Origin of the sequence: Treponema sp. UBA6852 (assembly GCA_002449305.1) — a bacterium.
Classification (GTDB): Bacteria; Spirochaetota; Spirochaetia; order Treponematales; family Treponemataceae; genus Treponema_D.
The window spans coordinates 1-53,775 of sequence record DKDI01000018.1; the positions used below are offsets into that span (position 1 = coordinate 1).

Annotated in this window: 47 protein-coding genes; 34 read left to right on the forward strand and 13 right to left on the reverse strand. The window is 38.5% G+C overall.

Annotated features, from left to right (window positions below):
- Nucleotides 1–666 precede the first annotated feature (666 nt).
- The 5 genes from B3209_RS04315 (at nt 667) to B3209_RS04335 (ending at nt 8,019) form a co-directional block, all read left to right on the forward strand.
- Nucleotides 667–1,944, forward strand: coding sequence for a TolC family protein (locus B3209_RS04315; RefSeq protein ID WP_296663260.1), 1,278 nt, complete (start codon nt 667–669; stop codon nt 1,942–1,944).
- A gap of 2 nt (nt 1,945–1,946) precedes the next feature.
- Complete coding sequence (locus B3209_RS04320) at nt 1,947–2,885, forward strand: efflux RND transporter periplasmic adaptor subunit (protein WP_296663263.1); 939 nt, start codon at nt 1,947–1,949, stop codon at nt 2,883–2,885.
- A gap of 3 nt (nt 2,886–2,888) precedes the next feature.
- Complete coding sequence (locus tag B3209_RS04325) at nt 2,889–5,993, forward strand: efflux RND transporter permease subunit (protein ID WP_296663265.1); 3,105 nt, start codon at nt 2,889–2,891, stop codon at nt 5,991–5,993.
- Nucleotides 5,994–6,284: a PG0541 family transporter-associated protein gene (locus B3209_RS04330; protein ID WP_295798522.1), complete on the forward strand. Its 291-nt coding sequence runs from the start codon at nt 5,994–5,996 to the stop codon at nt 6,282–6,284.
- 130 nt (nt 6,285–6,414) lie between these two features.
- A complete protein-coding gene (locus tag B3209_RS04335) occupies nt 6,415–8,019 on the forward strand; it encodes a CTP synthase (RefSeq protein WP_296663269.1) in 1,605 nt (534 codons plus the stop codon).
- A gap of 219 nt (nt 8,020–8,238) precedes the next feature.
- Here B3209_RS04335 and B3209_RS04340 read toward each other — a convergent pair whose 3' ends face one another.
- Nucleotides 8,239–8,823: an ANTAR domain-containing response regulator gene (locus tag B3209_RS04340; protein ID WP_296663273.1), complete on the reverse strand. Its 585-nt coding sequence runs from the start codon at nt 8,821–8,823 to the stop codon at nt 8,239–8,241.
- Between the two features lie 11 nt (nt 8,824–8,834).
- On the reverse strand, nt 8,835–10,043 hold the full coding sequence (locus B3209_RS04345) for a glutamine synthetase family protein (protein WP_296663276.1): 1,209 nt from the start codon (nt 10,041–10,043) through the stop codon (nt 8,835–8,837).
- 195 nt (nt 10,044–10,238) lie between these two features.
- On the opposite strand from B3209_RS04345, the gene B3209_RS04350 reads away from it, so the two are divergent.
- The 7 genes from B3209_RS04350 (at nt 10,239) to B3209_RS04380 (ending at nt 17,485) form a co-directional block, all read left to right on the forward strand.
- A complete protein-coding gene (locus tag B3209_RS04350) occupies nt 10,239–10,736 on the forward strand; it encodes a BRO-N domain-containing protein (RefSeq protein ID WP_296663278.1) in 498 nt (165 codons plus the stop codon).
- A 10-nt stretch (nt 10,737–10,746) separates the two neighbouring features.
- Nucleotides 10,747–10,974 carry a hypothetical protein gene (locus B3209_RS04355; RefSeq protein ID WP_296663283.1) on the forward strand — a complete coding sequence of 76 codons (228 nt, stop codon included), beginning with the start codon at nt 10,747–10,749 and terminating at the stop codon, nt 10,972–10,974.
- A 39-nt stretch (nt 10,975–11,013) separates the two neighbouring features.
- On the forward strand, nt 11,014–11,166 hold the full coding sequence (locus tag B3209_RS04360) for a hypothetical protein (RefSeq protein WP_296663285.1): 153 nt from the start codon (nt 11,014–11,016) through the stop codon (nt 11,164–11,166).
- Nucleotides 11,167–11,258: 92 nt separating this feature from the next.
- Complete coding sequence (locus B3209_RS04365; protein ID WP_296663288.1) at nt 11,259–12,137, forward strand: DUF559 domain-containing protein; 879 nt, start codon at nt 11,259–11,261, stop codon at nt 12,135–12,137.
- Nucleotides 12,138–12,296: 159 nt separating this feature from the next.
- Complete coding sequence (locus B3209_RS04370; protein ID WP_296663294.1) at nt 12,297–14,390, forward strand: glutamine synthetase III; 2,094 nt, start codon at nt 12,297–12,299, stop codon at nt 14,388–14,390.
- Between the two features lie 112 nt (nt 14,391–14,502).
- On the forward strand, nt 14,503–15,501 hold the full coding sequence (locus tag B3209_RS04375) for a glycosyltransferase family 2 protein (RefSeq protein ID WP_296663296.1): 999 nt from the start codon (nt 14,503–14,505) through the stop codon (nt 15,499–15,501).
- A 232-nt stretch (nt 15,502–15,733) separates the two neighbouring features.
- The gene (locus B3209_RS04380) at nt 15,734–17,485 is read left to right on the forward strand and encodes an ammonium transporter (RefSeq protein ID WP_296663299.1); all 1,752 of its coding nucleotides are present in this window, start codon (nt 15,734–15,736) and stop codon (nt 17,483–17,485) included.
- Between the two features lie 375 nt (nt 17,486–17,860).
- On the opposite strand, the gene B3209_RS04385 is transcribed toward B3209_RS04380, so the two are convergent.
- The 3 genes from B3209_RS04385 to B3209_RS04395 all read right to left on the reverse strand — a co-directional run bounded on the left by B3209_RS04385 (nt 17,861) and on the right by B3209_RS04395 (nt 20,839).
- Nucleotides 17,861–19,159 carry a right-handed parallel beta-helix repeat-containing protein gene (locus tag B3209_RS04385; RefSeq protein WP_296689945.1) on the reverse strand — a complete coding sequence of 433 codons (1,299 nt, stop codon included), beginning with the start codon at nt 19,157–19,159 and terminating at the stop codon, nt 17,861–17,863.
- A 43-nt stretch (nt 19,160–19,202) separates the two neighbouring features.
- The gene (locus B3209_RS04390) at nt 19,203–19,451 is read right to left on the reverse strand and encodes a hypothetical protein (protein WP_296689947.1); all 249 of its coding nucleotides are present in this window, start codon (nt 19,449–19,451) and stop codon (nt 19,203–19,205) included.
- Nucleotides 19,452–19,621: 170 nt separating this feature from the next.
- A complete protein-coding gene (locus tag B3209_RS04395) occupies nt 19,622–20,839 on the reverse strand; it encodes an ATP-binding protein (RefSeq protein WP_296689948.1) in 1,218 nt (405 codons plus the stop codon).
- Between the two features lie 233 nt (nt 20,840–21,072).
- Here B3209_RS04395 and B3209_RS04400 point away from each other — a divergent pair, with 233 nt between their 5' ends.
- A complete protein-coding gene (locus B3209_RS04400; protein WP_296689951.1) occupies nt 21,073–22,263 on the forward strand; it encodes an ATP-binding protein in 1,191 nt (396 codons plus the stop codon).
- Nucleotides 22,264–22,392: 129 nt separating this feature from the next.
- Here B3209_RS04400 and B3209_RS04405 read toward each other — a convergent pair whose 3' ends face one another.
- From B3209_RS04405 to B3209_RS04415, 3 genes are all read right to left on the reverse strand, one after another.
- Nucleotides 22,393–23,970: a carboxypeptidase-like regulatory domain-containing protein gene (locus B3209_RS04405; protein ID WP_296689952.1), complete on the reverse strand. Its 1,578-nt coding sequence runs from the start codon at nt 23,968–23,970 to the stop codon at nt 22,393–22,395.
- 95 nt (nt 23,971–24,065) lie between these two features.
- Nucleotides 24,066–25,220 (reverse strand): type II toxin-antitoxin system HipA family toxin, encoded by a 1,155-nt coding sequence (locus tag B3209_RS04410; RefSeq protein WP_296664857.1) that lies wholly within the window; start codon nt 25,218–25,220, stop codon nt 24,066–24,068.
- Nucleotides 25,217–25,438, reverse strand: a complete 222-nt coding sequence (locus B3209_RS04415) for an XRE family transcriptional regulator (RefSeq protein ID WP_296664856.1) — start codon at nt 25,436–25,438, stop codon at nt 25,217–25,219. Before B3209_RS04415 ends, B3209_RS04410 begins: the two co-directional genes overlap by 4 nt.
- Before the next feature lie 160 nt (nt 25,439–25,598).
- Here B3209_RS04415 and B3209_RS04420 point away from each other — a divergent pair, with 160 nt between their 5' ends.
- The 13 genes from B3209_RS04420 (at nt 25,599) to rnhA (ending at nt 39,323) form a co-directional block, all read left to right on the forward strand.
- Nucleotides 25,599–26,561, forward strand: a complete 963-nt coding sequence (locus B3209_RS04420) for a substrate-binding domain-containing protein (protein ID WP_296664854.1) — start codon at nt 25,599–25,601, stop codon at nt 26,559–26,561.
- The gene (locus tag B3209_RS04425; protein WP_296689954.1) at nt 26,558–28,048 is read left to right on the forward strand and encodes a sensor histidine kinase; all 1,491 of its coding nucleotides are present in this window, start codon (nt 26,558–26,560) and stop codon (nt 28,046–28,048) included. Before B3209_RS04420 ends, B3209_RS04425 begins: the two co-directional genes overlap by 4 nt.
- Nucleotides 28,041–29,609 (forward strand): response regulator transcription factor, encoded by a 1,569-nt coding sequence (locus B3209_RS04430; protein ID WP_296689956.1) that lies wholly within the window; start codon nt 28,041–28,043, stop codon nt 29,607–29,609. The genes B3209_RS04425 and B3209_RS04430 overlap by 8 nt, the downstream gene beginning before the upstream one ends.
- Nucleotides 29,606–30,643 (forward strand): sugar ABC transporter substrate-binding protein, encoded by a 1,038-nt coding sequence (locus B3209_RS04435; protein ID WP_296664847.1) that lies wholly within the window; start codon nt 29,606–29,608, stop codon nt 30,641–30,643. Before B3209_RS04430 ends, B3209_RS04435 begins: the two co-directional genes overlap by 4 nt.
- 44 nt (nt 30,644–30,687) lie before the next feature.
- The gene (locus B3209_RS04440) at nt 30,688–31,677 is read left to right on the forward strand and encodes an AAA family ATPase (protein WP_295797459.1); all 990 of its coding nucleotides are present in this window, start codon (nt 30,688–30,690) and stop codon (nt 31,675–31,677) included.
- On the forward strand, nt 31,674–32,552 hold the full coding sequence (locus B3209_RS04445; protein WP_296664846.1) for a DUF58 domain-containing protein: 879 nt from the start codon (nt 31,674–31,676) through the stop codon (nt 32,550–32,552). Before B3209_RS04440 ends, B3209_RS04445 begins: the two co-directional genes overlap by 4 nt.
- A gap of 9 nt (nt 32,553–32,561) precedes the next feature.
- Nucleotides 32,562–33,611: a hypothetical protein gene (locus B3209_RS04450; protein ID WP_296664844.1), complete on the forward strand. Its 1,050-nt coding sequence runs from the start codon at nt 32,562–32,564 to the stop codon at nt 33,609–33,611.
- A gap of 135 nt (nt 33,612–33,746) precedes the next feature.
- Entirely contained in the window at nt 33,747–34,748 is a 1,002-nt protein-coding gene (locus B3209_RS04455; RefSeq protein ID WP_296664842.1) for a VWA domain-containing protein, read from the forward strand.
- Nucleotides 34,745–36,361 carry a VWA domain-containing protein gene (locus B3209_RS04460; RefSeq protein WP_296664840.1) on the forward strand — a complete coding sequence of 539 codons (1,617 nt, stop codon included), beginning with the start codon at nt 34,745–34,747 and terminating at the stop codon, nt 36,359–36,361. The genes B3209_RS04455 and B3209_RS04460 overlap by 4 nt, the downstream gene beginning before the upstream one ends.
- On the forward strand, nt 36,313–37,695 hold the full coding sequence (locus B3209_RS04465) for a hypothetical protein (protein WP_296664838.1): 1,383 nt from the start codon (nt 36,313–36,315) through the stop codon (nt 37,693–37,695). Before B3209_RS04460 ends, B3209_RS04465 begins: the two co-directional genes overlap by 49 nt.
- 18 nt (nt 37,696–37,713) lie before the next feature.
- On the forward strand, nt 37,714–38,271 hold the full coding sequence (locus B3209_RS04470) for a Smr/MutS family protein (protein ID WP_296664836.1): 558 nt from the start codon (nt 37,714–37,716) through the stop codon (nt 38,269–38,271).
- A gap of 64 nt (nt 38,272–38,335) precedes the next feature.
- A complete protein-coding gene (locus B3209_RS04475) occupies nt 38,336–38,842 on the forward strand; it encodes a DnaJ domain-containing protein (protein WP_296664835.1) in 507 nt (168 codons plus the stop codon).
- Nucleotides 38,843–38,864: 22 nt separating this feature from the next.
- On the forward strand, nt 38,865–39,323 hold the full coding sequence (rnhA, locus tag B3209_RS04480; protein ID WP_296664832.1) for a ribonuclease HI: 459 nt from the start codon (nt 38,865–38,867) through the stop codon (nt 39,321–39,323).
- A 44-nt stretch (nt 39,324–39,367) separates the two neighbouring features.
- Here rnhA and B3209_RS04485 read toward each other — a convergent pair whose 3' ends face one another.
- Both B3209_RS04485 and hflX read right to left on the reverse strand, forming a co-directional pair.
- Nucleotides 39,368–39,865 carry a flagellar basal body-associated FliL family protein gene (locus B3209_RS04485; RefSeq protein WP_296664830.1) on the reverse strand — a complete coding sequence of 166 codons (498 nt, stop codon included), beginning with the start codon at nt 39,863–39,865 and terminating at the stop codon, nt 39,368–39,370.
- Nucleotides 39,862–41,151, reverse strand: coding sequence for a GTPase HflX (gene hflX / locus B3209_RS04490; protein ID WP_296664829.1), 1,290 nt, complete (start codon nt 41,149–41,151; stop codon nt 39,862–39,864). The genes B3209_RS04485 and hflX overlap by 4 nt, the downstream gene beginning before the upstream one ends.
- A 163-nt stretch (nt 41,152–41,314) precedes the next feature.
- Between hflX and B3209_RS04495 the strand changes: the two genes are divergently transcribed.
- Nucleotides 41,315–41,590, forward strand: a complete 276-nt coding sequence (locus B3209_RS04495; RefSeq protein WP_296664826.1) for a hypothetical protein — start codon at nt 41,315–41,317, stop codon at nt 41,588–41,590.
- A 3-nt stretch (nt 41,591–41,593) separates the two neighbouring features.
- Here the strand turns inward: B3209_RS04495 and B3209_RS04500 are convergent, their stop codons facing one another.
- Both B3209_RS04500 and B3209_RS04505 read right to left on the reverse strand, forming a co-directional pair.
- A complete protein-coding gene (locus B3209_RS04500) occupies nt 41,594–41,986 on the reverse strand; it encodes an acyl-CoA thioesterase (RefSeq protein ID WP_296664824.1) in 393 nt (130 codons plus the stop codon).
- 16 nt (nt 41,987–42,002) lie between these two features.
- Nucleotides 42,003–43,535, reverse strand: a complete 1,533-nt coding sequence (locus B3209_RS04505) for a DUF5312 family protein (protein WP_296664822.1) — start codon at nt 43,533–43,535, stop codon at nt 42,003–42,005.
- An 85-nt stretch (nt 43,536–43,620) separates the two neighbouring features.
- On the opposite strand from B3209_RS04505, the gene B3209_RS04510 reads away from it, so the two are divergent.
- Nucleotides 43,621–45,840 carry a peptidase U32 family protein gene (locus B3209_RS04510; RefSeq protein WP_296664820.1) on the forward strand — a complete coding sequence of 740 codons (2,220 nt, stop codon included), beginning with the start codon at nt 43,621–43,623 and terminating at the stop codon, nt 45,838–45,840.
- Nucleotides 45,841–45,936: 96 nt separating this feature from the next.
- On the opposite strand, the gene B3209_RS04515 is transcribed toward B3209_RS04510, so the two are convergent.
- The gene (locus tag B3209_RS04515) at nt 45,937–46,392 is read right to left on the reverse strand and encodes a single-stranded DNA-binding protein (RefSeq protein ID WP_296664818.1); all 456 of its coding nucleotides are present in this window, start codon (nt 46,390–46,392) and stop codon (nt 45,937–45,939) included.
- Nucleotides 46,393–46,586: 194 nt separating this feature from the next.
- Here B3209_RS04515 and B3209_RS04520 point away from each other — a divergent pair, with 194 nt between their 5' ends.
- From B3209_RS04520 to B3209_RS04545, 6 genes are all read left to right on the forward strand, one after another.
- The gene (locus tag B3209_RS04520; RefSeq protein ID WP_296664816.1) at nt 46,587–48,521 is read left to right on the forward strand and encodes a hypothetical protein; all 1,935 of its coding nucleotides are present in this window, start codon (nt 46,587–46,589) and stop codon (nt 48,519–48,521) included.
- 116 nt (nt 48,522–48,637) lie between these two features.
- Nucleotides 48,638–49,693 carry a magnesium transporter CorA family protein gene (locus tag B3209_RS04525; RefSeq protein WP_296090218.1) on the forward strand — a complete coding sequence of 352 codons (1,056 nt, stop codon included), beginning with the start codon at nt 48,638–48,640 and terminating at the stop codon, nt 49,691–49,693.
- On the forward strand, nt 49,690–50,664 hold the full coding sequence (locus B3209_RS04530; RefSeq protein WP_296664814.1) for a formylglycine-generating enzyme family protein: 975 nt from the start codon (nt 49,690–49,692) through the stop codon (nt 50,662–50,664). Before B3209_RS04525 ends, B3209_RS04530 begins: the two co-directional genes overlap by 4 nt.
- A complete protein-coding gene (locus B3209_RS04535) occupies nt 50,661–51,116 on the forward strand; it encodes a hypothetical protein (RefSeq protein ID WP_296664812.1) in 456 nt (151 codons plus the stop codon). Before B3209_RS04530 ends, B3209_RS04535 begins: the two co-directional genes overlap by 4 nt.
- A 65-nt stretch (nt 51,117–51,181) precedes the next feature.
- Complete coding sequence (locus B3209_RS04540; protein WP_296664811.1) at nt 51,182–52,603, forward strand: lyase family protein; 1,422 nt, start codon at nt 51,182–51,184, stop codon at nt 52,601–52,603.
- Between the two features lie 9 nt (nt 52,604–52,612).
- Complete coding sequence (locus B3209_RS04545; protein WP_296664809.1) at nt 52,613–53,740, forward strand: Gfo/Idh/MocA family protein; 1,128 nt, start codon at nt 52,613–52,615, stop codon at nt 53,738–53,740.
- The last annotated feature ends 35 nt before the right edge of the window (nt 53,741–53,775 follow it).

The window sequence follows — 53,775 nt, forward strand, 5'->3', positions numbered from 1 at the left end:
CAACCATTACTCCAGATGCAAATCCCAAAAGAAATTTCTGGACATTTTTATTTAAACTTTTCCCAAGAAAATAAACGCAGGCTGAGCCCAATGTGGTTCCAAGAAAAGGAATCAGAATTCCATAAAAAGTATTCATGCTCTGATTATAGATTTAAAGAAGCGCAGTTTCAATGTTCGGATTTCGGCTGGAATTTGACGGCATGACACCAATATGTTATATTAAATGAAAGGAAATGCCCGAATTTTGGGTTATCTCCACTAAATGCGATAATAGCCGCCGCAGTGGGTCAAACTTGGCGGCTATTTTTTACTCTACTTATTTTTTAGGTAAGCGAGAGCGGCAATAACTGTGCCTGCGACAGTAGCAATGCAACTAATAATTGCAGCAACTGCTAAAACAAGGTCTAAAGTCATGCCAGCCTCCCATAATCAAATTTCAGCATAAGCTGATTGAGTTTTGGGAGACAACCGCCTGTTCGTTGTAACATATTTTATTTTTACTGTATATATGTAGAGAATAAATATAAAATCTTTATTGCCTTTTTTAAATTCGTGAATATTCTTAAAACTTACTTTGTGTTGTCTTTTTGTAAAATAACAATAAATTACCGTGCATAACAGGAATTTACTTTGTAACTTATGCGGAAAATTCAGTATTATAAAAGCATGGGATGCTTGAAAAAGAAAATCTTTGTTTTGTTTTTTTCTATTGCCGCATTTGCATTTGCGGATGAAAATACTATTGAGCTTTCTCTTGAAGACGCAGTAAAAAGCGCGCTAAAAAATAATGTTTCTATAAAGCAAAGTGAAATCAATCTTGATGAAAAAAAACGCGAGTCCACTTATTCATGGAATTCTATAAGTCCGTCGATTTCTGGAACTGGACGCTATTCAAAAAATATTCCAAGTTCTTCTGATGACAAAGCCAGTCTTTCCGCAGGAATTTCTTTAAATGCAACTTTGTCGCCTTCTGTTTATACTTCTGCAAAAAACGCCGAGTTGAGCTACAGCCAGCAGCAGCTTTCGTATCAAAATGATTTGCGCTCTGTGGAACTTGATGTAAGAAAAAATTATTATTCTCTTCTTTATAAAATTGAAGAAATTTCGCTGAAAGAAAAAAGCCTTGAAACTTCAAAAAATCAATATGAATCAAATTTAGCAAAATACAAGCGCGGAACTTTATCAAGGCTTGATGTTTTGAGTGCGCAGGTTTCGTATCAGAATGATCAGCTTGAACTGAAATCTCTTAATGCGGAAATGGAAAATTCAATCGCTTCGTTTAAGCAGCTTGTGGGACTTCCGCAGAATGCCAAAATTTCACTTTCTGGCTCATTTGAAAATATTCTTAATCTAAAAAATATTTCAATTGAAGGAATGGATCTTAATTCATTCAGTATTGAATCTTTGCAAAAACAGATTGACAGCGCAAAAAATTCATTGCTTGCTTCTCGGTTCACAGCTTACGGTCCAAGCCTTTCAGCTTCTTATTCTTACAATTATTCTTCTATTGACGGCGGCTCAAATTGGGACGACAACGGAACTTTGAGTTTGCAGGCTTCGATTCCGCTGGACGGATTTCTTCCGTGGTCAAGCGGTTCTCTCAATGTTCAGTCAAAAAAAGATTCAGTAAAAAGTCTTGAGCTGGAGCTTGAAGATGCTAAAGTTTCGCTTGAAGTAAATATTTCAACTTTGATGAACAAAATAAATCAGTGCTTGGAAAATATTTCTCTTAGAAAAAGCAGCATTGAGCTTGCCCAGACAACTTACGAAATGACTTTGGAATCCTATAGCCACGGAACAAAAGATTTGCTTTCGCTTCAAACTGCTTCGGACAATCTTCTTTCCGCAAAAGTGAATTTAATTTCTGAGGCTTACAATTTGATATGTGCCGTTCTTGACTTGGAGAATGCGGCTGGAATTCCGTTTGGAACTTTGGAGAATTAATTATGAAAGTAAAAGCATCATTTATTGTTGTTTCTTTTGTGTGCGTGTGCATTTTGGCAGGAACTTTTTTTGCGATAAAATTTGCGCCAAAGAAAAATCCGTTTCCTCCAAAAGGCGGACTTCCACAGGAACAGGAAGCAGCGAGCATAAGAACTATGGTTGCTGCGCAAAAAACATTGCATGCTTATGTTGACACAAATGGAGAAATTGAGTGCGAAAGTTCTGTTGACTGCTATCCTGACATCGGCGGAAAAATTGCGAGAGTTTATGTTGCTCTTGGCGACACTGTAAAAAAAGGAGATGTTCTTGCGGAAGTTGATCCAAGCGAGCCGGGCGCATATTATGTGAACAGTTCCGTTTATGCTCCAATCAGCGGAATGATAACTTCTACGCCAAAAGAAATCGGAACTACAGTCGCGTCTTCCACAGCGATTACAACAATCGGCGATGTTTCCAATTTGCAGATCCGCGCAAAAGTTCCAGAGCGTTACGTTTCGTTTTTAAAGCGCGGACTAAAGGCAACGATAATTCTCGAAGCCTATCCTAATGAAACATTTTCTGCAACGGTAAAAAAAGTTTCGCCAGTGCTTGATTCTCAAAGCCGCACAAAAGAAATTCTTTTGTCGTTCAATAAAACTGATTCAAGAATAAACGCCGGAATGTTTGCAAAACTTACGCTTTTTACAGCTGACTATGCAGGAAATGTTGTGGTTCCGCTAAATTCAGTTGTTGAAAAAAACGGAAAAGACTGCGTGTTCATTTTTAACGAAGATGACAGCACAGTAAGTTTGCGCGAAGTGGAACTTGGAAATTCTGTGGACAATATGATTCAAGTTGTTTCTGGAATTTACGAAGGCGAAAAAGTTGTAGTTGAAGGTATGACTTCTGTTTCTGACGGAAGCAAAGTCCGCAATATATCAAGCGGTTTAAATGCGGAGTAAAAAATGGTCAGCGAAAAAACTCTTGAGCATCCAGTTCTTACACTGATGGTTTTCACGTTGCTTGGGCTTATGGGAATTTTCAGTCTGGGCAATACTTCGGTTTCTCTTATGCCGGATATTGATATGCCGTACCTGATGGTTTCTGCGACTTATGAAAATGCCGGTCCTGAATCCGTTGAAAAATCTGTTACGACTTTGATTGAAGATGCGCTTGTGAGCCTTAGCAATTTAAAGGAAATAACTTCGACATCTTCGGAAGGAAGAAGCAGTGTTTTTCTTGAATTCAATTACGGAACAAATCTTGATATTGCGACTAACGATGTGCGCGATAAACTCGACCGCATTACAAGAAGACTGCCAGACGATGTAACGCCTACAATTTTTAAAATGGATTCTGACAGCCAGCCAATTATGAGAATTGCAGTGCGCGGAAACCGTTCAGTTGATGAGCTTAAAAAAATTGCGGAAGATCAGGTTGTTGATATTCTTGAGCAGGCGCAAGGTGTTGGACAGGCGGAGTCGATGGGAGGAAGAACCCAGATTGTCCGTGTGGAGCTTGAGCAGAATAGGCTTCAGGCTTACAATCTTACTCTTTCTGAAGTTTCGTCTTCGCTTTCAAAGCAGAATCTTGAAATTGGCGGCGGAACAATCACAGAAGGCTCAATGGATTATTCCATCCGCACAACAGGCGAATACACAAGCATTGACCAGATAAACAATACTGTTATTACAACAAAGAACGGTTACGATGTAAAACTTAGCGATATTGGCCGCGCGTTCATGGGATACAAGGATGCAAGCAATGTTGTTTACATTAATGGACTTCCCGGTGTTTACGTTTCAATTACAAAGCAGTCTGGAGAAAATAGCGTTGCGGTTGCAAATGCTGTCTATGAAAAAATCAGCGAGCTTGAAAAAACTCTTCCTGCTGATATTTCGCTTGAAATAATCCGCGATGATACAGAAAGCATCCGCGATACATTGAATACGCTTTTTGATTCGGCGTGGCAGGGACTTTTGCTTGCGGTTGTAATTCTTTTTGTTTTCTTGTGCGCTATAAAAACCACGATTATCATTGCGATTTCTGTTCCGCTTTCAATTATAATAACAGTTCTGTGCATGAACTTTGCCGGAATTACATTGAACATGATGACGCTCACTGGCTTGATTCTTGGTGTTGGAATGGTTGTTGATGCTTCTGTTGTTATGATTGATAACATTTATTCTTACAGAATGAGAGGCGCAAAGCCAAATGTTGCCGCTGTTCTTGGAAGCTCGGAAATGATTCTTTCTGTTGTGTCAGGAAACCTTACAACAATCTGCGTATTTGTTCCGTTTCTTTTCTTTATGAAGGATTTGGGGTTTATGGGGCAGATGTTCAAGGGAATTATTTTTACAATTGTAATTGCTCTTGTAAGCAGTTTGTTTGTTGCGATTTTTCTTGTTCCGGTTTTGGCAGGACATTTTCTTCCAATTACAAACAGAAATGAAAAGCCTGTTAAGTCCCGCTTCTTTAAAGTTTTGTACGGAATATTCACAAAGTCGCAGGACATTGTTTCCCTTGGATATGAAAAGCTTCTAAAAAAAGCCTTGGACAGTCGCGGCGTTACTGTAGTTGTCTGCGTTACGGCTCTTGCTTTTTCTTTTATGCTGATTCCGACTTTGAGAATTCAGCTTATGACTGGCGGACACGACGACAGCGTTTCTGTAAAACTTGGACTTCCTGTTGGAACTTCGCTTGAAGAAACTACGGATGTTGTTTTAAAATTTGAGGAAATTGTAAAGAGTGAAATCAAAGGCTACAAAAATATAATTACAAGCATCGGCTCAAGCTGGAGAAGTTCAGGCTCGTACAATGGAACGATTCAAATTTCCCTGCCGAATTCGGATGAGCAGATTGACAATGACGAAACAATAAAGCAAAAACTCAGAAAGCATTTTACTGAATTTGCAGGAGTTGACTTTAGTTTTGGGCAGAGCCGACGCCAGCAGATGACAGGAGATGACATAGACGTTGTTCTTAGAAGCTCTAGTTTGGACAGCGCGCTTAATGTTGCAAAAAAAATTCAAGAAGTCATGGCAGCCATTCCAGACATAGGAGAATCTTCCGTTGATACAGACGAAGGGCTTCCGCAGGTTCAAGTTGAAATTGACCGGCAGCGCGCATATAGTTTTGGCGTGAATGTTGCCACTGTTGCAAATGAAATTCAGGCTAGCATAGAAGGAGTTTCTACAACGACTTATCGTGAAGATGGAGACGATTATACAGTTTATGTAATGCTCCGTCCGGAAGACAGACAGAAAGTTGTTGACCTTGAGCAGATTTATGTGAACGGCACAAACGGACGTGTGTGCGTTGCCAATTTTGCAAGAGCAGTAAAAGGCTATGGTCCTGTTACAATTAGCCGTGAAAACAGACGCCGCATTGTCCATGTTACTGCTGATATTGTTTCGGATGAAAATGCAAATGTTGTTGAAGAAAAAATCAAGGAAGGAATAAAAAATTCGTTTATTGTTCCTGACAACGTTTCTGTAAGCTACGAAGGTTCTTGGAAAGATGTAAAAGAGCAGACGGCAATTTTTGCAAAAATTATGATTATGGCAATTCTTCTTGTATTTGGTGTAATGGCGGCGACTTACGAAAGCTTTAAAGCTCCGTTTATAAATCTTATGACAATTCCGTTTCTTGCGATTGGTGTTATTCTTATTTATAAAATTACCGGGCAGTCGTTCAGCTTGCTTTCCGCAGTAGGACTTGTAATGCTCGTTGGAATTGTTGTAAACAACGGAATTATTTTGGTTGACTACACGAATCTTCTTGTGGAACGCGGAATGCCGTTAAAGGATGCTTGCTATAAAGCCGGATGCTCAAGGCTTAGGCCTGTCTTGATGACAACGCTTACAACAATTCTTGGAATGATTCCGATGTGTTTTGCTTCAAGCGGAAGCGCGGGAATGGTTCAGCCTATAAGCGTTGCAGTTGTAGGCGGACTTACAAGCTCCACATTTATAACGCTTTTCTTTATTCCTGTGCTTTACACTTTTGTAATGAAAAAAAAGAAAATGCAGCAGCCTGTTGTTCAACTTGCTTTGCCGGAGGAAAAATAAATGCAGCGTGTGGAAATAATTTCAAATAAATCTGTTGAAGACGATATTACTCAAGCTTTGGAAGAATACGTTCCTGATATTTTGTACACGAAGTTTCCGCTTGTTTATGGCCGCGGAGGAAATGACCGCAAGCTTGGAAATACAACTTGGCCTGAAAAAAATTTTGTGCTTGTAAGCTATGTTGAGGATGAAGATTTTCCAAAAGTGCAGGCTGTAATAAAGGCAATAAAGAAAAAATTTTCTGGTGAAGGAATAAAGCTTTTTGCAATAAAAGCAGAAGAGCCGCTTTAAATGAACGGTTTTCAATCTTGACGGTAAGGCGTAATTTTGGCATACTAGCTTACATTGTAATTTAAAGCGACTATATGCCGCAGATTGCTTTTGTAGTCTGCGGATTTTTTTTTGAATAGGAAGGCGTGCTATGAAATCAACAAAGTATATTTTTGTTACAGGTGGTGTTGTTTCTGGACTTGGAAAAGGAATTACAGCTGCATCTTTAGGACGTCTGCTCAAGTCGCGCGGACTTAAGGTTGCTTCACAAAAACTTGATCCGTACATCAATGTTGATCCTGGAACAATGAGTCCTTACCAGCACGGTGAAGTTTATGTTACAGATGACGGCGCGGAAACAGATCTTGATCTTGGACATTACGAGCGTTTCATTGATGAAGACTTGAATAAATTTTCAAACCTTACTTCTGGAAAAGTTTACTGGAACGTTCTCAACAAGGAACGCCGCGGAGAATATCTTGGCGAAACAGTTCAGGTTATTCCGCACATTACAAACGAAATAAAATCATTTATTTACAATGTTGGAAAAACTTCCGGCGCAGACATCGTTATTACAGAAGTCGGAGGAACAACAGGCGACATAGAAAGCCAGCCGTTCCTTGAAGCAATCCGCCAAGTTGGTCTTGAAGTTGGCAGTGAAAATTCGCTTTATATACATGTTACGCTTCTTCCGTTTCTTCATGGTTCTGATGAACATAAGACAAAGCCTACTCAGCATTCTGTAAAAGAACTCCAGGGGCTTGGAATTAAGCCGGACATTCTTGTTTTGCGCTGCGATGAAAAACTTGAAGAAAGCATTTTCCGCAAAGTCGCCATGTTCTGCAATGTAAAGCCAGACTGTGTTATTGAAAATCTTACGCTGCCAGTTTTGTATCAGGCTCCGATTATGCTTGAAAAACTTCACTTTTCAGACATTGTTTGCCGCGAGCTGAATCTTTCTGTTCCTCCTTGCGATTTAACTGAATGGAACAATATGCTTGAAAAAATTCAAAACCGCACAAAGAAAGTTACAATCGGTCTTGTCGGAAAATATGTTCAGCTCCATGATGCTTATCTTTCTGTTGCGGAAGCTTTGCAGCACGCAGGTTATGAACTTGGCTCTTATGTGAACATAAAATGGATTGACAGCGAGTCTATTTCAAAAGAAAACGTGGACGATATTCTTGGTGGATGCAACGGCGTGATTGTTCCTGGCGGATTCGGTTCGCGCGGAATTGAAGGAATGATTGCTTCCGCTGATTATTGCCGTGAGCATAATTTGCCTTATCTTGGAATTTGCCTTGGAATGCAGATTGCGGTTATTGCGTTTGCCCGTTCTGTCTGCGGATTTAAAGATGCCAATTCAGGTGAATTTGATGAAAACAGTGCGCACAAAGTAATTGACTTTTTGCCAGACCAAAGTGAATCCGTGAACAAAGGCGGAACTCTGCGTTTGGGTGCTTATCCATGCAAAATCAAAAAAGGCACTCAAATGTACAAGTGCTACAAGACAGAAGAAATTTCTGAGCGCCATCGCCACCGCTATGAGTTCAACAATGATTTTAGAAACGCTCTTGAAGATGCCGGCCTTACTTTAAGCGGAACTTCGCCAGACGGAAATATTATAGAAACTGTTGAATATGACAAGAACAATTTCTATGTTGGCGTTCAGTTTCATCCAGAATTCAAGAGCCGCCCGAATAAGGCGCACCCATTGTTCCTTGGACTTGTAGCCGCCGCCCTTGGCGAACAATAAAATTATAGGATTTGTCTTTTTGTCATTGCCGGGCTTGATCCGGCAATATTATTTAGGGTTTATCAAAACCCTAAAAACGGCTAAGTCAAGGTCTTGAGTGTAAGCGTACCTTGATTAGATGTATTCCCATAGGAGATTCCCGCATCAAGTGCGAGAATGACAGATAAGTTTTACTACCCTGTGTACTTCAGTTACCCGGCTTTTTTTTTTCAGGATATTTTACGAATCGTAGCGTTCTATTATTTCTTCAGCGACTTCACGCTTGCTTTGGCGGTTGTCCATTGAAAGTTTTTCTATGTGCCTATGGGCATCGCTTTCTGTCATATTCAGATTTTCGATTAAAAGCCATTTTGCTTTGTTTACAGTTCTTATGTCCTGCATTTTTTCTTGGAGCGTCTTGTTTTTTGCTTCCATTTTTTGCAGCCTGAACGACATAGCGGAAAGCATTTTTATTGCTGTAAAAAACATTTCAGGTGAATTAGGCTTGGGCAAAGTTACAATTCCCTGCTCTTCAACTTTGTACGAAGTTTCCTCATAAAGTTCGCTTTTTACAAGAAGCAAAATTCCAATGTTTAAATCAGCAAAACTTTCAGCAAACATAATTCCATGTTCGTCTGGAAGCGGCGAGTCCACAATCAGAATGTCAACAGGAAGCTCAAGTAAAAGCCTGCGCGCCTCTCCTCCAGAGGACGCATGGAAAACCGGGAAAAAATCACTTTTGGGTAGTATGCAAGAAATATTGTCGTGAAAACTTTGTGTTTCAGAGACAATTAGAACTTTTCTTCTGCCTTTTAAAGGAATCATTTTGCGTCCTTTTAAACTTTGAAGAATGAAGTGAAATCTGCGCTAAGATGCTTTTTTACAAACTCGCTGTTTTTAGCAAGTTCTACGGCTTCTCTTAGGCTTTCAGGCAGACGCTCAAGTTTTGAAGTTATTTCGGGACTTGCAGTTGAAAGGTTCATTTCAATTGGCTCGCAAAGCTTCATGTCTTTTTCAATTCCGTCAAGTCCGGCGTAAATTAAAAGCGAATATGCGATGTACGGATTTGCCATTGGGTCTGGGGAGCGGACTTCAAAACGCTTGTGGGAATTTATTGCGGACGGAACTCTAATAAGCTGAGTTCTGTTTTCGTGCGCCCAGCTTACATATTTTGGAGCTTTTCTTGAGCCGAGCCTCTCATAAGAATTTTCTGTTGGATTTAAGAAAGCTGTGATTTCCTTTATGTGCGCCATGATTCCCGCCATAAATGCGTTCTGAACTTCCTTGCCGGAATTTTCCTGCACAGAAATATTTATGTGGAATCCGTTGCCGCTTTCTTCTAGAAGAGGTTTTGGTGAAAAATCCGCATAAAGTCCGTTGCGCACAGCCACAGCTTTTACGACTGTTATAAAATTCATTGTGTTGTCTGCGGCGGCAAGAGCTTGTCCATAGCGGAAGTCAATTTCGTTTTGCCCTGGTCCTTCCTCGTGGTGAGAATTTTCCGGATGAAGATCCATTTGCTCCAAGGTCAGGCAGATTTCGCGGCGGATGTTTTCGCCCTTGTCTTCTGGAGCAACGTCCATGTAGCCTGCATTGTCAAAAGGAATTTTTGTTGGCTTGCCTTTTTCATCAGTCTGGAAAAGATAAAACTCGCATTCAGAGCCGAAGTTCACTTTTAGATTTTTTTCTTCTGCCTCTTTAACGGCCTTTTTTAAAATGTTGCGGCAGTCTTTTTCAAATGGAGTTCCATCGCTTTTTTTTATCTCGCAGAACATACGCACAACTTTTCCGGAAATTGACCGCCACGGAAGAACTGTGAGTGTTGAAGGAATTGGAAAAAGAAAAAGGTCGGAATGCGCTTCGTCTGTGAAGCCGTCAATCGAAGAACCATCAAATGCGATTCCTTCTTTGAATGCACGTTCAAGCTCGTCTGGAATAATTGCGGCGTTTTTTTGGTTTCCGAAAATATCACAGAATGCAAGGCGGATAAATTTGACATCTTCCATCTGAACAAATTCAATAACTTCTTCTTTTGTATAGGACATTTTTCCTCCAATTTTTATGCGACGATTTTTTTAGATTAATGGATTGCGGTTTTGCTGTCAATTATTTTTGGAAACTGGTATATTTTATAATAATTGAAGTAATAAATACATAGAAGAATATTGCCATGATTGCCACACGGATTAAGGGATTCTAACGAATCCCAATTTTAGCAAAATAAAATCAAAGGAAAAATTATGCTTGTTGATGGAGAAAAAACAAAAACACAAATCAAACTTTTTGGTGAACAGAAAGTCCGCACCGTCTGGGACAGCGAAAAGGAAGAATGGTATTTCAGCGTTGTTGATGTAGTTCAAATTCTTACAGACAGTAAAGACCCAAAACAATATATAAAGAAAATGCGTTTTCAGGATGAGCAGTTGAACCTTAACTGGGGTACAATTTGTACCCCAGTTAGGATGAAAGGAAAAGATGGAAAATCAAGAGAAATTCAGGCTGCTACATCTGAAGGCATTTTCCGCCTAATTCAGTCAATTCCTTCTCCCAAAGCAGAGCCGTTCAAATTGTGGATGGCGCAGGTCGCAAAGGAGCGGCTTGATGAAATACAAGACCCGGAGCAGGGAATTCAGCGGGCATTGCAGGAATACCGTGCATTGGGATATTCAGAAAACTGGATAAGTGTCGTTCGCTTTGCGAACTTACCGAGTTTTGCTACCGCAAAACTCGCGATATAGGGTTGTTAATGTGAAATTAATTTATATTACCGATGAATGGAAAAAGCACGGTCTAAAAGAAGGCGTCCAGTTTGCGACTCTTACGGATATAATTTATAAGACTTGGGCAGGAAAGACTGCAAAGGAATACAAGGAATTTAAAGGTCTAAAAAAAGAGAATCTTCGGGACAATATGACAAACAAGGAGCTTGTCCTAAATATGCTTGCCGAGCTTTCCACAAAAGAAATTTCAGAGTAAAAAAATCCGAAGAATTTTGGCGAGCATATACAAAATGCGGTGGACGGCGCAACAATTGCCAAAAACGCCAGAGTTGAACTTGAGCAAAAAACAGGCAAAAAAGTTGTAACTCCGCTGAACGCAAAAGACGGAATCGAACTTATCCAAGATACAAAGCTGTCAGTTTTGGAAGAGGATGAGGAAAGTAGATAATTAATTGGAGAGAAAAATAATATTGTTTATAAGGGTATATTTACTAAATTTGCTAAACGAATTAAAGTTTTCTATCAATAAGGATAGGAAAATTGAAAGTAAAAATTGATGTTGAAGCAAAAAAAGATGATTCTTCAAAAATTGACTGTTATAAAATTTCATTTCAGTTGGCTGGTGATATAGAAGTTTCAAAAAAACTTTATGAACCAGATATGAAAGAACTTTTGGATGATATTGTAGATGTTCTTGGATATAAGCCAATCATGGAAAAATTCAACTGCACTATAAAAGAAGCTCAAGAGATAAGAAAAAAGATTGATAGAGACTCTGACTGCAAAGACTGCGAGTTAAAATTAAAAGAATGCTACAGATGCTGTAATGTTTGTGAAAGTCCGCTTGAAAGAGATTTGCTAAAAGCTCTTGTAAAAAACAATATTGAAGTTGAACTTCAGCTTAGAATAAATAAAGACAATACAGTTTCTCATTTTCCAGAGCCTGTAGATCCAGAAAATATTTTGACAATTCCTGATTTTTATTTGGAATCAGATAACAAAAAAATCTGCATTTATACTGACGGGCATACTTATCATGAAAGAACTGAATATCAGGCTGTGCGAGACAGAAGCATTGACCGCGAACTTCAAAATTTAGGATATGTAGTTTTAAGATTTACAACTTCAGAAATTAGAAACGGCTTGTCAAAAGTAATAAAAGTTATAAAAAAATCAATTGGAATTACTGAAGAAAATAATTTTGATGTGTCGCTGAATAATATAAAAATAACAGAAGGAACTTGCATTAGATGCGGAGCAAAAATTTCATACGATTTAAAAAAACCGTTGTGTGATGACTGCTATCAGGTTTGGATGCAGTTTGGGAATATGGATTATACAGAACGATATTGCTGCAAATGCGGAAAAGAGTGTTATTCCACATCGTATGGAAGTCCGCTTTGCAAAAACTGCATTTAATTTCCTTGAAATTTCTTTTCAAAAACTCATTGACATTTTTTTGTGAATTAATTAGAGTAGTCCGTGTAAACATCAAAGGCGATGTGGCTGAGTGCTAAGTTTTCTTGGCGTTCAATCACATCGCCTTCTTTGTTTTATATTTATAATGGGGGTTAGCAAATGTCTACAAATGTACCAGAATTGTTTGGAAGCATGGTGTTCAATCAGAAAGTAATGAAAGAACGTCTGCCAAAGGAAACATTCAAGGCTTTGAAAAAAACTTTGGATGATGGCGAACCGCTTAAAATCGATGTAGCGAACCAGGTTGCTCACGCAATGAAAGAATGGGCAATTGAAAAGGGCGCAACACATTTTACACACTGGTTTCAGCCGCTCACAGGAATTACTGCGGAAAAGCATGACAGCTTTATCACTCCCCAGGATGACGGAACTGTTATCATGTCTTTCAGCGGAAAGGAGCTTGTAAAGGGGGAGCCGGATGCTTCTTCTTTCCCAAGCGGAGGTCGCCGTGCAACTTTTGAAGCCCGCGGTTACACTGTATGGGATCCAACTGCATATCCGTTTGTAAAGGAGCACACTCTTTGTATTCCTACAGCTTTCTGTTCTTACACAGGCGAAGCGTTGGACAAAAAGACTCCGCTCTTGCGTTCAATGGAAGCGCTTAACAAACAGGCTCTTAGAATTCTTAAGCTCTTCGGAAATGAAGACGCTACTCATGTTGCCACAACAGTAGGACCAGAGCAGGAATATTTTATTGTTGACCAAAAACTTTATAGCCAGCGCAAAGACCTCCGCATGACAGGACGCACTTTGTTTGGCGCAAAACCTTCAAAAGGCCAGGAAATGGACGACCAGTATTTTGCCGCCCTTAATCCTCGCATTGTTGAATACATGGAAGATTTGAATGATACTCTCTGGAAGTATGGAATTCTTTCAAAGACAGAACATAACGAAGTTGCTCCGGCTCAGCATGAAATGGCTCCAATCTTCACAACAACAAACCTTGCTGCCGACCAGAACCAGCTTACAATGGAAGTTATGAAGAAAGTTGCGCGCCGCCACGGTCTTGTTTGCCTTCTTCACGAAAAGCCTTTTGCAGGTCTTAACGGAAGCGGAAAGCACAACAACTGGTCTATGTCTACAAACCTTGGTGAAAACCTTCTTGAGCCAGGAAAAACTCCAGAGAAAAACGCGCAGTTCCTTTTGTTCCTTACAGCCGTAATTAAAGCTGTAGATGAAAATCAGGACTTGCTTAGAATTTCTGTTGCTTCTGCCGGAAACGATCACCGTCTTGGAGCAAATGAAGCGCCGCCAGCAATTATTTCAATGTATCTTGGCGATGAGCTTTATGCTGTTCTTGAATCTATAAAAGACGGAAAGCCTCTTGGCGAGCATGGAGCACAGAAGATGACAATTGGAGTTGACGTTCTTCCGCCAATTCCAAAAGATTCAACTGACCGCAACAGAACTTCTCCATTTGCTTTCACTGGAAACAAATTTGAATTCCGTTCATGCGGTTCTTCACTTTCAATTTCTGGTCCGAACACAACATTGGATTCAATCGTTGCATATACTCTCAAGGAATTTGCAGATGAGCTTGAAAAGGCAACTGACTTTGACACTGCTCTTGCTGAGCTTATCAAGCGTGAAGTTACAAAGCACTGGAGAGTTATCTTCAACGGAAACGGCTACGATTCAAGCTGGGTTGATGAAGCTGAAAAACGCGGACTTTTGAATCTTCGCACTCTTCCTGATGCAATGGCTCACTACCTTGATTCCAAGAACGTCAAGCTCTTTACAGAAATGGGTGTTTATACAGATGTTGAAATGAACAGCCACTATGAAATCAAGCTTGAAAAATATGCACAGATTCTGAACATTGAAGTCCAGACAATGCTTGAGATGATTAGCAAAGATATTCTTCCTGCTGCATTCAAGTACATGGACGCAGTAAGCAAGACTGCCATTGACCTCAAATCTGTTGTTCCGGGTGCAAAGGCAAGTGCGCAGGCAGAACTTCTTTCTAAGCTGGACACTCTTGTAAACAGCTTGGCAGAAAAAGCTGCAAAACTTGACAAGCTCCACGAAGCTGCCCAGAATGCCGGCGACTGCATGAAAATTGCCCGCGCTTATGTTGACACAGTTATTCCTGCAATGACAGAAGCCCGCGCTGTAGCTGACGAAATTGAGCCTTTGCTTGGAGAAGACTACAAGCCATTCCCAAGCTACGAGGATTTGCTCTTTAGAGTGTAAGTTTATTGAATAGCATTTTGACTCCTTAAAAATACACTTTTCCCCGGTATGGTTTTTCTGTGCCGGGGATTCTTGTTTTAAATTTCCACGCTTTTGTGCTATAATTTTACGCATGAAATTCAAAAAGCCGCTGGTTTCTGTTTGTATTCCGGTTTATGGAACGGAAAATGTTTTAAGAAAATGTCTTGATTCTGTGGCTATGCAGGATTTTGCGGAAAAGGAAATTGTTGTTGTAAGCGATGCTTCGTGCGCAGTCAATGAAAAAGGCGAGGATGCAAAAAAAATCGTAAAAAAATTTGCCAAGGAAACAAAAGTTCCAGTTGTGTTTAAGGAGCATTTGAACAATCTTGGAATTCTTGAAACCCGGCGCGACTTGCTTTCGTTTTCCAGCGGAGATTTTATTTTTTACTTGGACAGCGATGACTACTTGGAAGGAAACAACGCAATTTCATTTTTATACAATGAAGCGCAGCGAACAAATGCTGACATAGTAAATTCCACAGCTATTGCAGTTACAGAAAATCCTGAAAAAAATTCAGCGCAGCAAGAACATCTTCAGAAAAAAATAGGCAAGATAACTTTGGGCGAGATTTTGGAAAATCAGATTGCGGAAGACTGCTTTGTAAACTGCAAGCACTGCGGATTTTTATGGGGCAAGCTTATAAAAAGGTCTTTGATGGAAAAAGCGTTTTCTTTTATTCCGTTTACAGAATGCACCATGGCGGAAGATCTTTGCCTTTACTTTTTTGTTTCGATTTTTGCAAAAAAATATTTTGGAGTTCAGGAACGTTTTTATAGATATTCTGTAGATTCAGGAATTTCAAGCGCGCAAACAATTACGGACATTGGACGGTGGCAACGTGTGTGTTCTGCGGCATCGGCTTTTGTTCCAATTGTGCAGTTTATACAGTCGCCAGAAGGAAATTGTCTTAGCACTTCTTTAGTTGAAAGCATGAAGGCTGCTTGCAATAATTTTGTGGCGAACAATTTAAAGCAGCTTGAACAGCGTGTTGCGCCGGAACTAAAAGAGCAGGCATACAGTCTTCTTTGCGAATATTGGGGCGAAGACTACGTAAAAACAATTGAGCGAGCAATAGAAGTGCAAAAATAAATTTTATAAAAAATATATTGACATTTTTTTTTCAGAATGATAAAACTAGAACATCAGTTGACAACGGAGTCACAGATTGCCTTGGGCAGTTTGTGGCTTTTTTTGTTTTAAACTGAATAACTTGTGAAAAGCGACAATGGTGTCGGTTAAGAGATTCCGATGTGGAATTCTCTTGTCGGTATCACTGTCGCTTTTTTATTTTCATTACCGTCTTTTTAGACAAGGGGTTTTTATGGAAGATGTAATGCAAGCTGTTCAAAGCGTCTCCAAGGATTTATGGGGCGTGTGGTTCTTGCTTGGTGCTGCCTTGGTATTCTGGATGCAGGCAGGATTCGCAATGGTTGAAACCGGTTTTACTCGTGCTAAAAATACCGGCAACATTATTATGAAAAACCTGATGGACTTCTGTATTGGTACAGTTGTTTTCATCCTTATTGGTTTTGGTCTTTTCCTTGGTGAAAATATGCTTTTTGGTTTTATGGGAAAACCTAACTGGCAGATATTTACAGACTATGCAAACTTTGACTGGTCTGGCTTTGTGTTCAACCTTGTATTCTGCGCTACAACAGCGACAATTGTTTCTGGCGCAATGGCAGAACGCACAAAGTTTCTTTCATACTGCGTTTATTCAGCTGTAATTTCAGCAGTAATTTATCCGATTGAAGCTCACTGGACTTGGGGCGGCGGTTGGCTTGCTCAGCTTGGATTCCACGACTTTGCAGGTTCAAACTGTATTCACATGGTTGGCGGTATCTGCGCTTTGATTGGAGCTGCAATGGTAGGTCCTCGTATTGGAAAGTTTACAAAGAACGCTGATGGTTCTACAAAGGTAAATGCTTTCCCAGGACACAACATTCCGATTGGCGCGCTTGGTGTGTTCATCTTGTGGTTGGGTTGGTACGGATTCAACGGTGCGGCTGCAACTTCTGTTCCGCAGCTTGGAAGCATCTTTGTTGCTACAACAATTGCTCCGGCTCTTGCAACCGTTACTTGTATGATTTTTACTTGGATAAAATTCGGCAAGCCTGATGTTTCAATGTGCTTGAACGCTTCTTTGGCTGGTCTTGTTGCAATCACAGCTCCTTGTGATGTTGCGGATGCTTTGGGCGCTTCAATCATCGGTATTGTTGCAGGTCTTTTGGTTGTATTTGGTGTTTGGTTCTTGGACAACAAGCTCCGTGTAGATGACCCTGTTGGTGCTGTTGCTGTTCACTGCTTAAACGGTATTTGGGGAACAATTGCGGTTGGTCTTTTTGCAAGCCCTTCAGTTCCTGGATATTCACTTGCAAACAAAGCAGGCGAGCAGATTTCAGGACTTTTCTACGGCGGCGGACTTGAATGTCTTGGGCTTCAGCTTCTTGGAATGGTCTGCACAATCGCATGGACTGTTGTAACAATTACGATTTTGTTCTTTGTAATCAAGAAGATTTTTGGATTGCGTGTATCTGCGGAAGAGGAAATCATCGGTCTTGACAAGCTTGAGCATGGTCTTGATTCAGGTTATGCAGGATTTATGACACCTTACAGCACAGAAGAAATTGCCGAAGCTGCTGAAGCTGGCGTTGCAATTCCAATGCATGAAGCTGTTCCAGTTGTTGCTCCTGCCACAACTCCTTCTTCTAAGGATGCTGCGGTTCACAAGGTTGTAATTATAACACGCCAGAACAAGTTCAACGCACTTAAAGTTGCCATGAACTCCATTGGTGTAACTGGAATGACAGTTATAAATGTTATGGGATGCGGAATGCAGAAGGGAGCAAGCGAATACTACCGTGGTGTTCCAGTTGAAATCAATTTACTGCCAAAAATCAAGGTAGAGATTGTTGTTTCAAAAGTTCCTGTAGCAACTGTTGTAGAAAGCGCAAAGAAAGCCTTGTATACAGGACACATCGGAGACGGAAAGATTTTCGTTTACCCTGTTGAAAATGTAATCAAAGTTCGCACTGGTGAATCTGGATACGATGCTCTTCAGGATGAAGAGTAGCGTTTAGCTGAATAAGGCAGGCTTGGAGAATGAGGAACGCTCCAAGTCTGTCTTAGTTTTAAATGTAAAATCCGCGGAGAAATCCGCAGGTTATATGCCGGTCGTTTGCTGTATTTGTAACCCCGCAGCAGGCGGCCGGTTTCCTTTTGGAGGGAAGAAAACCCTCTACTTCGAAAGCGGGGTCTTCTTCCCTCCAAACCTCCCTTCTTTCCCAGCATCGCTTAGGGCTGTCGCCCTAAGAACCCACTGTTTTGCACTTACTTATAAAAAGTATCATTGTCGGACTAGAACCCTGTGATATTTCTGAAAGAAGTCCGATTGATAATCTGTTGTAAATTTACAAGATTGCCGTTTCCTGTACGGCAATTACAAAGGCTATTCCCAGGCTTGGGTATAAACCGTGCCGTTTATTGTGCCGCCGTTGCAGTAGATGTTTGCGCCGGCATTATTTTTTGTTGTAGTATTGCCGCTCATGTACTTGTTTATGTAACTTTCTATGTCTATGGCAGAACCGCTTGCATCTTTTAGGAACAGGTTTGCATCTGACTGTTCAATTAAAATAGCTCCGCCATAACCGTAAGCGTCGTTGCTGCTTGTTAAAGTTACGCTGTTGTTTTCAAATTTTGTGTTCTGTAAAACGAGCGAGCCTGTTTTTATGCTGATTGCGCCTCCGCCAAGTTTTTGGAATTCACCGTTTGTTGTGTCTTCACTTCCTGGATTATTACCACCAGCCTTATTGCCTGTGAATGCGCTGTCTGTGATTTTTATACTTCCGCCTTGGCTAAATATCGCTCCGCCTCTTCTTGCATAATATCCGCCGTTAGAAGTGCACGTATTGCTGTCAAATGTTGAGCTTTCAATTTCAAGAATTCCTGTGTTATTGTTCATTATTGCACTGCCTCTGTTTGCTGTGTTGCCTTTAAATGTTGTGTTGGTTATATGACATGAACCAGAATTTTCTATTGCTGCGGCGTTTGCCATTAAATTTTCATCGCCATTGTTTTCAAAATTGCATGAAACAACTTCCACTTGCGCTCCGTTATCTATGCGTATACATTCTGAATAGCCTACGTTACCGCTACCTGTGCTTTTGTTATTATAAAAAGTGCAGTTTTCAAGAAGAAGTTTTCCGCCGCTTTTTACATATATAAGACTTGTGTCTCGGTATGAAACAGACATATTGTTTATAAGGCATTGCTTTAAAATTACTGTAGCTCCGTCATCTACATAAATTAAAGTTCCGTCAAGTGTAGAAGTAGTTCCAACTGTGCTTGAAGCCGTAAATGTAAGATTGTTTATTTCAAGAATTGTGGAGCTGCCGGTTACATTGAAAAGTTTTATCTGGCCGCCTTCTGTTGTAAGAGTTTTGTTGTCGTCTGTGCTTGACTGAACTTTTCCGCCGTTGCCTCTTATAATTTTTGTGCCGGAAGTTATGTTTGTAAGCTGATTGTTATTTGCAGATGTGGCTTGATTTGTACTTACAGAAGAAGCTGCGTCCATAAAAATATATGTGTTTCCCTCTGATTCGCAGGCTGTTTTTAATTCTTCTGAATCTGAAATATTGTAGATTTGGCAGTCTTCTTTCTTTAATTTTACTTGGCAATCGGCATCTTGTCCTGCTGTTACTTTTGCTTCTTCTGTTCCAAAATACAAAAGAACATCTTTGCTAGACATCCAGCCTTCTGCTTCTACTGTGTATGTGGCAGGTTCAAGTTCGTCAAATACAATTGCCCCCCCCCGTGTCGGCGGAATCCTTAGTTATGGATTTTTCATTTATAATTTTTTCACCTAGCAAAAGCCTTACCGTGAATGAATCAACATCGTCATGCCCTGATGAATAAACTTCCCGTGAAGAACTAGGCAGAACAACACGAACAGAACCGCCTTCGCTTCCTTGCGACATATTCATGCAGGAAACAAGTGCAAGCAAAAATGCTGGTAAAATTGAAAACATAAGTTTTTTCATAATTTCCCCTATAAAAAAGTTGTGAAAATGACCTTTTATTATTCTATATCAAATACCTGCTGATTTCCACTTTTTGCAGAAAATTCTTTAAATTTTTAGTTATTTTATGCTAAAAGATTCCTGTGGCGTAGCACAGGAATGACAAGTGTGGCGTACTGAAAAGTTTTTTATTAATACTGTAAAAGCCAGTCTGATAAAAGCATAATTTTTATGCCGTCAATAGTTCCAACGTCCATTTTATCTGTTGTAAGAACATACTTTGGAAAATTGTCTTTTATTTCTTTTAAGTTTTCAATTTCCCGCTCATCATTATCAGGCAAATTTCTGCAAACTTGTATATAGATTTTTTCATTATTTTTGATTCCAACAAAATCAATTTCTTTGTTTCCGTCCTTGCCGATATAAACATTGTATTTTCGGCGAATAAGCTCAAGATAAACAATGTTTTCAAGCATAGAAGCAACAGATTTTGGATTGTATCCTAGAATGCAGTATTTTAGAGCAGAATCAGCAAGATAGTATTTTTCTTGTGTTTTTAGTATGCTTTTTCCTTGAATGTCATAGCGGCTGCACTTGTAAATTATAAATGCTTTTTGCAGATATTCAAGGTAATTATAAACAGATTCTACATTTACGCTGCGGTTCTGGCTCTTTAAAAATTTCACAATTGAATTTGCTGAAAAATTCTTTCCTACATTTTCAAAAACAAATTTTACAATTCTGTCAAAAAGTTCTTTGTTGGAAATTGCATGGCGAACGACAATATCATGGTCTACTACGGAAAGATAAATGCCTTCTACAATCTGATAGCATGTTTTTTCATCAAAATTATTTTTTGCAATAAGCGGAAATCCGCCGAATCGTATAAAATTATCAAAAGCATCATCGATTTTATCTTTATCAGTAATATTTTTAAATTCAAGATACTCAGAAAAAGAAAGCGGCAAAATATGGATAAGAACGTATCGTCCAGAAAGATAAGTTGAAATTTCAGAGGAAAGAAGCTTTGAATTTGAGCCGGCTACATAAATATCCACATTCTTGTTTTCTAAAAGCGAGTTTATAACTTTTTCCCAGCCATCAATAACTTGAACTTCATCAAGAAGAAGATAGCATTTTTTATCTTTTGGCATTTTTTGCAGAATATCTTGATACATTTCATTTGCCGTTGCAACAGATGAAAAATCCATATCTGAATAGGAAATAGAAACAATTTGTTTTTCTTCTATCCCGCTTTTTTGCAAAAGGCTTTTATACAAGGACAATATAGATGATTTTCCACATCTGCGGATTCCTGAAAGAATTTTTACAAGAGGGATGTCTTTGTATTTTTTAAGTTCTTCCAAATATTCTTTTCTTAAAAACAATTGGTTTTCAGGCATATTCATAAAAAAAGAATATCACGGAATTCAATCTTTTTCCATAGTTTTTACTGAGTTTAAATAAAAACTGTGTGAATTTATAAAGTTTTTACTGAAATACAATAAAAAGTTTGTATTTACTTTGCTTTTCTATTTCCCAAAAATGAAAAAATATTAAAAATGGGAAATGAAAATGGTTTTCTGTTTCTCAAAATTGAAAAATTGTTGATTTTGGGAAATAGACAGAGTATAATTCAAGCATGAAACTGGTGGAAAGAAAAGAATATTTGGATTTGCTTAAGGAATCTGTTCAAACGCCTGACATAAAAGTAATAACTGGCATAAGGCGTTCTGGAAAATCTAAACTTATGGAAACTTTTATTGAGTACGTAAAAAATTCTGTAAAAAATGCGAATATTATCCATATAAATTTTAATGACATAAGTTTTGAAAATCTTACAGAATATCATGCGTTGAATTCCTATGTGCAGGAAAAATTTGATTCAAACTGTGAAAATTTTCTTTTTATTGATGAAATTCAGCTTTGCGAAGGCTTTGAAAAAACAATCAATTCGCTTCATGATTCAGAAAAGTTTCATATTTATATAACTGGCTCAAATGCGTTTTTGCTTTCTAGTGATTTGGCGACGCTTTTTACAGGCAGAACTTATGAAATTCCTGTTTTTCCTTTTTCTTTTAAAGAATATTGTAAATATTTTAAGGGGCTTGAAAAAAATCAAGCTTTTGACAATTTTGGTAGGGAAGGAGGCATGGCAGGTTCTTTTGTTTATCCTTCTGAAAAATCAAAATATAATTATATTAGAGAAGTTTTTGATACTTTGATTGTCCGAGATATAAAGCAAAAATATAAAATTAAAAACATTGCCTTGCTTGAAAAGCTGAATGATTTTTTGCTTGATAATATTTCATGTAAAGTTTCTGCCCGAAGCCTTGCAAATTCTCTTGCTTCAAATCAGGAGAAAACAAACAACAAGACAATAAGTGCGTATTTGAGCTATTTATGCAATGCCTTTGCTTTTTATAAAATTCGCCGTTATGATATACGCGGAAAAAAATATTTGTCCAGTCAAGATAAATATTACCTTGCAGATCATTCGTTTAAATATGCAAAATTGGGAACAAAAAATTTTGATTATGGCAGAATATATGAAAATATTGTTGCAATAGAATTGCTGCGGCGCGGCTATGAAATTTATACAGGCGTGCTTTATAAGAAAGAAATTGATTTTGTTGCAATTAAACGCAATGAAAAGATTTATATTCAGGTAAGTGATGATATTTCAGGCGAAGAAACCTTTAAAAGAGAAACAGTTCCGCTTTTAGGTATAAAAGACGCATATCCTAAGCTGATTATTGCAAGAACAAGGCATGATGAATATTCCTACGAGGGAATTCGCATTGTTGATATTGTAAACTGGCTTAGCGAATAGTATTTTTGCAGAATTGGCTTTGCAAGGGGTGCTGACATGTACACGCAAGGGGGCCTTGCAAGCATTTGTTAGGGGGTGTTGCAAGCATACGATAGTAGGGCTAGCGTGTGCTTGCTTATGTACTGAAAATTATTCGTCTGCTTCTGTTGCACCGGTGTAACCTTCTGTGGAAAATCCGATTGTTGTATTTATATATGCTGCAACGAATGAAATGCTATTTAAGTCAACAATAGAACTTGAGTCTATGGCAAACTTGTAAAGGTCTACTTTTACAACCCTATCATGCTTAAAGAATCCGCCTGTTTGTTGTTTATCGTAATCTGGAAGCATAAGATTTGCACCGCTGTCTGCAATTACAAGTTCCTTGGGCTTTATAGCAACGAAGCGACGAGGACCATAGAAATGCGAGTTTCGTTGTGAATATTTGGGTATATATAAATTTAACCCATTTTTGAAATTATCTAAAAATTCTATGGCGCTTTTATTTAATGTAGATGAATTTATAAGAGCATTTGAGGCTGAGCCTTTTGTGTAAATAGTTCTTGCGGATTCAGTCCAGCCAGTTTTTGCAGAGATTTTAAATCCATTTGAGGTTGGTTCAAGGCGCACTATAGCTCCGCGGCTATAAAGTGTTTTTGTATTTTCGCTTGTTAAATAGGCATCTTCAACATATTCTTCGCCAGTTTGAGAAACCAGCACGTAAACATAGCCGTCGTAATGAATAAGTATGTCCGTTATTTGTCCGTCTGTGCCCATGTCTTGTGTGGACATAGGCAAGTCTGACGTTGTTATTGTAAAGCCGTCATCATTGCTTCCTTCAATTACACCTCTGATAAGATTTGATGCGCCATTGTCAAGTGGACTTGCAATATATATGTCATTCCCGCTTATCGCAAACGCTGTGATTTCTCCAGGGTAATAAGTAGGGATTTCTGTTTTTTCGCTGAATGTTTCGTCATATTCCAACTTGTTAATGTCTTTTGCAAAGTAATACTCATTTGAACTAGACATTGCTCCAATCCAAAGGCTGTCGTTTACAGGGTCATAGTAAAGGCTGTCTGCAAATTTTTTAGATGCGCCTTCTATTGTAACTATATACCTAACATCGTTTGTATTGTTTTTATATATATTAAATGCAAGTCCTGTGCCAGACGCATTAATATCTATATAGTATTTATCTCCATTTATATCTTCAAAAGCATCGTCTGGACTCATTGATATAGTTGTGGTTGAAGAAACATTATCAAAGAATTCTGCACTAGATGAAGAACCAGAACTTGCTCTTAGCACATAATAATTCGAGCTGAATACTTTTCCGTTGTTGCCTGCTAGAATAAGAGTGATTGAGCAGTCTGTGGTTTCGCCGGCTGTAACTTTTACTTCTTTGCTGTTGCGGGAAAGAAATGTTCCGTCCTGCTGTCTTGCTGTAACAACTATTTTGTATGTTCCGGGTTCCAGCTCATCAAATACAAAGTCGCCCCCCCCGGTGGATTCAGATGATTTAGTGTCAAGCGTTTTGTCGCCCTGCATAAGGCTTACTTCGTACAGAGGATTGTCTTTTGAAAGTGTAATAGAACCGCGTGAACCGCTTTCTGGCAAGGCAACACGGATTGCGCCTTCTTTTCCGTTTGAGCCGCTCATGTTCATGCAGGAAGCAAATGCAAGCATCAGCGGAAATAATGCAAGCGAAAGTTTTTTTGTATTCATAAAAATCCTCCTTGTTTTTCTGTATCGAATATTTGTTCAATCTATGCTATTATTTTATTGAGTTTATGGGGAAAAATCCAGTGAAAAAAAAATGGCTATGAATTTATTTTTTCATTCAGGGATTCAAGAGTTTCAAAAATGATTTTTTTATTTATATTTAGCTGCTGCGCCATTAAAGCAAAATCATCTTTGTTGATTTTTTCCAAGTCGTAATGTGTGCCGATTTTCATTGACATTTTCTTGGTCAAAGACGGAAATGATTTTGTAGAAACCACATCGTAAATTGGAGAAAGCCTCGCATTTCCTTTTTGGTCATAGAGAATTGAATAGTTTTTTGCATGGGCATCGCAGTTTCCAATAATGTAGTTAAAAAGAATTTCAGTTATAAAAGCTCGCAAATCAATAATCGGCATAACGGAATGAAGTTTCAGCAAGTCATAAATTTCTTTGATTCCAGGTCCGCCGTCAGACTGATATTTATTTTCCGGCATAATTCCAAGAGCTTGGCACATATCTTCCTGATGAAGTCTTGTGATTTTTCCGTTTTTTATAATGCGGTCGTATCGCTGGACTATAAAGACATCTTTTCCTGCGATTTTTTCAAGCTTTGATTCTGGCACATTTAAGCCGCATTTTTTTGCAAGCTGCATACAGTCATATTCATTTTGCGCTAATGAGGAAAGGCTTCCTTCTCGTGTTGGTTTTAAAATATGAGTTGAAGGCGCGCCATTTAAAGGCAAATACCACTGGTTTTCAAAAAATGCCAATGAAAGCTTTTCCTGTGCGCCAGCAAGAGAAAGCCTAAGCTTGTCATCAGCCTTTAAAAAAGGTCTTTGGGGAATATTCAAAATGAACTCTTCTAGCCGTTCAGCTGAAAGTTTTTCGTAGTTTGAACTGTTTAGTTCGTATTCAGTTTTAAGATTCTTTGGATTAAAATCATCATCTGCAATTGTTATAAATCCTGCGCATTCCTGACCTAAAGATGCAAGAAGTTTTATGTCGCTGAGTTCTGAAATATGTAGATAATTGGCAACTCGTTTTCTTGTAAATTCTTCTGGAAGTAGTCCTGAAAAAAACGGAAGGCATTCTTTCTGAGAAAATTCTTCTTTTTTAAGCGGAAGTGAAAGTGAAATTGCTTTTGAATCTGGAAGTGAAAGATATTCTTCCATATATTGGAATGCAATTCCTCTATTTTCTGTTGTGAATAATTCGCCGCATTTTTTTTCTCCAAAATAAACATTCAGCTTCATTTGTTATCCTCGCGGTTTGTTAAAGAAATGTTTATTCCAAGGATTTGAAGGCAATTTATTACTTTGCCAATGTGAAGAGTTTCTTTGCCGTTTTCAAGCTCGGAAAAAAATCGGTTTCCTACATTGCACATTGCGGCGCATTCAGATTGAGTTAAGTTTAAGGATTTTCTGCGTTTTTTTACAGCTTCTGAAATATCGGCAATAGAGTTTATTATCATATAAATAAGTATAACATTCCCGAACGGTAAAATCTACGATTTTTGGGTACATTTAAATTTATTTATTACCGTTCGGGAATATTTCTAGCAAAGAAAAATTGATAATGACATTAGAATATAAAACTGCTATTATTTTATTGAGTTTATGGGGAAAAATCCAGTGAAAAAAAATGGTTTTGTGCTAAAGGCGGCAGTTCCGCTTGCTGTTCTTTTTGCGGCGGGAATTGTATTTCTTGTGCGCATTGTTTCTGGCATTTCTATTCATGGCGCAGAACTTGAAGGTGAAGACAGAAACTACCATATTCTTGTTGTTGGGCAGGCGGACAGTTCTGTTTTTCTTAACCAGATTTTTGAAGGCGCAAAAAGCTTAAGTCAGGACTATAGCGCGCTGGTGGAATTAAAATCCCCGGACTCCCTTGCAGAAAATATTTCGCTTCAGTCTTTAATTGATTACGGTTCGTTTGTAAATGCGGACGGAATTATTGCTTATGTAAGTTCTTCCGCTTCTGTCTTTAAATCTGTAAACCGCATAGACGGCACAGAAATTCCAGTTATAACAATCGGGCATTATATTGCAGAAAATCCGCAGATTTCTTTTATCGGAAGCAACTATTCAAACCTTGGGCGCAGAATTGGCATTGAATCCGAAGAACTTTTTGAGCCAAGCGGAAAAGCATATATTGTTATAAGCGGAATTTCAGGTAGCCCCAACCACAGCAATCTTTTGAACAGCCTCATGGATTATTACAAAGCCAGGGGAATTTCAAATTTTGAAGTGTTTGACAAATCGCTTAAGGAAAATAGAAAAAGCGTGGAAGAAGTTCTCCTTTATGGAAAAACCGACTGTTGCGCTGTTGTCTGCCTTACAGAAGAAGACACGATTATGGTTCTTCAGCTTGTTGCGGCTTCTTCTGCTTCTGGGCGCATAAAAATTTTAGGCTATGGCGAAAATGAAACTGTAGCCATGTACCTTGAAAAAGGAATTCTTTCCAAGCTTGTTTCGTTCAATCTTAACAAAATTGGAAGAACAGCAATGACAGAACTTTTTGAATACAGAAACAAAGGCTATGCAAATAGCTACATTACAGCTGATCTCCAAGTAAGGAGCGCAGAAAAAAAATGAAGCTTACGGAAAACAAAAGTCTTCGATGGAAAATCATGGCAAGCATAATTGCAGCCTTCCTTATAATGAGCGCGAGTCTTGCGCTTACAATGCTTATGGAGCATTATGTTTTAAAATCCGTGGGCGAATCTTACAAGTCAAATTCCGAGCTGAATGTGTTTGCAAACGATTTGGCGCGGCTTGAAAATTCGCTTGAGCTTTACATTGAATACAGAACGTTTGAAAGCATTGACGCTTATTATGCAAGTTCAGCCAGAGTGGAAGACCTTTGCGATGCGATGCAAGATTCTCCGTCTACAAATGAAGTGCGCCAAAAAGAATATGTTGTGAATCAGTTTGCGCAGTCTTTTCTATATTATAGTTCAAAGGCAGTTGCGGAACGAAGAGCAAACAGCACAAGCGGAAATTTTTATTTGCAGAGTCTTGAATGCTACAGGTTTCTTTTGGAAGAAATTCAAAAACTCAACATTCTATATATGCAGAACAACGCCGAGTTTTATGCCGCGGACAGGAACAATATAAATCTGCTTTTTAAAGTGTATGCTGTTTTTTTTGCGCTTTTCTTTGTTTTTATTCTTGCCCTGCTGAATTTTCTTATAGGAAAAATTACACGTCCTCTTGCAGAAATTTCTTCGGTTGCGCTCCGTGTGGCTCAGCAGGATTTTGATGTTCCGCTTTTTAACAAGAAGTCGCATGATGAAATTGGAAATATTTGCCGTGCCTTTGACAGAATGATAATCAGCATAAGAGAATACATAGACAAAATTTGGGAAAAGGCAAGGACAGAAAACGAGCTTAGGGAACGTCAAATGGAAATGCAGGCTCTTTATGCGGATGCCCAGCTTAAGGCGTTTCAAAGTCAGATAAATCCGCATTTTTTGTTTAACACGCTGAATACCGGGGCGCAGCTTGCAATGATGGAAGGCGCGGACAAAACTTGTTTTTTTATTGAGCAGACTTCGGATTTTTTTAGATACAACATTGCGCAAAAAGAAGACGCTTCAATTGATGATGAGCTTGGACTTGTGGACAGTTTTGTTTACATTATGAAAGTGCGGTTTGGAAAAAGGCTTGAGTTTGTAAAAAATATTCCCGAGCACCACAAATTTTCCCAGAGGCTTCCTGCAATGACCTTGCAGCCGCTGGTTGAAAACTGCATTCAGCATGGCTTGCAAAATTCCATGGGCAAGGTTTTTCTTTCTGTAAAAGAGGCTGACGGCTTTGTTGAAATTCTTGTTGGCGACAACGGAAGCAAATTCGACTGTGGCGTGCGTGAAGAAATTTTAAAGGCTGCAAGAAGCGGCGGAATAAAATCTCTTGCCGCAAAGAAAAATTCTTTGGGGGATAAAACCGGAGAACATACTGGTATTGGGCTTATAAATGTTTTTTCGCGGCTTAGGATTTATTTTCACCGTGATGATGTTTTTGATATTTTTTCTGAAGACGATTCAGAAATGAAGTTTTTAATCAGGATTCCAAATGTATAATATTTTAACTTGTGATGACGAGCAGATTGTGATTGACTCGCTTCAGTTTATAATTAAAAAGAATTTTGAAGGGCAGGTGAATTTGTTTTCCGCGTTGTCAGGAAGCGATGCTGTTTCTGTTGTAAGCCGGGAAAAAATCGACATAATTTTCATGGACATAAATATGCCGGGAATGAGCGGACTTGATGCAATCAGCTGCATAAAAAGCCTTAAACCTTCCGCAGTGATTATTGTCTTGAGCGCGTTTGATAAATTTCAGTATGCGCAGGAAGCCATGAACATTGGCGCGTACAAATATATTACAAAGCCCGTGAACCGCAACATTGTGATTCAGACTGTGCGAAATGCAATGAATCTTGTTGATGAGCGCAACGGAACAACTTCTGGAAATCTGGAACTTCAGAAAAAACTTGATATTGTTTACCCGATGATTGAAAGCGATTTTATTTACTCGTGTATTTTCAGCAAGGCAAAGAACGAAGATTTTCAAAGCTATCTTGACTATTTTAATATGAAAGTTAATGAATATTTTTTTGCCTGCATAGAAGTTCCCGGTTCAGAAAAAAATATATACGAAGCTTGCTCTAAAGTCAGAAAAATTGTTTCGCAAAAATTCAAGTGCTTGACCGGTTCGTTTATGACAAACAGAATAGCTGTTTTTGTTTCTATGGAAAAATCTGCGGAAGGTTTGCAAGATGATTTTCATTCTGCGGTCAAGGAAATATTTACGCTTTTGTCTTTAGAAATCGGACAGAAAATTCGGGCTGGAATAAGCAATTCTTGCGGCAAGCTTGAAGAAGTTTCGGAGTGCTGCAAAGATGCGATTCAAGCCTTGAACAGAACTTCGCCGGACGGAGAGCTGTTGTTTGCGGATGAGCTTTTGAATTTTTCTAGCGGAGATGAAAAAATTCAGGAACTGCACGAGCGTATTTTGAATCGCTTAAAATTAGGAGATGCTGCCGGAGTTCAGTTTTTGGCAGAGCATTATATTGGTGAACTTTTCGAGCAGAATTTTTCACTGGAAAAAATAAAAGGAAATATTTTTGAAGTTTTGATTGAAGCAAAAAATTCTGCAAAGTCCGCAAGTTCTTCATGGAAAAATGCCGCATTTGAAAATCTTTTTTCTGACTTGAGCAAAACTGATTCAAAGGCGGAACTTTTGATTTTTTTTAAGAACAGGCTTTCTGAATGCGCGGCTTTTATTTGCAGCTCAAAAGATGAAAAAGAAAATCCGCTTGTAAAAAAAGTTTTTGGATATATTCAAGAACACATTGCAGAAAATTTTTCGCTTGATGACGCATCTTCTTTTGCGGGCGTAAGTTCTTTTTATTTGAGCAAACTTTTTAAAGAGGAAACAGGCGAAACTTTTATAAACTATGTGACAGACAAGCGGCTGGAAAAAGGCCGGCTCATGCTTTGCGAAACTGAGCTTTCTATAAAGGAAATTTCTGCGGAAATTGGCTACAACGACCAGAATTACTTCAGCAGAATTTTTAAAAACAAGTTCGGAATTTCGCCTACTGATTTTAGAAACACAAATAGAAAACCGGAGTCCTTATGAAAAAACTTTTTTTAGTTTCGACAATCTTTATTTTATTTGTATTTGCCGGCTGCGCAAAAAACAAAAGAAATTTTTCTGTTCAGAAGCAGAATTCTTTTGTAGATGAGAAAAAAACAACAATCGGATTTTCTATAGACACGCTTGCAATTGAGCGGTGGCAGAGAGACCTAGATGTTTTTATGGCGCGCGCAAGAGATTTTGATGCGGACGTTATTGTTCAGAATGCAGGCAACAATGTTGAGGTTCAGAAAAAACAACTCATGTATCTTTTGGATAAAAACGTGGATGTGATTGTTGTTCTTGCGAAAGTTGCAGATTCTTTAAAAGATGAAATTGAAAAAATTCGGGCAAAAAATATTCCTGTCATTGCCTATGACCGCCTGATTTTGAACACAAAAATTGATTTGTATATTACGATTGATTCCGGGCAAGTGGGCGTGATTATGGGAAAAGAACTTCAGCGTATTGCGCCTTTGCGTAATTGGCTTTGCATACTTGGACCACAAGAAGATTACAACATGAAAATGCTTTTGCGTGGGCTTGGCGGAACTATAAAAACTTCCTTGCCGATTATAAATGAAATTTTTTATACGCAGGACTGGAACTATGATTTGTCTCGGCAGAAAATGCTTGATGTTATTACAAGCGGAAAAATTCCGGGCGCGATTATCTGCGGAAACGATGCGGTTGCTGACAGCGTGATTTCTGTTTTGCAGACTTATTATCCAGACAAGCATATTCCGATTTGCGGACAAGACGCTGACATTGCAGCTTGTCAAAACATTGTGCGCGGGCTTCAGGATTTTACAGTTTACAAGCCGATTGTGGAGCTTGCTAGAACCGCCGCTGAAATTTCTGTGAGGGTTGCGCGCGGAGAAAAAATTCAGTCGCTTTCTGATTTAAAATCAATTGACAACAACTTTGCAGAAATTCCTGCGATTCTTTTAGATCCTGTCTTAGTTACAAAAAACAATATTGACAACATTATAATTGATTCTGGCTTTCACACTTATGGTGAAGTTTACATGGAATAGTTTTATAGATATAATTATCGCAAAAAGGAAAATTTGGGGTTCAAATGAAAGTTGTTACAAAAGCTGAACTTGATGAATGTTTTGATTATATAAATAAATGCCGCGCAGAAGTTGCAAAGCGTGTTGTTGGCCAAAAAGATGTTGTAGACGGAATTATCACAGCTCTTATTGCGGGCGGACACGTTCTTCTTGAAGGTGTTCCGGGGCTTGCAAAGACATTGGCGGTAAAAACTTTTGCGGATGTTTCAGGACTTGAATATAAAAGAATTCAGTTTACGCCTGATCTTCTTCCTGCTGATGTTAGCGGAACACTGATTTATGAGCAGGGCACTGGAAAGTTTTCTGTTAGAAAAGGACCTGTGTTTTCAAATCTTGTTCTTGCGGATGAAATAAATCGTGCGCCTGCAAAAGTTCAGTCTGCATTGCTTGAAGCCATGGCGGAGCATCAGGTTACAATTGGCGAAACTACTTACAAGCTGAACGAACCTTTTTTTGTTCTTGCCACACAGAATCCAATTGAGCAGGAGGGAACTTACAGTTTGCCAGAAGCCGAGCTTGACCGTTTCTTGCTAAAACTTCTTATTTCGTATCCTACGCCGGAAGAAGAAATTTCAATTATAAAATCTGAAGGCAGGGCTAATGAAATTCCTGTGAACAAAGTTTTTTCCGCAGCTGCTCTTCAAAAATGCCGGGACGCTGTGGATGCTGTTACTGTTGCTGACAAAATGCTTGCCTACATAGTTTCAATTGTAAATTTTACAAGAGCCGATGTCGCGTTAAAAATGAACCGCCGCAATGACATTCAGCGTTACATTTCATTTGGTGTTTCTCCACGCGCTGGAATTGCTCTTTTAAGATGCGCAAAAGTCCACGCTCTTTTTGAAAACAGAAGCTTTGTTCTTGCGGAAGATGTTCAGGCAGTTGCAAAGCCGGTTTTAAGACACAGGTTAGTTTTAAACTATGAAGCCGCTGCGGACAATATTTCTGCGGACAGTTTGATTTCAAAAATCATAGATTTGATGCCTGTTCCATGAAAAACGACATAAGCCGCCGTGCTTCTCTTTTGCATTTATCTTCTCTTTCTCTTGCTGAAAAAATGAAAAGCGGCTCATTCCGTTCTCTTTACCGTGGACGTGGAATTGAATTCAGCGGAGTCCGTGAATATCTTCGTGGCGATGATGTGCGCGCAATTGACTGGAATGTTACGGCAAGAATGGGAAAGCCATTTGTAAAAATTTTTGAAGAAGAACGTGAGCTTGATGTTTTTATAGTTGCCGACGCTTCTCTTTCCATGTGCGTGGGAACAAGCCAGCAGACAAAACTTGAAAAAGCAATGGAGTGCGCTTCTCTTTTGACGCTTGCTTCATTTTATAATTCTAGTCCTGTTGGCGCAGTTGTTTTTGACGGTGAACTGGAATTCTTTTGTTCTCCAAAATCTGGAAAAAAACATTCGCTTATGCTTTTGTCCCATTTTGAACTTGATAGAAAAAAACAAAAGCCAGGTTCTGTTCTTGACAGCGCGCTTAGAGGAGCAGAAAAACTTTTAAAGAAAAGAAGTCTTGTGTTTGTTATTTCTGATTTTAGGGCTGCGGAATGGCAGGCTTCTTTTGCGCGTCTTTGCCAGAAAAATGATGTCATTGCAATAAAGATAGTTGATTCTTCTGATGACAATATTCCTTCCGTTGGCTCTGTTCTTTTTGCGGATCCAGAAACAGGATACGAAGCTGTTCTTCCGACTTCAAGCCAGAAATTTATCCGTGGCTGGAGAGAAGAAAATGAGCAGCGCAATGAAAACTGGTTTAAAGACTGCGCGCGCCACGGAGGAATTTCTTTGTTTATAAGCACTGTTCAAGATCCTGCTGCAGAACTTATAAAATTTTTCAGCAGCAGGCACAGACATTCATTTTAGGAAAATTGCATGAAGAAAAATCTTTGCTTTATTTTTGGCTTGTGCTTTTTTATTCAGTTTTTTGCTGCGCAGAATTCAAATGAAAATACAGCGGCTTTTGGAACGCAAGTTATGGTTCCGCGCGATGTTTTTATTGGCGACAGCGGACAGATTCAGTATTCGTTCAGAACGCCTGTAGATTTTTTTTCTTTTGCGGATTCCTCAATGATAAAAGATGAAGTTCTTTCGCTTAATCTTTCTTCAAAAGAGCTTTTGGAAAATCCAGATGACTGCCTTGTTACAAAATCTGTTCTTGTAAGAAACGGCGTAAACTACAATCTTTGCATAACGATAATTCCGTGGAAAACTGGAACAATAAAGTTTAAAGAATTCAATTTGGAAAAATTTTGCCGCGGACAAAAAAAGAATGAAGTAGAAAGCGTTGATTTTAAAATTCAACTTGCGCCGGTTACAATTCTTTCACTTGTAGAAAAGCTCGAGGTAAAAAATTTAAAGTCTCCGCAAGCTCCTCTTTTGCTTCCTAATACAAATTATTTTTTGTGGATTGCGCTTTTTTTAGTTGCTGGATTTTTTTCATTGTCTTGCATTGTTCTTATAAGGCTTCCGCATATTTTAAAAAAACTGAAATTCTTAAAAGAGCAGTTTGAACTTTACAGAAATGCAAAGCGGACAAAGAAAAAACTTTCCGCGCTTTTAAAAAAGAAAATTGACGATAAGGACTTTTGCGAAAAATGGCAGCTTGCAATGCGCGAATACTTGGAGTTTAGATTTGCAGTTTCATTTTGTTCTGTGCCCGGAAAAAATGTCGGTGCAAAAATATTTGATATAACGAGCGGACTTGTAGGTGAAAAAGTTTGTGAAGCGATAGAATCTCTTTCGTGTTTTTTTGTGCGCACAGACTACATTCGGTTTGCAAGCGGTTCAATTGATTCTAAACTTTTACCAGCGGAAACTCACCAGGCTTTGTTTGTTAAGAATGAAAAAAAGTCAATGATTGTGGAAACTTGCAAGATAATTGATTTGCTCGAAAAAGGAGAAAGTAATAAAAACTTTGCCTAAAATAGCGTCAAAGTTTTTATTCACAAAGTTTGCGTTGCAAACTTTCTTATCAAATGCAATTTCTGCTAGAAAATTGCACTAAAAAGTCAAATCGAAAGTTGAAACTTTCTCATTGGCTTTTTATAGGAGAAAAAAGTGTTTGAATTTGAAAATCCTCCGGCATTTTTTCTTTTACTTTTAATTCCGGTGCTTTATATTTTGCGTTATATGAAAATTTTTTCACGGCTTTCTTTACCTTTGAATTTAAGCGACTGGAATGGAAGCAATTTTAAGTGGAAGGGAAGTGCAAGAAAGTTTCTTTCTGCTTTCGGAAGAGCACTTTGTGTTTTGTTTTATATTTGCCTTGTTTTTGCTTATGCAGATCCTGTTTTTCATCTTCAGCAAAAAGTTTATTCTTCAAAAGGCTCTTCGGTTGTTTTTGTCTTAGATGTAAGCCCTTCAATGGCAGCAAAAGATATTGGTTCGTTGAGCCGTCTTGAAGCTGCAAAAAATTCCATAGTTTCCATGGCGGAAATGAATGGCGGCTCAGAGCTTGGTCTTGTTGTAATGGCTGAAAATTCCGCTGTCTTAGTTCCTCCAACAATGGACAGAAAATTCTTTTTGAACCGGCTTAAAACGGTAAGCGTTGGAGAACTTGGAGACGGAACTGCAATTGGAACTGGTCTTAGCTGCGCAATTTATCATCTTGAAAAATCAAGGTCGCCAAAAAAAAGCATTGTTCTTATTACTGACGGAGAAAATAATTCAGGCGCGGTTCATCCTCACACAGCGGCTCGTCTTGCTGTGAGCAAAGACATTTCGCTTTACATTCTTGGTGTGGGAACAAGGGGAGTTGTGCCAATTGATTACGTGGATCCCAAGTCAAATAAAGTTTATTCAGGTTATCTTGAATCGAAATTTGATACATCTTCAATTGCGCGTATTGCATCAGAGGGAAATGGAAAATTTTTTGAGATTGAATCTCTTTCCGCATTGTCGCAAGCAGTTTCTTCAATTTCAAAAAATGAAAATGTTGCGCAAAGTTATTACATAAAGAATCAAGATATATTTTATTACAGACAGTTCTTGATTGCCGCAGTTATTTTGGCTTGTCTTGCCTGGATTGTGCGCAGATTGCTTTTGCAGGAGACTTTATGAATTTTTCTGTTAAAAGTCCATTTTCGTTTTATCTTTTTATTCCTCTTGTTTTTGCGTTTGTGTTTGTTGTAGCGCGGTATCTTCGTTTAAGAAAAAATATATGCGGAAAAGTTTTTGAATTTAAAAACGGCTCTTTTAGAATTGCAGTTTGTTTTTGGAGCAGAACTTTTTTTAGATTTTTAAGCGGAATTTGTGTTGTTCTTGCACTTGCAGGAATTTCATTTGGAACAGATTCTGTGCCTGTTCAGAAAAATGGAAAAGCCGTATCTCTTGTGTTTGATATTTCTTATAGCATGGAGGCAAAAGATGCGCCCGGCGGAATTTCAAGACTTCAGGCAGTTTCTAGTTATGCAAGCGAACTTTTGGGCAGAATGAACGGATGCGCTGTTTCTGCTGTTCTGGCAAAAGGAGACGGAATTACTGCTGTTCCGCTTACAGAAGATTTTCAGAGTGTAAGAAGTTTAATAGAAAATCTTTCACCTTTGCTTATGACTTCCGAGGGAACAAGTCTTGGCAACGGGATAAAGGCCGCGCTTTCTTCTTTCCCTGAGCAGTCTTCGGCGGCTTCGTTTATCTGGCTTTTTACTGATTGTGAGGAAACAGACAGCAGCCTTCAGTCTTCTCTTTCTGAATGTTTAAAAGCTGGAATTCCAGTTGTGATTATCGGATTCGGCTCTGAACGTGAAAGTGAAATTTTTGCAGGAGACGGAATTACAAAAGTAAAAACAGCTTTAAGATCTGGTAGCGTTGAAAAAATGATTTTATCTTTAAAAGAAAAATTTGTTTCTGCCAAAAGAAATAGCTCTGCGCCTTCTGTTGCTTACATCGATGCTTCGGAAGTGGGGTCTGCTGCTGCTATTTTAAAAATGCTTGATTTTAATGGTTCGTTGCCGTCAGTTTCTTATGAAGTTCAGAGTACTCAGCGTTACGGACTTTTTATTTCACTTGCAATTTTATTTTTCCTTGCTTCAATTCTTTTTGGTGAACTTGATATTGCAGGCGGAAAGAAAAAATTGATTTCATCTGTTTCCGTAGCCTCTCTTGTTTTTTTGTTCACAGGATGTTCGCCTCGTTTTAATGACGGCATAAGAATTTTTGAAGGAAAACTCGATTGGTCTAAACAGGATTATCAAAATGCAGTCGGAGATTTTTTGGAAACAGCTTCAAATGCACAAGCCCGTGGAGATTTTTTTGTTGAGCAGTATGCGGTATTTGGGCTTGGCTCAACTTATCTTATGCAAGGTGAAACTGACGCTGCGTTAAAAAGATTTTCGCAAGTGTATGAAAATGCTCCAGATAAAATTAAGTTTGCAATTCTTTATAACTCTGGAATAATTGCGCATCGCAACGGAGATTATAAATCGGCAACTGATTTTTTCAAAAAAGCTATTTTAATAGACAGCACCAGCATAAATGCAAAAATCAACCTTGAGCTTTCTTTAAGAGAAAATTCGGAACATTCAAGAGATTCTGCTCAGGAGCTTGTGCCTTTGTCGGAAAATAAAGAAGAACAAAATATTCAAAATGCGCTTTATTCTATAATTCGGGAGGATGAAAGACAGCAATGGAAAAATATGCAAAAAGATTCAGAACGGACTTCCCGCGATTACTAATTTTTGTCTTGCTTGTTATGCAGGCATTTTCTGTTTTTGCAAAGCCAGTTTCATGGAATTATCTATGGAGCTTGCGGTTCAGGCAAAATCAGGAAACTTTATTTACAGAAACCGACAATTCATTTTATGTTGAAATTGAAGGCGTTACTCCAGATAGCATTCAGCTTGCGGTAAATTCCCTTCCGCATAATGTAAGTTTTGTTTCGTCAAAAAAAGAAACTGTTATGATAAAAAGCGGAAATGGACAGAACGAAAAATATTCAGCAGGAACAAGAATTACAATCTGGATGAAATTTTTAAAAACTGGATTTTATAAAATCAGCCCGATTGATCTTGTTATAAACGGAAGCTTCTATCAAATTCCATTTAATCCTGTTGAAGTTTTTGAAAATCCAAGATTTATAAATCCGCAGATTTCAGTTTCTTTTAACAATCTTAATATTCCTTCAAAACGAAAAATTGCTGAAGCTTATGAAGGACAGCACATTGTTTTTACAGTGAATGTGAAATACGCAAATTCTGTAAAAAATATTTCTTGGAATATTCCGGAAGATTCTGTATTTAAAAAACTGAGGGAATTTAATTTTTCTGGCGAAGATTCTTTTTCCACGGAATTCAAGCCTGTTGCTGTGTTTGACTGGCAGCCTTTAAAAGCTGGAAACTGGACTCTTCCTGAAATTTTTGTTACAGCAGTTTCATACAATGGAACAATTAGCGACATAAAAACTCCGCCTATTGCATTTAAGATTAATGAAAAAAAATTAACGGACAGCAAGCCAAAGCAAGAAAGTCCTTTTGCCTACGCTTTTATAGAGCCTTCAAATTTTGATAAAAATGTTTCCAAGCCGGAAGCTAAAAATTATGACATTTTGAATTTGATTGAGCTTCATAAAAAGGAACGTCATTCAATTCCGTTTTTTAATTCAGCATTTAAAGAAAGAAGGCAGATAGAGCTTTCTGTTGGACTTTCTCCATCTGGAATTGAACCGAGTGTTGTTTTCTTTGCTATGATGTTTTGCGCAGCTTTTATTTTGCTGATGGTTTCAGTTTTGCTTTTTATTTTCAAGCGGAAAAAAACTTGTGCAATTTTTGTTTCTTTATTTGTAACATTCGCAGTTTTTTTGTCGATATATGGATACCATTTATTTGCTTCCCGCGGAATTTATGCAGGCGGAACAATGAGTCCAATTCCAGAAAAAACAGCTCCAACTGGTGTAACCATTCAGGCTGGAAGCGTTGTTTCTATAATAAGAACTGCGGGCGGCTGGATGTACATAAGGCACAATGATACTTACGGCTGGGTTTTGTCTGAAAATGTTTATTTAATAAAATAAGTTCGGAGGGAAAAAGAAATGGACTTTGGTGATATTTTGTCGCAATGGGATTCCATTCAAAAGAAGCCTGCTCAAAAAAATAAAGGACCTCAAGTTTGCCGTAAAAAGGCAAATGCTCCCACAAAAGAAGAAAAAGAAGCCGCGCGCCAAGGTTATTCCTATGAGCAGATTATGGAGCAAGATAACAAGAAACGCATAAATCCTATGGAACTTTGGCTTAGGCGATATGGCACAGTAGACAAAGACAAGGCGTTTGAAGAAAACGAGCGTCAGGAAAAATTGAATGATATAAATTATTTAAAGATGCTTGCTCCGGAAGCTACGATAGATTTGCATCAGCTTACAAGAGAAGAAGCTTGGGATAAACTTAAGATTTTTGTTGACAGCTGCTATATTCGAAAGCTCAAGAAAATTCTTATTATCCACGGAAAAGGAAACCACAGCCATGGAACAGATCCAGTTCTTGGACAGGTTGTGCGCCTTTTTATTGAGCAGGACAAGCGGCTTGGAACTTCTGGACATCCAGACAGAAATCATGGTGGTTCTGGAGCAACTTGGGTAATAATAAAAAATTAGATTTTTTTCAATTGATTTATTTATTGGATTTTAGTAAGTTTAGTTTTAAGAGTTGTTTGCTGATATGGAAAATTTGTATAAAGTTTTGAATGTTGAAAAAAATGCTTCTGCAGAAGAAATTAAAAAAGCCTATAGAAATTTAGCATTTAAATTTCATCCAGACAGAAATCCGGGCGATAAATTCGCGGAAGAAAAGTTTAAAAAGATAAACGAAGCTTATTCAGTTTTAGGTGATGAAACAAAACGCCGCCAGTATGACCAATACAACATGAACGGCTTTTCTGAAAATTTTCAGCAGAATAGCGGATTTTATCAAGGCGACCCTTTTGCAGATTTTTTCAATAACAGAAATTATCAATACACTTACACTTATTCTTCAAAAAATTCAGAGAGCAAAAAAAGTTTTTCTGTAATAGGATTTTTCTTAAGCATAGTTCAAATTTTGTTCTGCTTCTTGGGATTTACCACAGTTGGCAGGTGGAGCTTTTTGCTTGGCATTTTATTTTTTATCGGATTTGTCAACGGAATAAAATCAGCGGCAGGAAATTTAAAATGGATTCTTGCGGAATAAAAAAAAGTGAAAGGAAATTTTAATGGAAAATAATTCAGGCATTGTTGTTTATACTGATGGCGGCTGCCGCGGAAATCCTGGATGCGGAGGCTGGGGCTGCGTTATCATTGACGGCGAAAAAGAATATAAATTTTCAGGCGGAGAAAAACTTACAACAAACAACCGCATGGAACTTATGGCGGCAATCAGCGCGCTCAATGCAATTGCTAAAAATGCGCTTTGGAAAAATCAGCATATTTCAGTTTATTCAGATAGCCAGTATGTAAAAAACGGAATAACTTCTTGGATTCAAAACTGGAAAAAAAACGGCTGGAAAACTTCCGCAAAGAAACCTGTTCTTAACAAAGATTTATGGATTCAACTTGATTCAGTTTACAATCTTCTTGATATCGAATGGAAGTGGGTTAAAGGACATGCGGGTATAAAGTATAATGAAATTTGCGACGAACTTTGCAATATGGAAATGGATAAGCAAAGTTAAAAAATTGTTTGCAAGCAATATTTTTACTGTAAAGAGAATATTTTTTACTCTATAAAAATATAATCATTGAAATAAACCGCTCGAATTTGTCCCATTACAAGATTTTCGTTTATTTTTTTAAGCAGTTCTTCCTTTATTAAATTTTCTCCTTTTGACCGGATTTGGCTGAAAGTGAACGAAGAAAAATAATTTGTGAAAATCGACTTTATCTGCCGTTCCTTTAATGAAAGCTCTTCAAACAAAGCCTTGTCTTCTGCAGGGTACGAAAACCATGGGGAAACAACGATTACAACTTGCTCGTCTTTTTCTGAAATTTGTTTTGCAAAAATTCGCAACTGTCCAATGTCCGTGAATGCGTCCATGCTTTTTTCTTTTCCGGCGTTCATGTTTGTGATTTTCTTTGGACTTGGATCTGATTTTCTGTATGCGCTCGCAGGATTTTCTTTTGTGAATATATAAAATGCAATTGTAACAATTATTATTGTAAGAAGAATTACGCCTGCAAATGAAAAAAGAAATTTGTTCAGTTTATTCAGATTCATACAATAAATTCCTTTAGCAAAGAAAGTGTTCTTGTTGTTGCGCTCCCGTTTTCATCGAATGTTCCAGGAATTCTTGCAGTCAACTCGATGAAATTTTCAAGCCACTCTTCTTTTTCAATTGTTCCATTTTTTCTTGCAAGTTCAACCAAGTCAGCTTTTTCCATTGGGATTTTGAATTTCCGCTCTGTGCCAAGAAGATTTTCTGTAAGAACTGAAATTATTTCTTCAAATCCGAGCTCTGTTTTTGCGCTTGCATGAATTGCGTTTGGAAAAGCTTTGTTCAACTGGGATACAGTGATAAAATTTTCTTTTACAAGATCGAATTTGTTCAAGATAACGGCTTGCGGAATTTTTTCAGCGTGAATTTCTTTCAGAACTTTCTGCACTTGTTGATATTGTTTTTCGCAATCAGGATCGGAAGAATCAACCACGATCAAAAGAAAGTCAGAAAGAGAAGTTTCTTCCAGCGTGGATTTAAATGCATCGATTAAAGTATGCGGAAGATTTGAAATAAATCCAACAGTGTCTGTCATTAAAACAGACGAGGCTTCCGAAAGTGCGAATTTTCTTGTGGTTGGATCTAGCGTTGCAAAAAGTTTGTTTTCTACAAGAACATCTGCCCCGGTAAGCGCATTGAGCAAACTTGATTTTCCGGCGTTTGTGTAGCCAACCAAAGAGCAAGTTGCGGCTGCGGTTCGTTCCCTTTGCTTTCGTTGGATGTTTCTGTTTATTGCTACTTGCGCAAGTTCTTTTTTTATCTGAACGATTTTATCTTCAATTTGACGGCGATCAAGTTCTAGCTGAGTTTCGCCGCTTCCTTTGTTTCCGAATGAGCCGCCTCTTTGCCGCGCCATGTCTCCGTAGGTGTGGCTTAGTCTTGGAAGTGAATATTGGAGTTTTGCAAGTTCTACCTGAAGGCTTGCTTCTTTTGTCTGTGCACGTGAATCAAAAATTCTTATTATTACTTCGTTTCTGTCAAAGACCGGAATACTGGCAAGCTTTTCCCAGTTGCGCTGCTTGGACGGATCTATTTCCCAGTCAAAAATTATGCAGTCCGCAAAAACTTCTTTTGCCTTGTCCACAATTTCCTGAGCTTTTCCTGTGCCCATTCCGTAGGCTGGAGTCGGCTCTATGCGTGTAAGCACAATTGTGCCTGCAATTTCCATGTCCAGCGTTTGCACTAGACTTTGCAGTTCCTTTGGCTCTGGATTTCCGTTTTTCTTATCTGGCGCGCCGACTAAAAGGCATTTTACTTTTTGTTCTTGCTCTTGCTGAATTTCAATCATAAAATTTATTATACATTTTAAAATAAACAAATGAAAGTGCGGCTTAAATTTTGCATTATGCTAACTTTTTGCTTGATTTTTCTTTGGAATTTTCAGAAAATAAATGTGCTAAACTTTTTTATCCTTATGTCGAAAATTTATAAGTTCAGGACTCTAAAAGAAAATGTCGGAATTTGAAAAAGAACAAAAAATCTGTAATCCTTCCTCTTCTTCTTCGGAGCATGGACTTATGAAAAAAGCTCTTGAAATTACAAAGACAAACAAGACTTGCACTTCGGGACTTCTTTCAAAAATTACAAAATCATCATTAAGGACAAAAAATATGACTAAGGCAATTGTTGAGCAGAACGGAATCTTTACAATAAAAGAAAATCTTGAAACTTCATCGGTAAAACAAGATCCCGGCTTAAAGGCTTTAGTTGATTCTGTTTTAAAATAAATTTTATGGGCGAAGTCCGTCTACAATAAATTCTTTTGGAAGGCGGGCGGGCGCATTGTTTTTTACAGAAGCCCAAGTTACATCAGCTTCCGCACAAATGTGTCCGTCTTCTTTCTTTATAGTCTGATGAAAAGTTCCGCTTACAGCTCCAAGTTTTACAGGAGTTGTTTCTATTGTCAGATTATCATCAAGAAATGCTGAATTCTTGTAGAAAATATCAATGTGCGTTACGTAAAGATAGTAGCCAGCTTCTACAATTCCCTTGTAGTTGAATCCAATTTGGTGCAGATAATCCATGCGCGCTGTTTCAAGATAATTTAAATAAACTGCATTGTTTACATGGCTGTAACTGTCGCATTCGTAAGAGCGGACTGTAAGATTTGTTGTGTAAGTCATAGATGCTCCGTGGTTTTTAAGCGTCTTCGTTTACTTCAATATGGAAATTCTGCATAAGGGAAACAAAAGAAAAAATTTCCTTGTATACGCCGATGCACATTTGCTTGAGCTTTCCTTCCGCAAAATGATCTATGTCTTTCCAGTTTCTTATTAAAGTTGGGTGCGGCTTTATGCAGTCCTCAAGAACCATTTTAAGATTTCTTCCATAAGTGATGAAAAGATTTACAGAACCAAGAATGATTCTTGCTGCGGAAGTATTTACGAAATTCAGTGTTGAATGAATTATGTTTCTTGATTCCTTGTCGCGTTCTGTTCGCGGAAGATGAGTTTTCATTTTTAAGCCAAGATCAACACTGTCATCAAGACTGTTGTCAAGTGCTATGATTTTGTCTGCGTTTTCAATAAGCTGATGGAAAGCTTCGCTCATTGGGGTTGCTAGCTGCTGGCTTGCCCATTCACCGCGGACAAGAAGAATGTCAGAAAGTTCCTTTACATCTTTTTTTACATAATCGAGAATAAATTTCTTTAAGTATGCAAGAGGCTCGCAATATTCAAACCTTCCAATTTCCTTGCGTTCAAAAGGCGCGCTCCCTGCTTCTGTATAAAATTTTAGTTTTTCTATTTGAGTTGTTCCAAAAATTTGGTTCAGAAGAACTTCTATTTTTCCTTCCGTCTGCTTTTCTTTTAGAGCAGATAAAGTATTTTCCGCCTGTTTTTTTACTTCCGTGATAAAATCGTCAACGATGTACAAATCTTTTGTTGTGTAAACTTCATTGTAAGATGGATCTTCGGAAATAAGCTGAATGAGCATTTCAATAATTTTGTTTTCTTTTAAATAGCGGATTCTTGCAAGGATTTTTTTCCAAACGCCAAGAGAAACCGGATCTGCGCCCTTTACTTTTTTTATCAGCTTGAAAACTTCGTCCCAAGAAGAATCAAACTGAATCGACCAAGCGACATCCATGAAATTTTTCAAGTCTTCAAGAACATAAGTTCCGCTTATAGGCATAAATCTTGGCGGATTTGAAAAGTTGTGCTCTTTAAGCGAACTGTCGAATTTTTTGAGCATAAAGAAATAATCGAACTGCACGAAATTTACAAAGCCCATGAGTTTTGTATAAACGCCATCGATTGCAGAAATTTTGTTGCTGTCGAATTCTGCGGAAAAGGCGTCCACATAAAGTTTTGTTTGCTCAAAAACTTCTTTTAGCGGCTTTTTCTTTGCGGCGTCTATAATTGCAAGTTCCGAAATGTTCCCTAGCGATTCAAGCTGTTTGTCCGAAAGAGAATTGTCAATTACAATCCGTTTAAATGCTTTTGGATTTATAGACTGAAGCATTGCCTGCGCTGGTGAAATTGCTTTATATATTTCGTAAAAGAATTTTGCAAAGCTTGAATCTATTTCATTAGAAGAAGTCTTGTAAAAATGATATTTGGTCTTAGAAAGGCTTTTTGCAATGTTTTTTAAGGCACGTTTTTTTGCGGCCTCTGGACTGTTTCCTCCAAAGAATGAATTAAGCAAGTCCTTAAAAAAATTTCGATTCCCCATGCGGAAAATATACCTAAATAAACGAGCTTATTCAAGGCGGTTATCTTGCAATGACAAACTTAAAGAAAACTTGTATACTGAAAAAATGACAGAATTATTAGCTCCTGCGGGAAATATTGAAGCGCTTGATGCTGCTATAGGCGAAGGCGCGGATGCAGTTTACATGGGTTTGAAGAGTTTTAATGCAAGACTTAGATCTTCAAATTTTGCATGGAATCAGTTTGAGGCTGCTGTTCAAAGCGTGCACCGGCTTGGCAAAAAAATTTATGTAACTGTAAATACTGTTTGTGAAGAAAACGAAACAGAGCGTCTTTATAGATTTCTTTCATATTTAAATAAAATTGGACCGGACGGAATAATTGTTCAGGATTATGGCGTAATCAGAATGTGCCAGGAATTTTTTCCGGACTTGGAGCTTCATGCGTCAACACAGATGAATGTGGAAAGCGCGGCTGCTGCAAATCTTTTGTGCAAGCAGGGCGTAAAGCGTGTTGTTGTTGCGCGTGAGCTTGGACTTGAGGAAATCCGTGCAATAAAGGCAAAAACAAATGCCGAGCTTGAAATGTTTGTCCATGGCGCGCTTTGTGTGAGTGAATCAGGGCTTTGCCTTTTTTCAAGCTATCTTGGTGGAAAATCAGCTAACCGTGGAGTCTGCACTCAAGCTTGCCGTAGAATTTATTCAGCTGAAATTCCTGGAACTGTTGCAAACGGATATTATTTTTCTCCTTGCGACTTGGAACTTATTTCCCATGTTCCAGAACTTATGGAAGCGGGCGTTGACAGCTTTAAAATTGAAGGCAGAATGAAAAGCGCAGAATATGTTGGAGCTGTAACCGCCGCCTACCGTTATGTAATGGATCATTGGCGTGAAGATAAAAAAGGTTCTATTGCAGAAGGCAAGCGAATTTTAAGTACAGATTTTGCGCGTTCAAAAACCGATTATTGGTATGGCTTTAAATCCGTAGAGGAAGGTGTTGATTCAGCTGGCGAAAAAATTTTGAATCCAAAGCAGGCTGGAGGAACTGGAATTTTCCTTGGAAAAATAAATCAGACAAGACCTGCCTCCGCTTCTGAAAAAGAACAATACGCATCTTCTTTGGAAAAGAAACAGGAATTTTCTATTCAAATGGCAACAATTTCTGGAGGCGACTACAACCCGGATCCGGGAGACAGCATTCGTCTGCATAAAAAAGATGACACAGGCCGCGAAAGCCACAAAATCCGCGTTCTTTCCGAGGACGTAAAAGGTTCAAGGTGGATTGACATTCCTTCTGGATTTTCCAAGGGAGACAGCGTTTACCTTTTGCAGACAAAATCCATGTCCAAGCGTTATAAAAGAGTTCTTCCGTCTGACCTTTCAAAATTTAGAAAACAGCCCGGCCCTGAACGCTTGCCGATTTTGGATCTTACTCCGCTTGCAAAAAATGAGCTTAGCTGGTTTCCGGAAGGACTTTATATTCAGGTTTCGACTGTGGCGGATGCGCATATTGTTTCTTCTCTTCATCCGGTGCGGCTTATAATTGAACTTAATTCCGAAACAACTTATGATCTTCTGAACAAAGATTCGCCTGCAAAACCGTTGCTTCCGTACAGTAAAAAAATGACTGTGATTTCGCTTGATCCGTTCTTTGCTGAAGGAAAATCAGAAGAATTTGAAAACATTGTTTTAGTTCTTGTGGAAAAAGGATATTCAACTTTTATTGTAAACAACATTGCGCATATAAATATTCTGAAAAAATACAAGGTAAATTTGATTGCCGGTCCTTATCTTTACACTTTTAACCGCTGGGCCGTAAGCTTCCTTGAAAACAGCAATATTATGGCGTTGCAGTCTCCTGCAGAAAATTCTGAAAAAAACCTTGAAACTGTTTTTGAAAACTCTTTGGAGCGTTCACGTGTTCTTCTTAGCGTTTTCTCTTATCCAGTTTTGTTCCGAATGAGATTCAAGCTGCCGGGCGATTATGATTTTACTTATTTCAGCGACAAAGAAGGCATGGGATTTAAAGTGAATTCAACGCCGGACGGTTCGTTTGTAATGCCGGAATATCCGTTCAGTCTTTTGGACAAAATGGAAACTTTAAAAAGCAAAGGCTGGACACATCAGCTTATAGACTTTTCAAAGACAAAAATTTTAAAGAGCGACATAAAAAACCTTGTTTCAATTATACAGAAACATGATTTTATAGAAGGAGCTTCCAGATTTAATTGGAAAAATGGATTTTACAACCCAGAAAAAATGGAAGCTTATCAGGCGGCTCAGGCTAGAAATGCCCAGACTGCAAAAGACAATAAGAAGCGAAAATAATCATTGAAAAAGAATGTCATTCCCCGATTCTGTCGGGGAATCCGCTATAATTTGCACATGGATTGTCAGATTATCGGGTCAAGCCCGATAATGATATTAGAATTCCAAATCATCTTCTAGCGGCTCACAAAATTCATCGGGCGCAGCTTCAAGAGATTCTTCTTTTGATTTTTTTCCAGATGTTTTTTTAGGAGCTGGAAGAGCTTTTTCTTCAGCTTTTTTGGGAATCGGCTTAAAATCAACGTGCTCGGCGATTATTTCTATGATGCTGCGTTTTTTTCCGTCTTCGGTTTGCATTGTTGTCTGCTTGAGTCTTCCGACTACACGGATTCCTCTTCCTTTTGGGCACCATTTTTCGCAAAGTTCAGCGGTTTGTCCGAATGTCGCGACATCAAAGTACGAAACTTCATCAACGTAGTTTCCGTCGCTGGCTTTGTACTTTCTGTTTACGGCAATTGGAATCCGGCAGAATGAAGCTCCGTTTTTGCAGTTTTTTCTTTCTGGCTGGCGTACAACATTTCCTTCCAGAATAATTTGATTCAAGGCATTCATAAAATCCTCCATAAAAATAAAATAATTTTTCCGAAGCTTTTTGCTTTCGTGATTTCAATTAAATTTATTTCCGTTTTTTTACAAAAAATGCTTTCCTTCAAAAATAAATTTCAGAAATTTCCTTTAAATAAAAACACCTGCTACATTTGCGTTATTTGTTTACTCTTGTTGTTTTTCCATATATAATATGCGGCATGGCTACGACCTCGAATATTTTGACACTTTTAAAATTCAATTGTTCCAAGCAAAAAACAGATATGCTTGAATACGGACAGTTCGCAGACTATGTTCACAGATATGCTCAGCATCACATTGAAGAAAATTCCGCGCTTGAAAGTTATTGCTCAAGCGATTACAAAGCTGTGCTTGAAGCTGAAATAAACGGTCTTGTGGCTGACCGTCAGGTTGTAATCAGTTCTATAAGAAATAAAGACTATATTTTTGTTGTTCCATATTTTATTGAAAAATACAACGGCTTGTTTAATCAGATTGAAGCTAATATTTCGATTCCGTTTCCAAGCATAAATGATATGCCGAAAATTGTTCCGATTGATGTTGTTACAAAAAAACAGGCTGATGAAATTATTTACGGACGCTTAGACAAAGAAGAAATTAACGACAGAACTCTTTACTGCATCGTTTTTTCAAAGACAGTTCCTTCTCTTATTTATCCGTCTTCTTTTCCAATTGCAAATCTTATAAACCTTGCGCTGAAAAAACTTCAGGAGCTTATGCACAAGGAAGAATCGCATGATTATTTTTTAAAGAAGCTTTCAATTTCAAATCCCGGAAAAGAGCTTTCTATAAAAACATTTTTCAATCAGTTTTGCGCAAATCCATCAACGGTTCTTGATATTTTAAAGAACACAGGCGACAATTTTTATTACTGGAGCCAGCTCTGTTATTTTATAAAGCAGGATTACACAAAACTCAAAGATTTTGCGCCGGAAGACATTACGATTTTGCAGTCAGTTGCCATAATTGAAATTGCAACTTCTTATTATAAATCAAAGGCTGCAGAAAAATTGCAGGCGCAGGCGGCGTTTGAGCAACTGGATATTCTTATGAAAAATCCTCCATATTATTACAATTTAAATGACATCAGAAAAATGAAGGATAAAACTGGAATTCCGCTTTTGGGCCAGTACAAAGAAGAGCAGCTGATGAATCATTTAAAGGCGAAGACTCAGGAATCTATTGGAAACCAGATGCCGGAGCTTTTGATTTTTAAGGTTAACGATGGAAACGGATATTATATTTTCAAGGAACGCGTCATTCCTCTTATAATCAGGCTTGCAAACGATGTGCGCATTTTGGTGCGTGAGGCTCTTATAAAAAGCTGGTACAACAATCTTAAGGAATATGAGCTTCTGCCTGAAATGAAAGAAAATGCAGCTTTTGAAAGATGTCTTGAGCGAGAAGTTTCTTCTATTGAGCCTGTGCTTTCGGCCCTTTTGAATGCTTCATTTTTGCCGGTTGTCGCTTTTGAAGACCAGACTCCGGGACATATAACCTTGTTCAGAAATGATTCTCTTATTTCTTACAGCGAACTTCTTATGCTTAGCAGGCAGGAACTTCTTGCAGATGCAAAGTTAAAATTGCCGTTCTGGTACGCAATGCCGATTGTTTCATTTATAATGAAGCTTTTGTTTAAAAAGCCTAAGCCAAAAGCAAGAAAAGAAGCTTCCGCAGCTTTAAAAATTCAAAATGAACTAAAAGAAAAAGAAAGCGAAATTTTAAAACGCCGCGATGAAGATGACAGCATAGATCCAAAAAATACAAGGCGCAGAGAACTAAGAAAACTTGCTGTTGAAATTGAAAAAGAATTTGTTCCGGAAAGCAGCACTTTGGACCGTGAACTAAAAGGCTATATGCACGAATGGAATGACAGAATCGGAAAGCAGAATTACGAAAATCTTGGCGAGGATGTCAATTCTTTAATCCGCGATTATTTCAGAAAAGTTTTGCGTACTTTAAAAGCTGACACTTTCAATGCGGAGCGAATTCGGCGTCTTGCGGAATCTTTGGTTGACACTCCAAGCATGATGAAAATAAAAAATCATCCGGCTTTAAAAAGATACGTTGAGCTTTACATCATAAAGATTGTAAAAAATTTGCCTTCAAACTAAAATAGAGTTGGTTATGGATAGCGGCAGTTGTTATCAACGTAGATTAGAAAAAATTACGGCAGTTTCTGTTTTGCTTGCATAGAATTTTGGGAGCTGCCTTTTAGCGGGGATTTGCTATGATTACATATTGGCAGCAGGAAAACGGAAAACTTGTAAGCAAGGAAAAAGAAGAGCTTGTCCCGGAAATGAACACTTGGGTTGATGCAAGATCTGTTACAAGAGACGACATCCGCGAGCTTGAAGAAACTTACGGAATCGATTCTGAAAACATGCTTGATATTCTTGACCCGGACGAACTTTCCCGAATTGAACGGAATGATGACACTGGATATACTTTTACAATTATAAAGCTTCCTGTTTTTTCTCCGGGAGACGATGTAAGCTATTTTACAGCTCCGTTGGGAATAATTACATTCGACAAATTTTTTATAACAATTTGCTGGACTGACTGCGAGGTTCTAAAAGATTTTGCCGCAAACAGAATCAAAGAGCTTTCACTTAACGATTTTCCGGCTTTTACGATTCGCTTTATGTCTCGCGCAGATCTTACGTTTTTGCGCTACTTGAAAGAACTTAACCGGCGCGCCACAACAATTCAAAATGAAATGCTACGCTCTGTTCAGAACCATGAATTGATTCAGCTTTTAAACATTCAAAAATCGCTTGTGTTTTTTACAACATCTCTAAAAAGCAACCAGATGCTTTTGGAAAAACTCCGCAAGACAAAAATTATCAAGTTGGATGAAGAAGATCAGGACTGGATTGATGACGTTGAAATTGACAACAAGCAGGCTTTGGACATGGCTGGAACTTACACGAATATTATGGCAGGAATGAACGATGCCTTTGCTTCGGTTTTGTCGAACAATTTGAATATCGTTATGAAAACAATGACCGCCTGGAACCTTGTGCTTATGCTTCCGACTTTGGTAACAAGCTATTTTGGAATAAATGTTCCTCTTCCTTGGGCGACTTCAAAATGGATTGGCGCTGTTGCGATTGCGGGACTTTGCGTTTTTACTTCCGTGTTTGGATATTTTATGTTTATGAAACGCCGTCTTACTCCGTCTGTTGAAGCAAGAAAAAGAATTTCATTTAAAGCCCGGCGCGCGGAACGAAAGCAAAGACGCTACATAAAAAAACAGGAAAAAATAGCGGAGAAAAGAAAATGAAATTTACAAAAATTTTTGCATTGATTTTTTTTGCAGCGGCACAGATTTTTGCGCAGGAATCTTCAGAGAATTTTTTTAATGATATTGATTTTGTTGAATTCGCTTCTTCAAGAAAAAAAATTGAATATATAATTGGAGAAAATTCCCAGTCGGTAACTGCAAAGAGAAGAGTTTTTCCATTCAAGATTAACCGCTACGAAACAACTTACAACCTTTGGTACAAAGTGCGATTGTGGGCAGAAGAAAACGGATATGTTTTTGCGAATCCCGGGCAGGAAGGTTCTTCTGGTTCAAGAGGAAAAGCTCCGACTCAGATGAACTGCTATGAGCCTGTTACAAATATAAATTGGTACGATGCCGTTGTCTGGTGCAATGCGTTCAGCGAGATGGATGGAAAAGTTCCCTGCTATTTTTACGACGGACAGATTTTAAAAGACGCCACAGATACAGCTTCGTGCGACTTGTCGGAATGCAACTGGAAAAGCAATGGCTACAGGCTTCCGACTGAAACCGAATGGGAATATGCGGCAAGAAAAACTTCTAGCGGACTGCAATCTGGAGCTTTGGCTAGCGGACAAGTTGATTCAAACGGAAAAGACGATTCTTCTGTTCCAGTTGAAGAAGTCGCCTGGTATTTTGAAAATTCAAATGGAACGAAACGAGTTGGAACAGCCGGAACTCCATTTTCTACAAGCGCACCTCCAAGCCCTTCAAGCGGAAATCCAAATGGAGCCGGAATTTTTGACATGAGCGGAAACGTGATTGAATTTTGCTGGGATTGGGAAGCTCCTTATGAAGCCTATGATTTGTCCAAAAGATACTCAGGTCCAAAATATGGCGCGGAACGTGTTATGCGCGGCGGAAGCTGGAATGAATACACGCTTTTTGTTTCGGCAGGAGACCGCTACTCTTACGATCCAAATGAAGCCTACAATTTTTTTGGATTCAGAATTGCAGCTAGCGTAAAATGAATTTTCAAAATTACAAAGAACTTTTGATTTCTTCACTTTCACAGAATTACAAAATTGATTCTTTTTACCTTGGCGAAGAATACGATATTGCAGGAACGCTTTCAAAAAACGATGACGGCTTTGAGCAGAAAGAAGCGTGCTTAGTTTCGTTTTGCAATGATGAAAATTTTGTTTTGTCCGAACTTCAAAGATTGCCTGAAATAACACTTTCCGGCGCAGACGGTTTTTCAAGAAACAGGCGTTCTGTTGTTTTGCGCGTTTTTGTAATGCAGGACGTTTCGTTTGAACTTGCAAAAAAAATCAGGGCGTTCAATTTCAGCAGGGCAAAAAAAAGTCAGTTTTGGAGCTATGTGGAAAGCCAGGTTGTTCTTGTGGACTTGAAAAATTGCTGCACATATTCAAATCTTTCTGGAGAAGAAAAAAGAAAGTTATTCAAGTTCACGGAAAATTAAAACGCGAAAATCGGCGCAGAACCCGCAATTGAAAATTATTGCAAGATAAACTACAATATTTTTTCATGGAAACACGTAACATTTTTGAAAACATTTCTTGTATCGACCACAGATATTCATTGTCAGAGGCCGAAGTTTTTAACGGTCTTTCTAAGTATATTTCAGAGGAAGCCTCAATCCGTTCATGTGCAAAATGCGAGGCTGCCCTTGTAAAAAGCCATTTAAAATTGCGCGGAAAACTCACAGATGAAATTGCGCAGAATCTTGATAAAGTCGCTTCGGAAATTGATCCTGCTGAAGTTTATGCGGAAGAGGAAAAAACAAAGCACAATATCCGCGCGCTTGTAAACGTTATGAAGACAAAAGTTTCTGCGGAAATCGGTCCTTTGGTTCACCTTGGAGCAACCAGCGTTGATATTCTTGACACAGCTCTTTCATGCAGAATGAGAGATGTTACAAAAAATGTTGTTCTTCCTGAGCTTAAAAAACTTGAAAAACATCTTTGCGCTATTGCAGATCGCGATGCAGAAGTTCCGCAAGTTGGACGCACTCACGGACAGCACGCAGTTCCTATTACTTTTGGCTGGAGCGTTGCAGAATTTGTAAGCCGCCTTGGAAAATCGATTTTGCGCATAGAAGAACTTTCGAATCAGCTTGTAGGCAAACTTGCAGGACCTGTCGGATCTTACAACGGACCTTCGATGATTGTAAAAGACCCGGAAGAACTTGAACGTGTCTATGTTGAATTTCTTGGACTTTCTGCCAGCGAATATTCAAATCAGCTTGTTGAGCCGGAATATCTTTTGCGCCTCCTATTGGAAATGAATGTTGCGTTTGGAATTATTGCGAATCTTGCAGATGATCTTCGCAACCTTCAGCGTTCAGAAATTGGAGAAGTTTTTGAATATTTTGCTTCTACTCAAGTCGGTTCAAGCACAATGCCGCAAAAAAGAAATCCGTGGAATAGCGAGCACGTAAAATCTCTTTGGAAGGCAATGTGTCCGCGTGTTATTACATTTTACATGGATCAGATTTCAGAGCATCAGCGCGACCTTACAAATTCCGCAAGCCAAAGATTTATGGCAGATTATGTTGCAGGATTTACAATGGCGGTTGCAAGAATGAACAGCGTTGTTTCGGGTCTTCAGGCTGACAAAGAAACAATGGCGCGCAATCTTGAAAATGCCGGCGGAAAAGTAAAAGGCGGAGTTCTTGCCGAGCCTGCTTATATTTTGCTTGGCGAAGCTGGAATCAATGACGGCCACGAGGTTATCCGCAAGATTACTTTGGAAGCTGAAAAATCTGGAAAAACATTCTTTGAAGTTCTAAAGACTCATAAAGAAGCATTTGAAAAAATAACTGCTCAGCTTGAAAAACTCGGAGTGGAAAATCCAGAAAATTTCTTTGAGCATCCGGCGAACTATTGCGGACTTGCTGCAAAAAAATCCCGCAGGCTTGCAAAGAAATACGAAAAACTAATGGACTGATTTTAGCTTATGCAAAAATACACGGCGGCTTTGGTTGGCTTGGGCAGAATCGGTTACAGCCTTGGACTTGACAAAAAACGCGAGCAGCCCGCCAGTCACACAATGGCACTTTTGAACAATCCTCGGATAAATTTGATTGCCGGTTGCGACACTGATTCCATTGCGCTTTCAAAATGGCAGGACGCAAATAAAAAAGCCGTTGGATATTCAGACAGCGCGAATCTTTATGCAAGATGTCGCCCAGACATTGTTACGGTCGCCGTGAATGAAAATGCCCATTTAAAGGAAGCAGTTGAAGCAATCCACGCAAAGCCGAAACTTGTAATTTTGGAAAAGCCAGTTGCGCTCAATCTTTCGGAAGCGGAAAAAATTCAGCAGGCTGCAAAAGAATTCCAAGTGCCGGTTCTTGTAAACCACGAGCGGCGTTTTGCGGAAGATTTTAAATTGGCAAAAAGCTACATGAAAAAAATCGGAGAGATTCAAAGCATACGGGCAGAACTTTGCTCAAGCCTTTGTGTTTATAATCCGGCGGAAGAAAAAACTGGAGCCTACAGTCTTATCCACGATGGAACGCATTTGGTTGATGCGGTTTTGTTTTTTCTTGAAGATGATTTGCCTTCAACGCTGAAAAAAATATCTTTGGAAAATCCCTCTGAAAAAAAAGTCGGACTTCTTAGCCGCGCTTCAGGATTAAACAATTCTGAAAAAAAAATCAAAACGGTAAATTCGCTTCTTAGATTTCCTATTGTTACTGGCGTTTTCCATGATGAAGAAAAAAATGTCCGGCAATTCAGCGCGCATTATTCAACTTCAAAATGCCCTGATGTTACGATTGGAATAAGCGGGCGTTCACGTTTCTTTGGATTTGAAATTTCCATTACGGGAACAGAAGGCCGAGTCTGCATTGGAAACGGATATTTAAAATTGTATCACCGGGAAAAATCTTCTCTCTACAGCGGATTCTATTCACTTTTAAATGACCGTTCCGAAAGTCTGCCGAAAAAAACTTTCTACTTTTCAAATATGATTCAAAATGCCGTTGATTTTTTAGACGGAAAAGCAAACTTGCGTTCAACTCTTCAGACTGGAATAAATGCGCTTTCAGTTCTTGAAGAAATAAAAGAAATAATTAAATAGCCCAAACTTCGAGTTTTGATAAGAACAGTAATTTA

What these genes read in the sequence shown, in the direction of transcription:
- B3209_RS04315 (WP_296663260.1), top strand. Translation starts at nt 667, where the DNA reads ATGGGATGCTTGAAAAAGAAAATCTTTGTTTTGTTTTTTTCTATTGCC.
- B3209_RS04320 (WP_296663263.1), top strand. Translation starts at nt 1,947, where the DNA reads ATGAAAGTAAAAGCATCATTTATTGTTGTTTCTTTTGTGTGCGTGTGC.
- B3209_RS04325 (WP_296663265.1), top strand. Translation starts at nt 2,889, where the DNA reads ATGGTCAGCGAAAAAACTCTTGAGCATCCAGTTCTTACACTGATGGTT.
- B3209_RS04330 (WP_295798522.1), top strand. Translation starts at nt 5,994, where the DNA reads ATGCAGCGTGTGGAAATAATTTCAAATAAATCTGTTGAAGACGATATT.
- B3209_RS04335 (WP_296663269.1), top strand. Translation starts at nt 6,415, where the DNA reads ATGAAATCAACAAAGTATATTTTTGTTACAGGTGGTGTTGTTTCTGGA.
- B3209_RS04340 (WP_296663273.1), bottom strand. Translation starts at nt 8,823, where the DNA reads ATGATTCCTTTAAAAGGCAGAAGAAAAGTTCTAATTGTCTCTGAAACA.
- B3209_RS04345 (WP_296663276.1), bottom strand. Translation starts at nt 10,043, where the DNA reads ATGTCCTATACAAAAGAAGAAGTTATTGAATTTGTTCAGATGGAAGAT.
- B3209_RS04350 (WP_296663278.1), top strand. Translation starts at nt 10,239, where the DNA reads ATGCTTGTTGATGGAGAAAAAACAAAAACACAAATCAAACTTTTTGGT.
- B3209_RS04370 (WP_296663294.1), top strand. Translation starts at nt 12,297, where the DNA reads ATGTCTACAAATGTACCAGAATTGTTTGGAAGCATGGTGTTCAATCAG.
- B3209_RS04375 (WP_296663296.1), top strand. Translation starts at nt 14,503, where the DNA reads ATGAAATTCAAAAAGCCGCTGGTTTCTGTTTGTATTCCGGTTTATGGA.
- B3209_RS04380 (WP_296663299.1), top strand. Translation starts at nt 15,734, where the DNA reads ATGGAAGATGTAATGCAAGCTGTTCAAAGCGTCTCCAAGGATTTATGG.
- B3209_RS04385 (WP_296689945.1), bottom strand. Translation starts at nt 19,159, where the DNA reads ATGTCTAGCAAAGATGTTCTTTTGTATTTTGGAACAGAAGAAGCAAAA.
- B3209_RS04390 (WP_296689947.1), bottom strand. Translation starts at nt 19,451, where the DNA reads ATGAAAAAACTTATGTTTTCAATTTTACCAGCATTTTTGCTTGCACTT.
- B3209_RS04395 (WP_296689948.1), bottom strand. Translation starts at nt 20,839, where the DNA reads ATGAATATGCCTGAAAACCAATTGTTTTTAAGAAAAGAATATTTGGAA.
- B3209_RS04400 (WP_296689951.1), top strand. Translation starts at nt 21,073, where the DNA reads ATGAAACTGGTGGAAAGAAAAGAATATTTGGATTTGCTTAAGGAATCT.
- B3209_RS04405 (WP_296689952.1), bottom strand. Translation starts at nt 23,970, where the DNA reads ATGAATACAAAAAAACTTTCGCTTGCATTATTTCCGCTGATGCTTGCA.
- B3209_RS04410 (WP_296664857.1), bottom strand. Translation starts at nt 25,220, where the DNA reads ATGAAGCTGAATGTTTATTTTGGAGAAAAAAAATGCGGCGAATTATTC.
- B3209_RS04415 (WP_296664856.1), bottom strand. Translation starts at nt 25,438, where the DNA reads ATGATAATAAACTCTATTGCCGATATTTCAGAAGCTGTAAAAAAACGC.
- B3209_RS04425 (WP_296689954.1), top strand. Translation starts at nt 26,558, where the DNA reads ATGAAGCTTACGGAAAACAAAAGTCTTCGATGGAAAATCATGGCAAGC.
- B3209_RS04430 (WP_296689956.1), top strand. Translation starts at nt 28,041, where the DNA reads ATGTATAATATTTTAACTTGTGATGACGAGCAGATTGTGATTGACTCG.
- B3209_RS04435 (WP_296664847.1), top strand. Translation starts at nt 29,606, where the DNA reads ATGAAAAAACTTTTTTTAGTTTCGACAATCTTTATTTTATTTGTATTT.
- B3209_RS04440 (WP_295797459.1), top strand. Translation starts at nt 30,688, where the DNA reads ATGAAAGTTGTTACAAAAGCTGAACTTGATGAATGTTTTGATTATATA.
- B3209_RS04445 (WP_296664846.1), top strand. Translation starts at nt 31,674, where the DNA reads ATGAAAAACGACATAAGCCGCCGTGCTTCTCTTTTGCATTTATCTTCT.
- B3209_RS04450 (WP_296664844.1), top strand. Translation starts at nt 32,562, where the DNA reads ATGAAGAAAAATCTTTGCTTTATTTTTGGCTTGTGCTTTTTTATTCAG.
- B3209_RS04460 (WP_296664840.1), top strand. Translation starts at nt 34,745, where the DNA reads ATGAATTTTTCTGTTAAAAGTCCATTTTCGTTTTATCTTTTTATTCCT.
- B3209_RS04465 (WP_296664838.1), top strand. Translation starts at nt 36,313, where the DNA reads ATGGAAAAATATGCAAAAAGATTCAGAACGGACTTCCCGCGATTACTA.
- B3209_RS04470 (WP_296664836.1), top strand. Translation starts at nt 37,714, where the DNA reads ATGGACTTTGGTGATATTTTGTCGCAATGGGATTCCATTCAAAAGAAG.
- B3209_RS04475 (WP_296664835.1), top strand. Translation starts at nt 38,336, where the DNA reads ATGGAAAATTTGTATAAAGTTTTGAATGTTGAAAAAAATGCTTCTGCA.
- rnhA (WP_296664832.1), top strand. Translation starts at nt 38,865, where the DNA reads ATGGAAAATAATTCAGGCATTGTTGTTTATACTGATGGCGGCTGCCGC.
- B3209_RS04485 (WP_296664830.1), bottom strand. Translation starts at nt 39,865, where the DNA reads ATGAATCTGAATAAACTGAACAAATTTCTTTTTTCATTTGCAGGCGTA.
- hflX (WP_296664829.1), bottom strand. Translation starts at nt 41,151, where the DNA reads ATGATTGAAATTCAGCAAGAGCAAGAACAAAAAGTAAAATGCCTTTTA.
- B3209_RS04495 (WP_296664826.1), top strand. Translation starts at nt 41,315, where the DNA reads ATGTCGGAATTTGAAAAAGAACAAAAAATCTGTAATCCTTCCTCTTCT.
- B3209_RS04500 (WP_296664824.1), bottom strand. Translation starts at nt 41,986, where the DNA reads ATGACTTACACAACAAATCTTACAGTCCGCTCTTACGAATGCGACAGT.
- B3209_RS04505 (WP_296664822.1), bottom strand. Translation starts at nt 43,535, where the DNA reads ATGGGGAATCGAAATTTTTTTAAGGACTTGCTTAATTCATTCTTTGGA.
- B3209_RS04510 (WP_296664820.1), top strand. Translation starts at nt 43,621, where the DNA reads ATGACAGAATTATTAGCTCCTGCGGGAAATATTGAAGCGCTTGATGCT.
- B3209_RS04515 (WP_296664818.1), bottom strand. Translation starts at nt 46,392, where the DNA reads ATGAATGCCTTGAATCAAATTATTCTGGAAGGAAATGTTGTACGCCAG.
- B3209_RS04520 (WP_296664816.1), top strand. Translation starts at nt 46,587, where the DNA reads ATGGCTACGACCTCGAATATTTTGACACTTTTAAAATTCAATTGTTCC.
- B3209_RS04525 (WP_296090218.1), top strand. Translation starts at nt 48,638, where the DNA reads ATGATTACATATTGGCAGCAGGAAAACGGAAAACTTGTAAGCAAGGAA.
- B3209_RS04530 (WP_296664814.1), top strand. Translation starts at nt 49,690, where the DNA reads ATGAAATTTACAAAAATTTTTGCATTGATTTTTTTTGCAGCGGCACAG.
- B3209_RS04535 (WP_296664812.1), top strand. Translation starts at nt 50,661, where the DNA reads ATGAATTTTCAAAATTACAAAGAACTTTTGATTTCTTCACTTTCACAG.
- B3209_RS04540 (WP_296664811.1), top strand. Translation starts at nt 51,182, where the DNA reads ATGGAAACACGTAACATTTTTGAAAACATTTCTTGTATCGACCACAGA.
- B3209_RS04545 (WP_296664809.1), top strand. Translation starts at nt 52,613, where the DNA reads ATGCAAAAATACACGGCGGCTTTGGTTGGCTTGGGCAGAATCGGTTAC.